This window comes from Kaistia hirudinis (assembly GCF_014196455.1).
Taxonomy (GTDB): domain Bacteria; phylum Pseudomonadota; class Alphaproteobacteria; order Rhizobiales; family Kaistiaceae; genus Kaistia; species Kaistia hirudinis.
In genome coordinates this window covers 624,806-680,891 of record NZ_JACIDS010000002.1, presented here as the reverse complement: position 1 = coordinate 680,891, position 56,086 = coordinate 624,806, and the positions used below count along the sequence as shown (strand labels likewise).

General features: G+C 68.4%; 53 protein-coding genes (2 of these 53 cut by a window edge). 34 read left to right on the top strand and 19 right to left on the bottom strand.

Annotated features, from left to right (window positions below):
* Positions 1 to 699 carry the 3' portion of an MBL fold metallo-hydrolase gene (locus GGR25_RS08265; protein ID WP_183398266.1) on the top strand. 258 nt of this gene lie to the left of the window's left edge, so 699 of the gene's 957 nt are visible here — the last part of the coding sequence; the start codon falls outside the window, past its left edge; it ends in the stop codon at positions 697 to 699.
* On the opposite strand, the gene GGR25_RS08260 is transcribed toward GGR25_RS08265, so the two are convergent.
* On the bottom strand, positions 686 to 1,549 hold the full coding sequence (locus GGR25_RS08260; RefSeq protein ID WP_183398265.1) for a DUF1499 domain-containing protein: 864 nt from the start codon (positions 1,547 to 1,549) through the stop codon (positions 686 to 688). The two genes, GGR25_RS08265 and GGR25_RS08260, sit on opposite strands and share 14 nt — an antisense overlap.
* A 284-nt stretch (positions 1,550 to 1,833) precedes the next feature.
* On the opposite strand from GGR25_RS08260, the gene GGR25_RS08255 reads away from it, so the two are divergent.
* Together GGR25_RS08255 and sugE are read left to right on the top strand one after the other, a co-directional pair.
* Complete coding sequence (locus GGR25_RS08255) at positions 1,834 to 2,010, top strand: hypothetical protein (protein ID WP_183398264.1); 177 nt, start codon at positions 1,834 to 1,836, stop codon at positions 2,008 to 2,010.
* A 120-nt stretch (positions 2,011 to 2,130) separates the two neighbouring features.
* Positions 2,131 to 2,451, top strand: a complete 321-nt coding sequence (gene sugE, locus GGR25_RS08250; protein ID WP_183398263.1) for a quaternary ammonium compound efflux SMR transporter SugE — start codon at positions 2,131 to 2,133, stop codon at positions 2,449 to 2,451.
* A gap of 6 nt (positions 2,452 to 2,457) precedes the next feature.
* Here sugE and GGR25_RS08245 read toward each other — a convergent pair whose 3' ends face one another.
* Positions 2,458 to 3,066, bottom strand: coding sequence for a LysE/ArgO family amino acid transporter (locus tag GGR25_RS08245; protein ID WP_183398646.1), 609 nt, complete (start codon positions 3,064 to 3,066; stop codon positions 2,458 to 2,460).
* A gap of 84 nt (positions 3,067 to 3,150) precedes the next feature.
* On the bottom strand, positions 3,151 to 3,888 hold the full coding sequence (locus GGR25_RS08240) for an SOS response-associated peptidase (RefSeq protein ID WP_183398262.1): 738 nt from the start codon (positions 3,886 to 3,888) through the stop codon (positions 3,151 to 3,153).
* A gap of 121 nt (positions 3,889 to 4,009) precedes the next feature.
* Here GGR25_RS08240 and GGR25_RS08235 point away from each other — a divergent pair, with 121 nt between their 5' ends.
* From GGR25_RS08235 to GGR25_RS08215, 5 genes are all read left to right on the top strand, one after another.
* The gene (locus tag GGR25_RS08235) at positions 4,010 to 4,417 is read left to right on the top strand and encodes an NUDIX hydrolase (protein ID WP_183398261.1); all 408 of its coding nucleotides are present in this window, start codon (positions 4,010 to 4,012) and stop codon (positions 4,415 to 4,417) included.
* A gap of 176 nt (positions 4,418 to 4,593) precedes the next feature.
* Complete coding sequence (locus tag GGR25_RS08230; protein WP_246409361.1) at positions 4,594 to 4,992, top strand: TIGR02301 family protein; 399 nt, start codon at positions 4,594 to 4,596, stop codon at positions 4,990 to 4,992.
* 157 nt (positions 4,993 to 5,149) lie between these two features.
* A complete protein-coding gene (locus GGR25_RS08225) occupies positions 5,150 to 5,398 on the top strand; it encodes a hypothetical protein (protein WP_183398260.1) in 249 nt (82 codons plus the stop codon).
* A 115-nt stretch (positions 5,399 to 5,513) separates the two neighbouring features.
* A complete protein-coding gene (locus GGR25_RS08220) occupies positions 5,514 to 6,200 on the top strand; it encodes a hypothetical protein (protein WP_246409358.1) in 687 nt (228 codons plus the stop codon).
* A gap of 57 nt (positions 6,201 to 6,257) precedes the next feature.
* A complete protein-coding gene (locus GGR25_RS08215; RefSeq protein WP_183398259.1) occupies positions 6,258 to 6,662 on the top strand; it encodes a VOC family protein in 405 nt (134 codons plus the stop codon).
* Positions 6,663 to 6,669: 7 nt separating this feature from the next.
* Here the strand turns inward: GGR25_RS08215 and GGR25_RS08210 are convergent, their stop codons facing one another.
* Complete coding sequence (locus GGR25_RS08210; protein ID WP_183398258.1) at positions 6,670 to 8,004, bottom strand: dihydroorotase; 1,335 nt, start codon at positions 8,002 to 8,004, stop codon at positions 6,670 to 6,672.
* Between the two features lie 116 nt (positions 8,005 to 8,120).
* Here GGR25_RS08210 and ygfZ point away from each other — a divergent pair, with 116 nt between their 5' ends.
* From ygfZ to GGR25_RS08175, 7 genes are all read left to right on the top strand, one after another.
* A complete protein-coding gene (gene ygfZ / locus GGR25_RS08205) occupies positions 8,121 to 9,008 on the top strand; it encodes a CAF17-like 4Fe-4S cluster assembly/insertion protein YgfZ (RefSeq protein ID WP_183398257.1) in 888 nt (295 codons plus the stop codon).
* A complete protein-coding gene (locus GGR25_RS08200) occupies positions 9,005 to 9,607 on the top strand; it encodes an HD domain-containing protein (protein ID WP_183398256.1) in 603 nt (200 codons plus the stop codon). Before ygfZ ends, GGR25_RS08200 begins: the two co-directional genes overlap by 4 nt.
* A gap of 74 nt (positions 9,608 to 9,681) precedes the next feature.
* Positions 9,682 to 10,215, top strand: coding sequence for a tyrosine phosphatase family protein (locus tag GGR25_RS08195; RefSeq protein ID WP_183398255.1), 534 nt, complete (start codon positions 9,682 to 9,684; stop codon positions 10,213 to 10,215).
* A 2-nt stretch (positions 10,216 to 10,217) separates the two neighbouring features.
* Positions 10,218 to 10,586, top strand: a complete 369-nt coding sequence (locus GGR25_RS08190; RefSeq protein ID WP_183398254.1) for a YbaN family protein — start codon at positions 10,218 to 10,220, stop codon at positions 10,584 to 10,586.
* 123 nt (positions 10,587 to 10,709) lie between these two features.
* The gene (ppdK, locus tag GGR25_RS08185; protein ID WP_183398253.1) at positions 10,710 to 13,394 is read left to right on the top strand and encodes a pyruvate, phosphate dikinase; all 2,685 of its coding nucleotides are present in this window, start codon (positions 10,710 to 10,712) and stop codon (positions 13,392 to 13,394) included.
* Between the two features lie 255 nt (positions 13,395 to 13,649).
* A complete protein-coding gene (locus tag GGR25_RS08180) occupies positions 13,650 to 14,777 on the top strand; it encodes a cell wall hydrolase (protein ID WP_210299850.1) in 1,128 nt (375 codons plus the stop codon).
* Positions 14,778 to 15,082: 305 nt separating this feature from the next.
* On the top strand, positions 15,083 to 18,064 hold the full coding sequence (locus GGR25_RS08175) for an autotransporter outer membrane beta-barrel domain-containing protein (protein WP_246409465.1): 2,982 nt from the start codon (positions 15,083 to 15,085) through the stop codon (positions 18,062 to 18,064).
* A gap of 51 nt (positions 18,065 to 18,115) precedes the next feature.
* Here the strand turns inward: GGR25_RS08175 and acuI are convergent, their stop codons facing one another.
* Together acuI and GGR25_RS08165 are read right to left on the bottom strand one after the other, a co-directional pair.
* Entirely contained in the window at positions 18,116 to 19,105 is a 990-nt protein-coding gene (gene acuI, locus GGR25_RS08170; protein WP_183398250.1) for an acrylyl-CoA reductase (NADPH), read from the bottom strand.
* Positions 19,106 to 19,182: 77 nt separating this feature from the next.
* Positions 19,183 to 20,595 carry a pyridoxal phosphate-dependent decarboxylase family protein gene (locus GGR25_RS08165; RefSeq protein WP_183398249.1) on the bottom strand — a complete coding sequence of 471 codons (1,413 nt, stop codon included), beginning with the start codon at positions 20,593 to 20,595 and terminating at the stop codon, positions 19,183 to 19,185.
* A 168-nt stretch (positions 20,596 to 20,763) separates the two neighbouring features.
* Here GGR25_RS08165 and GGR25_RS08160 point away from each other — a divergent pair, with 168 nt between their 5' ends.
* Positions 20,764 to 21,681 (top strand): glycine--tRNA ligase subunit alpha, encoded by a 918-nt coding sequence (locus tag GGR25_RS08160; protein ID WP_183398643.1) that lies wholly within the window; start codon positions 20,764 to 20,766, stop codon positions 21,679 to 21,681.
* Positions 21,681 to 23,900: a glycine--tRNA ligase subunit beta gene (gene glyS / locus GGR25_RS08155; protein ID WP_183398248.1), complete on the top strand. Its 2,220-nt coding sequence runs from the start codon at positions 21,681 to 21,683 to the stop codon at positions 23,898 to 23,900. Before GGR25_RS08160 ends, glyS begins: the two co-directional genes overlap by 1 nt.
* 371 nt (positions 23,901 to 24,271) lie before the next feature.
* Here glyS and GGR25_RS08150 read toward each other — a convergent pair whose 3' ends face one another.
* The 4 genes from GGR25_RS08150 to GGR25_RS08135 all read right to left on the bottom strand — a co-directional run bounded on the left by GGR25_RS08150 (position 24,272) and on the right by GGR25_RS08135 (position 26,485).
* Positions 24,272 to 24,460 (bottom strand): hypothetical protein, encoded by a 189-nt coding sequence (locus tag GGR25_RS08150; RefSeq protein WP_183398247.1) that lies wholly within the window; start codon positions 24,458 to 24,460, stop codon positions 24,272 to 24,274.
* A gap of 95 nt (positions 24,461 to 24,555) precedes the next feature.
* Positions 24,556 to 25,419 (bottom strand): S49 family peptidase, encoded by an 864-nt coding sequence (locus GGR25_RS08145; RefSeq protein WP_343067998.1) that lies wholly within the window; start codon positions 25,417 to 25,419, stop codon positions 24,556 to 24,558.
* Positions 25,420 to 25,444: 25 nt separating this feature from the next.
* Entirely contained in the window at positions 25,445 to 26,248 is an 804-nt protein-coding gene (locus tag GGR25_RS08140; protein WP_183398245.1) for a tRNA1(Val) (adenine(37)-N6)-methyltransferase, read from the bottom strand.
* A 3-nt stretch (positions 26,249 to 26,251) separates the two neighbouring features.
* On the bottom strand, positions 26,252 to 26,485 hold the full coding sequence (locus tag GGR25_RS08135; RefSeq protein ID WP_183398244.1) for a putative signal transducing protein: 234 nt from the start codon (positions 26,483 to 26,485) through the stop codon (positions 26,252 to 26,254).
* Between the two features lie 216 nt (positions 26,486 to 26,701).
* On the opposite strand from GGR25_RS08135, the gene GGR25_RS08130 reads away from it, so the two are divergent.
* From GGR25_RS08130 to moaB, 4 genes are all read left to right on the top strand, one after another.
* Positions 26,702 to 27,721 (top strand): polyprenyl synthetase family protein, encoded by a 1,020-nt coding sequence (locus tag GGR25_RS08130; protein WP_183398243.1) that lies wholly within the window; start codon positions 26,702 to 26,704, stop codon positions 27,719 to 27,721.
* Between the two features lie 97 nt (positions 27,722 to 27,818).
* Positions 27,819 to 29,783 carry a tetratricopeptide repeat protein gene (locus GGR25_RS08125; protein WP_183398242.1) on the top strand — a complete coding sequence of 655 codons (1,965 nt, stop codon included), beginning with the start codon at positions 27,819 to 27,821 and terminating at the stop codon, positions 29,781 to 29,783.
* A complete protein-coding gene (locus tag GGR25_RS08120) occupies positions 29,780 to 30,667 on the top strand; it encodes a 4-(cytidine 5'-diphospho)-2-C-methyl-D-erythritol kinase (protein WP_183398241.1) in 888 nt (295 codons plus the stop codon). Before GGR25_RS08125 ends, GGR25_RS08120 begins: the two co-directional genes overlap by 4 nt.
* 80 nt (positions 30,668 to 30,747) lie before the next feature.
* A complete protein-coding gene (moaB, locus tag GGR25_RS08115; RefSeq protein ID WP_210299848.1) occupies positions 30,748 to 31,311 on the top strand; it encodes a molybdenum cofactor biosynthesis protein B in 564 nt (187 codons plus the stop codon).
* Between the two features lie 27 nt (positions 31,312 to 31,338).
* Here moaB and GGR25_RS08110 read toward each other — a convergent pair whose 3' ends face one another.
* Complete coding sequence (locus GGR25_RS08110; protein WP_183398239.1) at positions 31,339 to 31,980, bottom strand: glycosyltransferase; 642 nt, start codon at positions 31,978 to 31,980, stop codon at positions 31,339 to 31,341.
* A gap of 155 nt (positions 31,981 to 32,135) precedes the next feature.
* Between GGR25_RS08110 and GGR25_RS08105 the strand changes: the two genes are divergently transcribed.
* From GGR25_RS08105 to GGR25_RS08095, 3 genes are all read left to right on the top strand, one after another.
* Entirely contained in the window at positions 32,136 to 33,227 is a 1,092-nt protein-coding gene (locus GGR25_RS08105; RefSeq protein ID WP_246409459.1) for a PA0069 family radical SAM protein, read from the top strand.
* A gap of 89 nt (positions 33,228 to 33,316) precedes the next feature.
* A complete protein-coding gene (locus tag GGR25_RS08100; RefSeq protein WP_183398237.1) occupies positions 33,317 to 34,162 on the top strand; it encodes an NYN domain-containing protein in 846 nt (281 codons plus the stop codon).
* A 50-nt stretch (positions 34,163 to 34,212) separates the two neighbouring features.
* The gene (locus tag GGR25_RS08095) at positions 34,213 to 34,926 is read left to right on the top strand and encodes a ribonuclease HII (protein WP_183398236.1); all 714 of its coding nucleotides are present in this window, start codon (positions 34,213 to 34,215) and stop codon (positions 34,924 to 34,926) included.
* Between the two features lie 6 nt (positions 34,927 to 34,932).
* On the opposite strand, the gene GGR25_RS08090 is transcribed toward GGR25_RS08095, so the two are convergent.
* The 5 genes from GGR25_RS08090 to GGR25_RS08070 form a co-directional block, all read right to left on the bottom strand.
* On the bottom strand, positions 34,933 to 35,418 hold the full coding sequence (locus tag GGR25_RS08090) for a F0F1 ATP synthase subunit B family protein (RefSeq protein ID WP_183398235.1): 486 nt from the start codon (positions 35,416 to 35,418) through the stop codon (positions 34,933 to 34,935).
* 13 nt (positions 35,419 to 35,431) lie between these two features.
* Complete coding sequence (locus GGR25_RS08085) at positions 35,432 to 36,166, bottom strand: F0F1 ATP synthase subunit B (protein WP_183398642.1); 735 nt, start codon at positions 36,164 to 36,166, stop codon at positions 35,432 to 35,434.
* 117 nt (positions 36,167 to 36,283) lie between these two features.
* Positions 36,284 to 36,511, bottom strand: a complete 228-nt coding sequence (locus GGR25_RS08080) for a F0F1 ATP synthase subunit C (RefSeq protein WP_183398234.1) — start codon at positions 36,509 to 36,511, stop codon at positions 36,284 to 36,286.
* Positions 36,512 to 36,571: 60 nt separating this feature from the next.
* A complete protein-coding gene (locus GGR25_RS08075) occupies positions 36,572 to 37,324 on the bottom strand; it encodes a F0F1 ATP synthase subunit A (RefSeq protein ID WP_183398233.1) in 753 nt (250 codons plus the stop codon).
* A 55-nt stretch (positions 37,325 to 37,379) separates the two neighbouring features.
* Positions 37,380 to 37,772 carry an AtpZ/AtpI family protein gene (locus GGR25_RS08070; RefSeq protein WP_246409356.1) on the bottom strand — a complete coding sequence of 131 codons (393 nt, stop codon included), beginning with the start codon at positions 37,770 to 37,772 and terminating at the stop codon, positions 37,380 to 37,382.
* A gap of 229 nt (positions 37,773 to 38,001) precedes the next feature.
* Between GGR25_RS08070 and GGR25_RS08065 the strand changes: the two genes are divergently transcribed.
* The 5 genes from GGR25_RS08065 to GGR25_RS08045 all read left to right on the top strand — a co-directional run bounded on the left by GGR25_RS08065 (position 38,002) and on the right by GGR25_RS08045 (position 45,208).
* A complete protein-coding gene (locus tag GGR25_RS08065; protein WP_183398231.1) occupies positions 38,002 to 38,526 on the top strand; it encodes a DUF721 domain-containing protein in 525 nt (174 codons plus the stop codon).
* Positions 38,527 to 38,691: 165 nt separating this feature from the next.
* The gene (locus tag GGR25_RS08060) at positions 38,692 to 39,294 is read left to right on the top strand and encodes a DsbA family protein (protein ID WP_183398641.1); all 603 of its coding nucleotides are present in this window, start codon (positions 38,692 to 38,694) and stop codon (positions 39,292 to 39,294) included.
* An 87-nt stretch (positions 39,295 to 39,381) separates the two neighbouring features.
* On the top strand, positions 39,382 to 42,843 hold the full coding sequence (gene smc, locus GGR25_RS08055; protein ID WP_183398230.1) for a chromosome segregation protein SMC: 3,462 nt from the start codon (positions 39,382 to 39,384) through the stop codon (positions 42,841 to 42,843).
* Between the two features lie 13 nt (positions 42,844 to 42,856).
* A complete protein-coding gene (locus GGR25_RS08050; protein ID WP_183398229.1) occupies positions 42,857 to 43,456 on the top strand; it encodes a hypothetical protein in 600 nt (199 codons plus the stop codon).
* Positions 43,457 to 43,585: 129 nt separating this feature from the next.
* Positions 43,586 to 45,208 carry an ABC-F family ATP-binding cassette domain-containing protein gene (locus tag GGR25_RS08045; RefSeq protein WP_183398228.1) on the top strand — a complete coding sequence of 541 codons (1,623 nt, stop codon included), beginning with the start codon at positions 43,586 to 43,588 and terminating at the stop codon, positions 45,206 to 45,208.
* A 432-nt stretch (positions 45,209 to 45,640) separates the two neighbouring features.
* Here GGR25_RS08045 and GGR25_RS08040 read toward each other — a convergent pair whose 3' ends face one another.
* Positions 45,641 to 47,116, bottom strand: a complete 1,476-nt coding sequence (locus GGR25_RS08040) for a pyruvate kinase (RefSeq protein WP_343067997.1) — start codon at positions 47,114 to 47,116, stop codon at positions 45,641 to 45,643.
* Positions 47,117 to 47,246: 130 nt separating this feature from the next.
* On the opposite strand from GGR25_RS08040, the gene mutY reads away from it, so the two are divergent.
* Positions 47,247 to 48,338: an A/G-specific adenine glycosylase gene (mutY, locus tag GGR25_RS08035; RefSeq protein ID WP_183398226.1), complete on the top strand. Its 1,092-nt coding sequence runs from the start codon at positions 47,247 to 47,249 to the stop codon at positions 48,336 to 48,338.
* Positions 48,339 to 48,386: 48 nt separating this feature from the next.
* Here mutY and GGR25_RS08030 read toward each other — a convergent pair whose 3' ends face one another.
* Entirely contained in the window at positions 48,387 to 51,155 is a 2,769-nt protein-coding gene (locus GGR25_RS08030; RefSeq protein ID WP_183398225.1) for a hypothetical protein, read from the bottom strand.
* Between the two features lie 288 nt (positions 51,156 to 51,443).
* Here GGR25_RS08030 and GGR25_RS08025 point away from each other — a divergent pair, with 288 nt between their 5' ends.
* A complete protein-coding gene (locus GGR25_RS08025) occupies positions 51,444 to 52,058 on the top strand; it encodes an HAD family hydrolase (RefSeq protein WP_183398224.1) in 615 nt (204 codons plus the stop codon).
* Between the two features lie 10 nt (positions 52,059 to 52,068).
* Complete coding sequence (locus tag GGR25_RS08020; protein WP_183398223.1) at positions 52,069 to 52,599, top strand: DUF1993 family protein; 531 nt, start codon at positions 52,069 to 52,071, stop codon at positions 52,597 to 52,599.
* A gap of 10 nt (positions 52,600 to 52,609) precedes the next feature.
* Here GGR25_RS08020 and GGR25_RS08015 read toward each other — a convergent pair whose 3' ends face one another.
* A complete protein-coding gene (locus GGR25_RS08015; protein ID WP_183398222.1) occupies positions 52,610 to 53,734 on the bottom strand; it encodes a site-specific DNA-methyltransferase in 1,125 nt (374 codons plus the stop codon).
* A gap of 183 nt (positions 53,735 to 53,917) precedes the next feature.
* Here GGR25_RS08015 and GGR25_RS08010 point away from each other — a divergent pair, with 183 nt between their 5' ends.
* Together GGR25_RS08010 and GGR25_RS08005 are read left to right on the top strand one after the other, a co-directional pair.
* On the top strand, positions 53,918 to 55,357 hold the full coding sequence (locus GGR25_RS08010; RefSeq protein ID WP_183398221.1) for a VWA domain-containing protein: 1,440 nt from the start codon (positions 53,918 to 53,920) through the stop codon (positions 55,355 to 55,357).
* 90 nt (positions 55,358 to 55,447) lie between these two features.
* Positions 55,448 to 56,086 carry the 5' portion of an HAD family hydrolase gene (locus GGR25_RS08005; protein WP_183398220.1) on the top strand. It continues 42 nt past the right edge of the window, so the window shows 639 of its 681 coding nt (coding positions 1–639); the start codon lies at positions 55,448 to 55,450; its stop codon lies beyond the right edge, outside the window.

Genomic DNA, 56,086 nt, shown 5'->3' with positions numbered 1-56,086 from the left:
CGCGTGCGGCACATCATCGTCACGCATACCCACCGCGACCACAGCATGGGCGTCGCCCGCCTCAAGGCAGCGACCGGCGCGGAGACACTCGGCGAGGGACCGCATCGCCTGTCGCGGCCCGGACGCGACGGCGAGAGCGGCGTGCTGGACGCCGGCGGCGACCCGGATTTCATGCCGGACCGCAGGATCGTCGACGGCGCGGTGATCGCGGGATCCGGCTACAGCCTGACGGCGCTTGCGACGCCCGGCCATGCCGCCAATCATATGGCGTTCGCGCTGGACGGGACCGACCACCTCTTTTCCGGCGATCATGTCATGGGCTGGTCGACCACCGTGGTCGCCCCGCCGGACGGCTCGATGGCCGATTACATGGCCTCGCTCGACGTGCTCGCGGCGCGGGGCGAGTCGATCTACCTGCCGGGGCACGGCGCGCCGCTGCGCAACGCGCCGGCCTTCGTCCGCGCGCTGAAGGCGCATCGCCGGCTGCGCGAGGCCGCTATCGCGGAGCGCATCGCCCGCGGCGACCGGACCATCCGCGAGATCGTGGCCGTCATCTATCGCGAGACGCCGGCGGCGCTGCACGGCGCCGCGGCACTGTCGGTGCTGGCGCATATCGAGGATTTGGTCGCGCGGGGCCGCATTCGCCTCGTCTCGGGCATCGGCCTCGACGGGATCTACGAGCCCGTCAGCGACCGTTGATCGGCGAGGGAACCGGCAGCGGCGGCAGATCCTGCGCGTCGCCTCCCGCCTGACCGTCGCTGTCTGCATCGTCCATCCCGCCCTCGGGCTCGGAAACGCCCTGCAGCGCCGTGTCGAGCGCGGTGAGGAAATCGCGGATGCGGCGCGCATTGTCGCCGAGATCATGCGCGCCGACGCGCGAGGCCGAGCGCATGTCGACCAGCGCGCCGTCCTCGTCGCCGATCACGCGGATGACGATATCCACCGGCAGCGCGAGGACCATCGTCGAGCCCTCCGCCTCGATCCAGCCGACCTCGTTGTCGGTGTCCGGCGCGCGGCGGTCCGTCACGTTCCAGCCCTGCGCAGCGACGAGCGCATCCACCGACTGAAACACGCGTTCAGGCGACAGGGGATAATGGCGCGCGACGATATCCGGATAGGCCACGGCCTGCTCCGCACGGAGCCGGGGGCCCGGCAACGGGCGCATGGTGACGGAATCGGGCGCAACGGTGAACAGCGGCGGATCGGTGCCGTCGGTCGAGACATCCGCCAGGCGCGGGAGATGGATCATCTCGGTGACGACGGCGGCGGGCAGCAGGAGGACCAGGCCTGCCAGTACCGCCGCCCACATGGCGGCACGGAAACCGGCGGCGCCGTCGATCCAGATCGCCCGGAAGGCGAGCACGGCGAGCACGAGCGCCGCGGCGGCGAGCGCCCAGGCGATGCCGATCGTCGCGAACAGCGGCGCGATGTCGATGAAGCGATAATGATGCAGCAACGCCGCGAGCAAAAGCAGCGGAACGGGCAGCGCCGCGAAGCGGAGCGCCCAGGGCGCCGAACGGGCCAGCCTTTGCGATGGGCGAGCAGTCATCGTGCCGGTCCGGAACCACTCCACGCGAGGTCGAACCGTCGTAACACGGCGCTGCCGCATGCGCATAGCCGCAACACGACGGTTCGGCGCTGTTGCGTTCTTGCTGCACCCTTCTCACGTAATGCAATAGTTCTACGCATGTTTTGAAGATGGATGAGGTTCGTTAACCGGATAACAAAACATGAATCTGCCATATTGGGGCGGCATAGGCGCCGACCCGCGAGCCGGCCGGCATGAAAATGGTCGGACAGCGGATCGGAAACGTTCAGGACTATCGACGCATCATGGCCAAGCAAGAACACCCGCAGTTCAAGAGCCGCGCTCAACGAGAGCAAGAGCAGGATCTTCGCGCCAAGTATGGCGAACTCGGCAATCCCGAACTCGTCGAGGCGCTGAAGCACCAGAAGCGCAAGGAGCAGCACCAGCCGCAGATGCAGGCCGAGACGCCGGACCGCGACTGAGCGCCCGCTTGTGCGGCCTTGACCGGCCGCTCCCAGCCTCCATATGAAATCCAGCGGACGGGGACGACCCCGTTCGGCATGTTTGACGCGGGGACGACCCTGCCAGCGGAGATATTCGCCATGGCATGGCTCCTCCTTGTCGTCGCCGGTCTGTTCGAGATCGGCTGGGCTGTCGGCCTGCGGACCACCGAAGGTTTTACGCGGCCCATTCCGACGATCCTCACCGTTCTTGCAATGATCGCGAGCGTCGCGGCACTGGGGCTTGCCCTGCGCTCGCTTCCACTCGGCACCGCCTATGCCGTCTGGACGGGCATCGGCACGGTCGGAACCGTCGCCTTCGGCATCCTCTACTGGGGCGAATCGGCGAGCCCGGCGCGGCTTGGCGCGATCGCGCTGATCATCATCGGCATCGCCGCGCTCAAGCTGACCGCCGACGCCTGATCGCGGTCAGAACACCTGCGCGAGCAAGGATAGGGCGATCGAGGCCATGATGATCGCGATCGCCCCATCCAGGATGCGCCAGGCGGCCGGCCGCGCGAAGAGCGGCGCCGCAAAGCGGGCGCCGAAGCCGAGCCCATAGAACCACACGGCCGAGGCCATCGCGGCGCCGGCACCGAACGCCACGCGGGCCGCGCCCGCATGGCGCGCCGACAGCGAGCCGAGCAGCACGACCGTATCCAGATAGACATGCGGGTTGAGGAAGGTGAGCGCGGCAGCGGTCGCCAGAGCCGTGCCGAGGCGCGACTGCGCCGCCGAGGCAGCCGACAGATTGCCCGGATGCAGCGCCCGGCGCAGCGCCATGGCGCCATAGGTCAGCAGGAACGCCGCGCCCGCGAGCGTCACCACCCACAGGAGCCCCGGCGAGGAGCGCACGAGCGAACCGACCCCGGCGACGCCGAACGAAATGAGCAGCGCATCGGCGAGAAAGCAGAACGTCGTGACGACGAAGACCTGCCGCCGCGCCAGCCCCTGCCGCAGCACGAAGGCGTTCTGCGCGCCGATCGCGACGATGAGGCTCGCGCCGAGCAGGAAGCCTTCGGTCGCGGCGGCGAGCATATCCATCTGTCCGATCAGTCTTCGAAAGGGCGCCTCCCATAGCCGCGGCGCGCGGCCATGGCAATGGGCGGTTCCTGTTGCCGCTCAGAGCAGCTTCAGCTGCGTCTCCGACGTCGGCGCGGCGGGCTCTGCCGGCCCGGTTGGCACGATCAGGGCGGGATCGTCGAATCGCGCCGTGTTGACGCGCGGATCCACGGGGACGGCGCTGAAGGTGCCGGGCGGCGCCGGGCGAAGGATGTCGCCAAGGCCCGCCTCGTCGGCGCCGCCGAGCCCCAGCCAGCGGTCATAATCCTGCGGCTCGACGACGACGGGCATGCGGTCATGCAGCGCGGCGACGTCGTCATTGGCGGCGGTCGTCAGGATCGTCGCGCTGTCGAGAAGGTTGCCGTTTGCATCGGCCCATTCGTCCCACAAGCCTGCGAAGGCGACGAGCTTGCGCTTCGGCGCCAGATAATAGGGCTTGCGGATGACGGTCGCCTTGCCGCTCCGGCCGACCGCCGGCGCCTTCAGCCATTCATAGAAGCCGGAGGCCGGGATCAGGCAACGGCGATGGCGGAAGGCGCCGCGAAAGGCCGGCTTGGTCGCCGCCGTTTCGGAGCGCGCGTTGAAGAACAGCGGCAGCGCCGCCATGTCCTTGGTCCAGGACGGGACCAGCCCCCAGCGCACCAGCGCGGCCTCGCGCCCTTCCCTGCCCGCGCGGATGACGAGGATCGGCTGAGTCGGGGCGATGTTGTAGCGCGGCGGGAACCACTCGATGCGGATCATCGAGAATTCCGCCTCGACATCCTCCGGCTTCACCGCCAGCGCATAGCGACCACACATCTCGTTCCGCTCCCTTGGAGCCTCTCCCGCGTCCCCAGCGATTCATATAGGCTCCGCCGCCGCGCGCCAGCGCCTGAGCCGAGATGGCCGGGCCGCGCGCCGACCGGGAGAACCATACCGCATGCCAGAAACCCGCCGCCCGCAACTCGGCGTCAGCGTCGCGATCTGGCGCGAGGAGCGGGTCCTGCTCGTGCGCCGCGGCCATGAGCCATTCCTCGGCGCCTGGTCGTTGCCGGGCGGGCGGGTGGAATGGGGCGAGCCGCTCGCCGCCGCCGCCCGACGCGAGGTTATGGAGGAGACGGGCCTCGCGATCGGCGCGCCGCGGCTTGTCGAGACGCTCGACGCGATCGCGCCCGGCGAGCCGCCGTCGAGCCATTTCGTGATCATCGTCTTCACGGCCGAGGCCGATGGCGAGCCCCTCGCCGCATCCGACGCCGCCGAGGCCGGCTGGTTCGAACCGACCGAGCTCTCCGCGCTGACGACGACGCCGGACCTCGAACGGATCGTGCTGCTGTCCCGCCGCCGCTGAGCTATGGCCGGGCTCGGTCCGAATCCCGAATCGCGACAGCGAGTTCCGTGTTCCCTTGGATCGCCGCTATGCTCTATCTTCCGGCCGCGTCGCGATATCGCCGGACGATCGGTTCGCGGCCCCCTCGCGGGCCGGCCGGCGAGCGATGCGCGACAGGCGACAGCAATGGACGGCGGATGATGCGCCTTCGTGACCCGAGGACAGGAAGGCTCCGCGCCGCGGCGTTCGCGCTGCTTCTGCTCGCGCCCCTCCCGGCGACCGCCGCCGAGGGCGACCCGCCTTATGAAGAATCGCTGGTCCGTCTCTCGGAAATTCTCGGCGCGCTGCACTATCTGCGGCCGCTCTGCGGGGCCGAGGAGCCGACGCTCTGGCGCGACCAGATGGAGGCCCTGCTCGCTGCCGAGGAGCCGCCGCCCGAGCGGCGCGGACGCATCGTCAACGCCTTCAACCACGGCTATTCGAGCTTCGCTGCGCTTTACCGCACCTGCACCGCCGCCGCGGCGACGGCCGTCGAACGCTATATGAGCGAAGGCGAGCGACTCACCCGCGACATCACCACCCGGTATGGCCGCTAAGCGGGCATAACAGCGTTAACCAAATTTACCAGAATCTTAGGTCCGCGTTAACCTCCCCTTCAGGATAATGCTCCTGCGCGAGTCGGTGCGTGCTAGCTTTGCCGGGTGGGCGATTCGTTTTCCGTCCAACGGTCACGAACGGAGGCCAACCGACGCCATGGATGCAGACCGCGAAGCCATCGAAATTGCCGAGCAGAAGCGAGCCGCGCTCGCCTATCTGACGGAAGCCTGGGATGAGGCCATCGCGGAGGGTATCGAGCCCGACATTCTGGCGCATGCCGCCCTGTTCACGGCGCTCGCCGACCTGATCGATACTTATGGCGAGGACGCGGTCGCAGACCTCACCGTCTCCCTGCCGGATCGCGTCCGCCGCGGCGAGTTCACGCTGCTGCGCACGGTCCAGTGATACCCGCGCTCCCGGCTTGCCGGGAGCGTCCCCCTGCCCGCAACAATGACCCCGCCTTGCTTTCGCCGCGCCTACGGGTCCTGTAGATAGGAAGCGGACGAGCGAGGAGACCAAGATGATCGCACGTTGCGGGTTGTTGATTGCCATCGGCATGAGCCTGGCCATGGCCGGCGTTCCGGCGGCTTTTGCCGCCGCGCCGATCACCGATGGCAAGCAGGTCCCGACCCTCACCATCCCGATCGCGCCCGACCCTAATGACGGGGCGGACGAAAGCACGCCGTCCGGTCCCGTGCCGGATGCGCCGGCTCAGCCGGCATCCGCCGACGAACCCGTCCCGACGGTCGAGTACGACCTTTCCAAGCTGCCTGCCCCGGTGAAGGCGCTGCGCGACAGGATCCTCGCCGCAGCGAAGACCGGCGACATGGAGCAACTCCGCCCGATCATGCAAGGCGGGTCCCATCCGCCCAATCTCGGCGCCGACGAGGGCGACACCAAGGACCCGATCGCCTTTCTCAAGGGCATTTCCGGCGATCCTGACGGACGCGAAATTCTCGCCATTCTCAGCGAGGTGCTCGAGGCCGGCTATGTCCATGTCGACGTCGGCACGCCGCAGGAGCTCTATGTCTGGCCCTATTTCGCGCGCTATCCGCTCGACAAGCTGACGCCGCCGCAACTGGTCGAGCTGTTCCGCCTGCTGACCTCGTCCGACTATGACGAGATGAAGACCTACGGCGCCTATCTCTTCTACCGCGTCGGCATCACGCCGGACGGCCAGTGGAGCGAATTCCAGGCGGGCGACTGACGCCTTGACGCTCGCGATCGTTCATGTTTTGTTCCTGATCGAACAGGAGAAACAGTCATGCAGCTGCATCGCGGGCGCTTGGTCGACCATATCCAGCTCGTCGTCGCCGACATCAAGAAGAGCCAGGCCTTCTATGAGGCCGTGCTCAAGGTGATCGGCGTGCCGGTCGTTCCCGGGCCTGAATTCTTCTACGCCGACGAGCTCTTCGTCTCCGAGGGCGAGCCGCGGACCGGACGCTGCCACCTCGCCTTCCAGGCGCGCGATACCGCGACGGTGGACGCCTTCTACGCGGCCGGGCTTGCGGCCGGCGGCACCGACAATGGCGCCCCCGGGCTGCGGCCCTATCATCCGGACTATTACGCCGCGTTCCTGCTCGATCCGGACGGCAACAATATCGAGGCCGTCTATCACGGCCCGGCCGATTATTCCGCCGCCTCGGTCGTGATCGAATTCCCGGATTGATCCCGCCTCAGCTGCGCGGCATCGCTTCCTGGAACAGGACGGGTTCGCCGCGCGAGGGGCCGACGAGCGCGCCGTCCCAGACCACCATATTGCCGCGCACGACGGTGCCGACCGGCCAGCCATAAACATGACGCCCGTCATAGGGCGTCCAGGCGGCGCGGGAGGCGATCCAGCGATTGGTGATGGTCTGGCGGCGCTTCATGTCGACCACCGTGAGATCCGCATCATAGCCGACGGCGATGCGGCCCTTGCGGGCCATGCCGAACACCCGCGCGGGACCGGCCGAGGTCAGGTCGACGAAATGCTCGAGCGTCAGGCGGCCGGCATTCACATGGTCGAGCATGATCGGGACGAGCGTCTGCACGCCGGTCATGCCCGAGGGCGACGCCGGATAGGGCTTCGCCTTTTCCTCAAGGGTATGCGGGGCATGATCGGAGCCGAGCACGTCGATGACGCCGCCCGAAAGGCCCTTCCAGATGCCGGCCCGGTGGCGCGGCGCCCGCACGGGCGGGTTCATCTGGATCAGCGTGCCGAGCCGCGCATAGTCGTCCGCGGACAGCGTGAGGTGATGCGGCGTCGCCTCGCAGGTGACGAGATCCTTGTGGCCGGCGAGGAAGTCGATCTCCTCGGCGGTCGAAATGTGGAGGATGTGGATGCGGGCGCCGAAGCGGCGGGCGATCGAGACGAGGCGCTGCGTCGCCATCAGCGCGGCCGTCTCGTCGCGCCAGACGGGATGCGAGGCGGGATCGCCCTCGACGCGCAGCGGCTTGCGCTCCTCCAGCCGCATCTCGTCCTCGGCGTGGAAGGCGGCACGGCGGCGGGTGCGCTTCAGGATCTCGGTGATCGAGGCATCGTCCTCGACGAGAAGATCGCCCGTCGACGAGCCGATGAACACCTTGATGCCGGCGGCGCCGGGCAGCCTTTCGAGGTCGGGGATATCGGCGACATTCTCCCGCGTGCCGCCGACCCAGAAGGCGAAATCGCAATGCATGCGATGGCGTCCGCGCAGGATCTTGTCGGCCAGCGCCGCGGCGTTGGTGGTCGTGGGCTTCGTATTGGGCATCTCGAAGACCGTCGTCACGCCGCCGAGCACGGCAGCGCGCGAGCCCGTTTCGAGATCCTCCTTGTGCTCGGCGCCGGGCTCGCGAAAATGCACCTGGCTGTCGATCACACCCGGCAATATATGGAGGCCGGTGCAATCGACCACGCGGCCGGCCCGGCGCGGATCGATGTCGCCGATGGCGACGATGCGCCCACCCGCCACCGCAATGTCGCGGGTGCCGATGCCGTCCTGGTTGACGACGGTTCCATTGCGGAACAGGAGTTCGTAAGTGTCGCTCATGGCTGCCCTCCCCAGGTCCCTGCCCTACAGCTTTCCTCGCCGAGCCGAACCGTTGAACCGGCTTAAGGAAGGGCGCGAGGTCGCACAACCCCGCGCCGCGCATGGGAACCATGCCGATGCGTAATGGGTCGCATGCAAGGCTCCGCGATCGCGGCGTGGTGCGGATCGCCGGCCCCGACAGCGAGGGCTTCCTGCAGAACATCGTGACGAACGATATGGCGCGCCTGGCGCAAGGCGAGCCCGGCTTTGGTGCGCTGCTCTCGCCGCAGGGAAAGATCCAGACCGACTTCCTCGTCGCGCCCGACGGCGATGGTTTCCTGCTCGACCTGCCGCTCGAGCGCGTCCCCGATTTCGTGAAGCGCATGACGCTCTATCGGCTGCGCGCCAAGGTGACGATCGCCGATGAGAGCGCGGCGCGCGAGGTCGTGGCGTTCTGGGGCGGAGACAAGCCGGCGGTCGATGGCGTCGTCTTCGCCGACCCGCGCCTCGCCGCGCTCGGCTGGCGCGCGATCCTCCCCAAGGAAGCCGCGCTCGCCGGTGCGGGCTCGGATGAAGTGGACGAGGCGGCCTATCACGCCCACCGCATCCGTCTGGGTGTCCCCGAGGCCGGGCGCGACTTCGCCTTTGGCGACGCCTTCCCGCATGACGCCGACATGGACGATCTCGGCGGGCTCGATTTCCGCAAGGGCTGCTATGTCGGCCAGGAAATCGTCTCGCGCATGCAGCATCGCGGAACGGCGCGGCGGCGGGCGGTCCTTGCACGCGGCGCGGCGCCGCTGCCGCCGGCAGGCACAGCGATCGAAGCCGGCGGGCGCGCTGTCGGGGCGCTCGGCAGCGTCGACGGAAGCGCGGGCATCGCGCTGGTCCGCCTCGACCGGGCGCGCAGCGCCATGGACGACGGCGTGCCGCTCGTCGCGGATGGCGTGACGCTCACCCTGGCGCTGCCAGCCTTCGCGCATTTCACCTGGCCCCAGCCGGGCGCAGGTGACGAGGGTGCGGCATGAGCGGGACCGCGGCCCGTCCGCGGGTCTGGCAGCGCATGCTCTCCGGCCGGCGGCTCGATCTCGCCGACCCCTCCCCGCTCGATGTCGAGATTGCCGACATCGCGCACGGCCTCGCCCGCGTCGCCCGCTGGAACGGCCAGACCCATGGCGCGAACGCCTTTTCGGTCGCGCAGCACTCCGTCCTCGTCGAGGCGATCGCCGCGCATGCCAATCCGGCCCTCACCGAAGCCGACCGGCTGGCGGTGCTGCTGCATGACGCGCCGGAATATGTGATCGGCGACATGATCTCGCCGTTCAAGGCGATGGTCGGCGGCGAATACAAGGCGATCGAGGCGCGGCTTCTGGCGGCGATCCATATCCGCTTCGGCCTTTCCGCCGTGCAGCCTGCGGCCCTGGTCAAGGCAATCAAGGCGGCCGATCGCGTCGCCGCTTTTTTCGAGGCGACCCGTCTCGCCGGCTTCGCGGAGAGCGAGGCGGCGCAGTTCTTCGGCCGCCCGCGCGGCATCGACATCGCCACGCTGCCGATCGAGCCCTGGCCGACAGCGGAGGCGGAGCGCCGTTTCCTCACCCGCTTCGGCGCGCTCTATCCCGGGACCTGATCGGATCGCGCCGCGCGCTTTTGGGATGACCGCGGCCGCCGGCGGCACTAGATAGGACCCAAGGAGAACCTGCCATGCCTCGTGTCCATGTCTGCTCGCTGCAGCGAATCGGCCCCACCGTCGCCCAGACCGGTGCCAGCCATCTCGTCACGCTGATCAATGTCGGCACGCCGGTCGAACGACCCGGCTCCATCCCCGAGGACCGTCACCTCTTCCTCGGCTTCAACGACATTCTGGAGCCGACGGAGGGCATGATCGCGCCCGCCGAGGAGCATGTCCTCGCCCTGCTCGATTTCGTCGAGCGCTGGAAGGCGGACAAGCCGATCGTCGTGCACTGTTTTGCCGGCATCAGCCGCTCGACGGCCGCGGCCTTCATCACGGTCTGCGCGCTCCGGCCCGAGCGCGACGAAGCGGACATCGCCGCCCGGATCCGCGCCTCTTCGCCCTCCGCCACGCCGAACCTTCGCCTCATCGGTTTTGCCGACGAGATCCTCGGCCGGCGCGGCCGCATGGTGCGCGCCGTGGAGGCGATCGGGCGCGGCCGCGATGCGTTCGAGGGCCATCCCTTCGCGCTCGATCTGGACGAGCGGTCGCCCGCCGCGCCCTGATCGTGACGCCGCTGAAGCGTCACCTGCTGTTCGCAGCCGGCTGGGTGATGGTCGCGCTCGGCGTGATCGGCATCTTCCTGCCGGTCATGCCGACGACGGTGTTCATGATCGCGGCAGCCTGGTTCTTCACGCGCTCCTCGCCGCGCTTCGAGGCCTGGCTGCTGAACCATCCGGTCTTCGGCCCGCCGGTGATGCGCTGGCGGGAGAATGGCGCGATCGGCAAGCGCGCCAAGATGTTCGCCGTCGTCTCGATGGCCGGCGGCTATGCGGTGTTCTGGTATGTCGTCACGCCCTCGCCCACGCTCGCCGCGATCGTGGCGGTTGTGCTTCTCCTCTCCGCCGCCTTCGTTCTGACGCGGCCCTCCGCATGAACCGACGCGCGTCCGCTTGACGCAGCCATCGCGTTCGGCGCGAATTAATTCGTGTTGCAGCGCGGCAAGCGGCTGAATTAGCTAGATCACGGGCGCGGATCGCGCCGCCGGGGAGCTCTGGTGATGGTCAAATGGGTCTACACGTTCGGCGGAGGCACGGCCGAAGGTGGGATCGCGCTGAAGGAACTGCTCGGCTCCAAGGGCGCCGGCCTCGCCGAGATGAGCGCACTCGGCCTCCCCGTTCCACCGGGCTTTACGATCTCCACCGCGATCGGCCAGCGCTATCTCGCCAATGGCCGCGACTTCCCCGCCGAACTCGCCGCCGAAGTGCAGGCGGCCGTCGAGGGTATCGGCCGCATCACCGGCCGCCGGTTCGGCGACGCGAACGATCCGCTGCTGGTATCCGTCCGTTCCGGCGCCGCCGTCTCCATGCCCGGCATGATGGATACGGTGCTCAATCTCGGCCTCAACGACCAGACGGTCGAGGGCCTCGCGCGCGCCTCGGGCGATCGCCGCTTCGCCTTCGACAGCTATCGCCGCTTCATGCAGATGTATGGCGACGTCGTGCTCGGCGTCGACCAGAGCGTGTTCGAGGAGCGGCTCGAGGATTTCAAGCTCGCCAAGGGCGTCGGTTTCGACGAGGAGCTTAGTGCCGACGACTGGCAGGCGATCTGCGACCTCTTCAAGGGGCTGGTGCTCGAAGAGCTGGAGATCGCCTTCCCGCAATCGCCCGAGGAGCAGCTCTGGGGCGCGATCCGCGGCGTCATCGCGTCGTGGAACAATCCGCGCGCGGCTGTCTATCGCCGCATCAACGGCATTTCGCCCGACGCCGGCACGGCGGTCACGGTGCAGGCGATGGTGTTCGGCAATCTCGGCGCCACCTCCGCAACCGGCGTCGCCTTCACGCGCCATCCCTCGACGGGCGAGAAGGTGCTCTGGGGCGAGTTCCTGCCCAATGCGCAGGGCGAGGACGTGGTCGCCGGCACGCGCACGCCGCAGGACCTGACCGAAGCGGCGCGGCGCGAGACCGGCTCCGATCTCCCCTCGCTCGAAGCGGCGATGCCCGAGACCTTCGCCGAGTTTCGCGAGGTCTGCGAGCGGCTCGAGCGGCATCATCGCGACGTGCTCGACCTCGAATTCACCGTCGAGCGCGGCCGCCTCTGGATGCTGCAGGCGCGGCCGGCCAAGCGCACGGCACATGCGGCGCTGAAGACCGCCGTCGACATGGTGCATGAGGGGCTGATCCCGAAGGCCGAGGCGGTGATGCGGATCGAGCCGCGCTCGCTCGACCAGCTTCTGCACCCGACAATAGATCCGGACGCCGCAGGCGATCTCTTCGCCCGCGGCCTTCCCGCCTCGCCGGGAGCCGCGTCGGGCTCCGTCGTGTTCTCGTCCGACGAGGCGGAGCTTGCCCGCGCGCAGGGCCGCAAGGTCATTCTGGTGCGCGTCGAGACGAGCCCCGAGGATGTGCACGGCATGCACGCCGCCCGCGGCATCTTGACGACGCGCGGCGGCATGACGAGCCATGCGGCCGTGGTCGCGCGCGGCATGGGCAAGCCCTGCGTGTCCGGCGCCGGCACGATCCGGGTCGACCTGCAGGCCGGCACCATGACGGCCGGCGGGCGCACGGTGCGCCGCGGCGACATGATCACCATCGACGGCGGCACCGGCCAGGTGCTCGTCGGCGCCGTGCCGCTGCGCGAACCCAAGCTCTCCGGCGATTTCGCCGAGATCATGCAATGGGCCGACGAGATCCGGCGGCTCAAGATCCGCACGAATGTCGACACGCCCGCCGATGCACGCGCCGCCCGCAGCTTCGGCGCCGAGGGCATCGGCCTTTGCCGTACGGAGCACATGTTCTTCGACGCGCGCCGCATCGCGGTCGTGCGCGAGATGATCCTCGCCGAGACGCCGGCCGAGCGCGCCGACGCGCTGACGCGGCTTCTGCCGATGCAAAAGGCCGATTTCGAGGCGCTGTTCGAGATCATGAACGGCCTGCCGGTCACGATCCGCCTGCTCGATCCGCCGCTGCACGAATTCCTGCCACGCGGCGACGCCGAGATCGAAGAGCTGGCGACGATCATGAAGATCTCGCCGGCCCGCATCCGCGCGCGCACGCAGGCTTTGGCCGAGGCCAATCCGATGCTCGGCCATCGCGGCGTGCGTCTCGCCATCTCCTTCCCGGAGATCGTCGAGATGCAGGTGCGCGCCATGCTGGAGGCGGCGCTCGAAGTCGGCGACCGGCTCGGCCAGGCCGTCGAGCTCGAGATCATGGTGCCGCTGGTCGCGACCAAGGCGGAGTTGGACCTCATCTATGCGCGCATCCGCGAATCGGAGGCGCAGGTGAAGAAGCTGCACGGGCGTGCGCCGCACTTCATGCTCGGGACGATGATTGAGCTGCCGCGCGCCGCGCTCGCCGCAGGAGAGCTCGCCCGCAGCGCGGCGTTCTTCTCCTTCGGCACCAACGACCTCACACAGACGACCTTCGGCATCTCGCGCGACGACGCCGCGACCTTCCTCAACACCTATCTCCAGATGGGTCTCCTGCCGAGCGACCCCTTCGCGACGCTCGATCGCGACGGCGTCGGGGCGCTGATCCGCATCGCCGTCGAGCGGGGACGGGCGACGCGGCCGGATCTCCAGCTCGGCGTCTGCGGCGAGCATGGCGGCGATCCCGCCTCGATCCATTTCTTCGCGGAGTCCGGGTTCGACTACGTCTCCTGCTCGCCCTTCCGCGTGCCCGTCGCCCGCCTTGCCGCCGCGCAGGCGGAGATCGAGGCCCAGCGCCGGGGCGAAAGCGCGGCCTGACGCGGCGCCAGTCCCAGGACGGCACAGGTCGTTAACCTCGTTTTTAGGATAATCCATCAACTTTTATGGAAGTGGCCGGAGCGACACACCGGCAAGACACGCCGGCATTGCCGGCCCCGTGCGCGTGGAGTTGCGTGCCTGATGCTACCGAGCGAGCAGCGAACCTATTACGCATCGCGCTCAGGCGTACCGGCAGGCCGGGATCCGCGCCTGGCCCTTCGCCCTCGCAAGCCGCGCCCCTCGCCGGCGCGCGCCGTGCTCCTCTCCCTCTTCCTGACGATCCTGCTGCTGCCGCTCGACGCCCGCGAGGTCGCGTTCCAGGACGTCGCCGATCTCTTCGGCGAGGAGCTTCCAATCAAGGAACGTTGGCTGGCGCGGATCGTTCCGGCGCCGGCGGGCGAAGCCTATGTCGCCGATATCGGCGATTCCGACGCGAAGGACGCCAAGCTCGCGCGGAGCGAGGGCGTCCTGATCGAGCCGCGGCTCGACATATTGCGCGAGGGGCTGGTCTCGGCGCCGCCCTTCACCGCCCCTGAGGTCAACCGCATCGCCAAGGCCGACATCACCGTGCCGCTCAAGCCGGCCAAGGTGACCTATGTGAAATTCTCCGCCGGGACGCTGGGCGAGAAGCGCGAGAACATCGCCTTCGCCGCCGGCGACGCGGCGAACGCCGCAATGCTCGCGCCACGCGAGGGGAGCAAGGACACGGCCGTTGCCGAGGCCGCGCCGCTGCCGAAGAAGAAGATCGCCAACCCGACCGTGACGCTCGCCTCGATCGCGCCGGTCGAGCGCAAGGGCCGGCGCGGGCGCGGCGATGCCGCCGATGCCGTCTCGGCCTATGCCAATGCCGACGACACGACGACGCTCGAAGCACCGTTCCGCGCGCTGATGAACGGGCCGTCCCGCATCGGCGCCGATGGCAAGCCGGATCATTGGTGGGTGATGAACCCGATCCCGCCGAATGCACGCTCGAAGACCGAGCAGAAGTGCCTGGCGACGGCGATCTATTTCGAGGCGCGCGGCGAGCCGGCGCAGGGCCAGCTGGCCGTCGCCCAGGTCGTGATCAACCGTCTGAAGAACCCCGCCTATCCGAACACGATCTGCGGCGTCGTCTACCAGAACAAGGACATGCGTAACGCCTGCCAGTTTTCCTTCGCCTGCGACGGGATCAAGGACCGCATCACCGACATGGGGTCATGGCGCCAGGCGCAGGAGCTCGCGCATCGCGTGCTCTATGAAGACAATTGGTGGAACGCCAAGGTCGGCTCGTCGACGCACTACCACGCCAACTATGTGCGCCCGCGCTGGGCCCGCACGATGAAGAAGATGCAGAAGATCGGCCACCACATCTTCTACAAGACCTATGGCGGCGGCTGGAGCTGAGCGGAGCCGGCCGCGGCGATCCGTCTTCCCTGAATTCCCTCCCGAGGGAGGCTTCCTGAGCCGTCGCCGCTCAACTCCATCCCCGACGGGCCCGCCAAGCGCTGTGTCCGTCGACGGCCTATGCGCCCCGCGCCCCACAAGACAAAGCATCTCATCGCACTTTTCGGACTTCTCCCGGTCGATCGGCTGAATTTATTGCAGCCTCATCATCAGCCCGGCTTTGCTTCGCTGTCCCGATGATGCAGGATGGCTGCAGGAATGGCGCGATGGGGGCACCGATGACTATTCCGCGGATAGTCTTGGCTATGGTCCTGTTTGCCGGGGTCGACGTTGGGCACGCATGGGCCCAGCAGACGCCGAGCTGGAACCTCTACGACAGCTACACGACATCCTACACGATCAATTATTCCAAGAGTTCGAACCTCGATAGCTCCGGGGCCGCGCTCTATGTGATGGCTTCTGTCGCCGGCGGGCCTGCGGTCGAATACCAGCTCGATACGGGCTCGCAGGGGATGGTCCTGCCGCAATATCTGATGCCGGACTTCCAGCAGTCGTCCAATCTGCAGAAGATCGAATATGGCAGCAGTGGCAATTACGCGCTCGGTACATGGACGACGCAGACCGTCACCTTTCCCGACAGCGATGATGGCCATGGCAACCTGGCCACGGCGCAGGTTGCGGTGTTTGTCGCGGCCGAATATTACGATACCGCAAATCCTGGCGGCGTTTCCTGCGCCTCGGCCGACGCCGGCTGCGCCCATATGATTGGCATCGGGTTCGGCCGCCCGGACACGGGCTGGGGACCCGACTATCTGCCCTCGCTGAACAACAACCCCTTGCTCCACATCACCGGGATGGACGAAGGCACGGTGCGTTCGGGCTATGTCATTACGCCCGACGGCATACAGGCCGGCCTGACGAGCGCGAATGCCGGAACCGGCTATGCCTATGTGCAGCTCCAGCCGACCACGGGCGCGACGGCGCCCAACTGGCAGACGCCGCAGGGCTCGGTGGTCGTCAATGGAACGTCGTCGTCCTCGTCGATTCTGGTCGATACCGGGCTGCAATATATGTGGGCGGACCTCGGCAGCTCCATCGCGGCGCAATCCGTCCCATGCCCCAGCAATGCGTCTTTCAATTGCGCCCCCGACGGGACGCAGGTGTCCGTCTATTTCGGCGGGACCGAGGCCGTCGGCTACAGCTTCGTCGTGGGCGGGACGGACAACCCGCCCGCGACACCGGAGTTCGCCCGGCTTGCTGGCGGCGGCGTGAATGCGGGCATCTATGTCCTTGCCTCCTTCACCTATGTCTTCGATGCCGTCGGCGGGTTTGTCGGCTATTCCGCGACCGATCCGCAGGGCGCCGGCATCTCATTCTCGCCCTATCTTTCGGCCGTGGGCGATTTCGATATGCCGTCGAGCTTCGCCACCAACCTGCCGGTCTATCTTGCCGGCGATTCGGTGTTTTCGACGCCCGACAACGCGACATTCGCCGGCGCGTTTACCGGCATAGGCGGGCTCACCCTGGATGGTCCCGGCGGAATCACTTTCCAGGCCAACATGACGCTCCCCGCCGGGATCACCATATCGGCCGGCTCGGCGACGTTCCAGGCGACGGTGACGGCGCCGGTCGCCGTCGCTTCCGGCGCCAGCGTCGCCAATCTCGGCACGATCGTCGGTAATGTGACGAATGCGGGGACCTTCTCCAATGACGGGACCGTCGACGGCAATTTCGCCAATTCGGGTGTACTCAACGGCAACGGCACGATCACCGGAGACCTGACCACCGGAGGCGCTGTCTCGCCCGGCCATTCGATCGGAACGGCGTCCGTGCAGGGCAATGTCTTCTTTCAGCCGGGATCCTATTATGTCGCCGAGCTCGGCGCCGGCGGCACCAGCGATCTCGTCGCGGCGAGCGGCCAGGTCTTCGTCGACAACGCGTCGCTCTATGTCGCACCGATGGCGGAATGGACGCCGGGATTTGCCAGCTATCAGCTCATCAGCGCGGGAGGAGGCGTCGTCGGCAATTTCGACGTGATCGCGCCGAGCTTCGGTTCGGTCGATGCGCCGTATCCCTTCCTCGACGTGGCCACGACAGCGGATAGCGGCGGCCTGCAGCTCGATATCGTGCGGAGCGGCGTGACTTTCGCCTCGGTGGCCGAGACCGCCAACCAGGCGGCGGCGGCGAACGCGCTCGATTCGGCCGCGGTCGGTCTCAACGGGCAACTGGTAGTTCTCGATGCCGCGAATGCGCGCTGGGCCTTCGAGCAGCTTCCCGGCGAAGTGAACGCTTCGGCCAAAGGCCTGCTCGTCGAGCAGAGCGGCCTGATCCGCAATGCGCTCGATGGACGCCTCCGCGCCGCGCAAGGCGGCGTCGCGGCATCGACCGATCAGGTCGCCAGCTACGGCTCGAGCGGCGGCGCGACCCTTGGGACCCCGACCGCTACGGACGGCCTCGCCGTGTGGACCGCGGGCTTCGGCTCGTGGGGCGAGATGGCCGGCGATGGCAATGCAGCCGAGATTTCGGGATCGACCGGCGGGATGCTCATCGGCGCCGATACCACGCTCGGCGACAGCTGGCGCGTCGGCCTCGCCGGCGGCTACAGCTATACGAATTTCAGCCTGACCGATCGCAATGCCTCGGGGGACAGCGAGAACTGGCATCTCGGCGTCTATGGCGGCAACACATGGGGCGGACTTCCGGCGGGCGAGATCGCGCTCCGCACCGGGCTCGCCTATACGTGGCAGGCCATCGAGACGAACCGCGCGATTGCCTTCAGCGGCTATGCCGACCAGCTTGCGGCCCATTATGACGCCGGCACGATGCAGGCCTTCGGCGAACTCGGCTGGCGGGTCGACACGGCCTACGCGGCGATCGAGCCCTTCGCCAACCTCGCCTATGTGCATCTGCATGACGACGGCTACACCGAGGATGGCGGGTTGGCGGCGCTGTCGGCCCCAAGCTCCAGCATGGGCACGAGCTTCACCACGCTCGGCCTGCGCCTGTCGCAACAAGTGGCATTCGCCGCCCTCGACGCGACGCTGCGCGGCGAGATCGGCTGGCGCTACGCCTTCGGCGACATCACGCCGCTCGCGACGCAGACATTCGCCGGTTCGGATGCCTTCACCGTGGCGGGTGTCCCGATCGCCCAGAATGCCGCCGTGCTCCAGGCGGGGCTCGACGTCAAGCTCGGCACCAGCGCCACGCTCGGCGTCGCCTATGCCGGCCAGTTCGGCGACGGGGTGACCCAGAACGGCTTCAACGCGAACCTCAAAATCGAATTCTAGAACCGACGGCCCGGATGGCTTTGCTGGGCGGCGCGGTTCGCCGCCCAACCATCAGCCGATCTCGACCACCAGCCGTCCGCGCACCTTGCCCTCGACGATCTCCCGCGCGGCGTCGATGACCGAGGCGAAGGGGATGCGCGTCGTGGCGCGGGCGAGCTTCGCGCGGTCGAGATCGCGATCGAGCCGGTCCCAGGCGACGAGGCGGATGGCTTTCGGCACATAGACCGAATCGATGCCATAGAGCGTGATGCGGCGCAGAATGAACGGGGCCACCGTCGCCGGCAGATCGAGCCCGCCGGCATTGCCGCAGGCCGCCACCGCGCCGTCATAGCGGATCATGGAAAGGACATTGGCGAGCGTCTGGCCGCCGACCGCATCGATGGCGCCGATCCAACGCTCGCGCGACAGCGCCTTGCCCGGCGCGGCAAGCTCCGCGCGGTCGATGATCTCCGCCGCGCCGAGTTCTTTCAGATAATCCGCCTGCTCCGGCCGCCCGGTTGAGGCGACGACGTGATAGCCGAGATCGGCGAGCAAGGTGACGGCGATCGAGCCGAGCCCACCGCTCGCGCCGGTGACCAGCACGGGACCGGAGGATGGACGGATGTCGTGCCGCTCCAGCGCGAGCACCGCCAGCATCGCGGTATAGCCCGCCGTGCCGATCGCCATCGCCTCGTCGCTCGTGAAGCCCGCCGGCATGGGAAGCAGCCATTCGCTCTTCCAGCGCGCCCGCTCCGCCCAGGCGCCGCAATGCGTCTCGCCGATGCCCCAGCCATTGATCAACACGCGGTCGCCGACGGCATAGAGGTCGCTGGCGCTTTCTTCCACCACGCCAACGCCGTCGACGCCCGGCACCATCGGGAAGCGGCGCACGACCGGCGCGCGTCCGGTCACCGCCAGCCCGTCCTTGTAATTCACGGTGGAGCGCTCGACCCGGACCGTCACGTCGCCCGGCATCAGATCCTCATCCGCCAGCGTTGCGAATCCCACCGATTGCACACCGGCTTCGTCCTTGCGGATCGTCACGGCCTTGAACTGCGACATGCGCCCTTCTCCCGGCATGGACCTGCGTCGACACCAGCATAGTGGACCGTGACGGCCTGCGAACCCCTTGCGCTGCGTCAAGCGGCGTCGCGGATGGGTCTCCACGCGGCGATGATCGCATCGGCCGCCCGATCGATATCGGCTTCCGTGGTCGGGAAGGAAATGACGGAGAGGCGCATGATCCAGCGGCCGCGCCACTGCGCGCCGCCGGCGAAGGCAACGCCGCCGGCCTGGAGCGCCGCGATCGTGCGCCGGGTCAGTTCGTCGGCGGTTTCGTCGGCCAGCCCCGCGCCGAAGCGGACGGCGACCTGGTTAAGCACGACGTCATTGACGATCGCGATGCCCTCCTCCTGCCGCAGCCGATCGGCAAGGCGCGCCGCGAGGCGGCAATGGCGCTCGACCATATCGGCGATGCCCTTGCGTCCGAGATGGCGGATCATCGCATAGGCCGGAAGGCCGCGGGCGCGCCGGGACAGCTCCGGAACATAATGCGACGGATCGCGCTCACTCTCGGCGACCGCCGGCAGATAGCTCGCCGCGATGGTCATGGCGCGCCGATGCGCCTCCGCGTCGCGGACGATGGCGAAGCCGAGGTCATAGGGCGTCTGCAACCATTTGTGGCCGTCGGTCGCCCATGAATCGGCGCCCTCGATGCCATGCGTCAACGCCGCGTAATTCGGCGCGGCACGCGCCCACAGGCCAAAGGCGCCGTCGACATGGACCCATGCCCCCGCCGCCTTCGCGGCCGGGATCAGTTCCGCGAAGGGATCGAACGCGCCCGTACTGATCTGGCCGGCCTGGAGAATGACGATCGACGGGCCCGATATGGCCTTCGCCCGCTCCGCGAAGTCGGCCGGCCGGATCCGACCCTGCGCATCGGTCGGCAGGCGCAGGACGCGGTTCGAGCCGAGGCCGAGGAATTGCAGCGCCGAGAAGACCGTCGCATGTGCATCCGCGCCGATCAGGACCGTGATCGGCGGCGCGCCGAACAGACCATCCGCCTCCACATCCCAGTCCGCCGTCCGAAGAACCGCTTTGCGGGCGGCCGCGAGGCAGACGAAATTGGCGACCGTGGCGCCGGTCACGAATCCGACGGACGCTTCGCGCGGCAAGGAGAGCAGGTCGAGCAGCCATCCCGCGGTGACGGCCTCCGCCGCGGCGCTGGCCGGCGAGGCAACATGGTTGCCGGCGTTCTGGCCGAACGCGCTCACCATCCAGTCGGCGGCGACGCCGACGGGATGCGAAGCCCCCATCACCCAGCCGAAGAAGCGCCGGCCGACCATCGCGGCAAGGCCCGGTCGGATCCGAGCCATGAGGTCGTCGATGACGGCCGGGCCCGGCTGGCCGGCGTCCGGCAGCGCCTGCGCGAACCGGTCGAGCATCACGCGATAATCGGCCGTCGGCCGCTGCGGACCGTCGTCGAGCCCGCGACGAAAGGCCAGCGCATGGTGATGCGCGCGGCTGAACACGTCGTCTGGATCGTCCGCCATGCGCTTCTCCCGACGTCAGCGCGCAGCATAGCGCGTTGCGGAGGCGGGCGCGACGCCCGGCCTTTCTTGACCTTGCGCGCGTCGCGCGATTAGGGTGCGCCGCCTTTCCAGCGGCCTTGCCGCTTCCTCTTCGAGATCGATCCGGTGTCCGAGACTCTCCCTCCCCATATGCGGCCCGACCGGTCCTTCCAGGGCCTGATTCTGGTGCTGCAGCGCTTCTGGGCCGATTATGGCTGCGTCATCCTGCAGCCCTACGACATGGAGGTCGGCGCCGGTACGTTCCATCCGGCGACCACGCTGCGCGCGCTGGGTTCCAAGCCCTGGCGCGCCGCCTATGTGCAGCCCTCGCGGCGGCCGAAGGACGGGCGCTATGGCGAGAACCCCAACCGCTTCCAGCATTATTACCAGTTTCAGGTCATCCTGAAGCCGAACCCGCCGAATTTGCAGGAACTCTATCTGGAGAGCCTGAAGGCGATCGGCATCGATACGAAGCTGCACGATATCCGCTTCGTCGAGGACGATTGGGAGAGCCCGACGCTCGGCGCCTCCGGCCTCGGCTGGGAGTGCTGGTGCGACGGCATGGAAGTCTCGCAGTTCACTTACTTTCAGTATGTCGCCGGCATCGAGTGCCGCCCCGTCTCGGGCGAGCTGACCTATGGCCTCGAACGCCTCGCCATGTATCTGCAGGGCGTCGACAATGGCTATGAGCTCAATTTCAACGGCCGCGAGGGCGCCGAGAAGGTGACCTATGGCGACGTGTTCAAGCAGGCCGAGGAGGAATACTCCCGGCACAATTTCGAATTCGCCGACACGGAGATGCTGAAGCGGCATTTCGAGGACGCGGAGAGGGAATGCCGCCTGCTGCTCGAAGCCGGCACGCCGGCGCCGGACGCCAGCGACCAGCGCCACAAGATGGTGCTGCCCGCCTATGACCAGTGCATCAAGGCGAGCCACCGCTTCAACCTGCTCGATGCGCGCGGCGTCATCTCGGTGACCGAGCGGCAAAGCTACATCCTGCGCGTACGCGAACTTGCCAAGGCCTGCGGCGCCGCCTGGCTCGAGACGGAAGCCGGAGGGAAGAACTGATGCCCGATCTCCTGCTTGAACTCTTCTCCGAGGAAATCCCGGCGCGCATGCAGCGCAAGGCTGCGGATGATCTGAAGAAGCTCGTCACCAATGCGCTGGTCGATGCCGGCCTGCCCTATGAAGGCGCCAAGGCCTTCGCGACGCCACGGCGGCTCGCGCTCGTCGTGCATGGCGTGCCCGCGCATTCGGCGGCGACCCGCGAGGAGCGCAAGGGCCCGAAGGTCGGCGCGCCCGACGCGGCCATCCAGGGGTTCCTCCGCAGCGCCGGTCTCGCCTCGATCGATCAGGCGACGATCCAGTCGGATCCGAAAAAGGGCGATTTCTACGTCGCCATCATCGAGAAGCACGGCCGCCACGCGACCGATGTCCTCGCCGAGGCTATCCCGCAGATCATCCGCTCGTTCCCCTGGCCCAAATCCATGCATTGGGGCTCGGGCACGCTGCATTGGGTGCGCCCGCTGCAATCGATCCTGTGCACCTTCGGGCCGGAGACCGAGGAGCCGGAGATCGTCGATTTCGAGGTCGACGGCATCCGCTCGGGCAATGTCACGCAGGGCCACCGCTTCCTGGCGCCCGGCGAGATCGTCGTGCGGCGCTTCGACGACTATGTCGAGAAGCTGGAAAAGGCGAAGGTCGTGCTCGATGCCGACCGGCGCAAGGACATCATCCTGGCCGACGCGAAGACGGGCGCCTCGGCGCTCGGCCTCGAACTGGTCGAGGATGAGGGGCTGCTCGACGAGGTGGCGGGGCTGGTCGAATGGCCGGTCGTGCTGGTCGGGACGTTCGAGGAGGAATTCCTCGCGATCCCGCCGGAGGTGATCCGCGCCACGATCCGCGCCAACCAGAAGTGCTTCGTTGTGCGGGAGGGCGGTTCGGACGCGCTCGCCAACCGTTTCGTGCTCGTCTCCAACATCGAGGCGATCGATGGCGGCGAGGCAATCACGGAGGGCAATGGCCGCGTCATCCGCGCGCGCCTCTCCGACGCCAAGTTCTTCTACGAGCAGGATCTGAAGGCGCCGCTGGACAGCCGGCTGCCGAAATTCGACGAGATCGTCTTTCACGAGAAGCTGGGCACGCAGGCCGAGCGCATCGCGCGGATCGAGGCGCTCGCCGCCGCGCTTGCGCCGCTGGTCGGCGCCGATGTCGAACTCGCCAAGCGCGCGGCGAGGCTCGCCAAGCTCGACCTCGTTACCGAAATGGTCGGCGAGTTCCCCGAGCTTCAGGGCCTGATGGGCCGCTATTACGCGACGGCGCAGGGCGAGAACCCCTCCGTCGCCGCGGCGATCGAGGATCACTACAAGCCGCAGGGCCCGAGCGACCGCGTACCGACCGACCCGGTCGCGATCGCCGTCGCGCTGGCCGACAAGCTCGATACGCTCACCGGCTTCTGGGCGATCGACGAAAAGCCGACGGGCAGCAAGGACCCCTACGCGCTCCGCCGCGCCGCGCTCGGCGTGATCCGGATCGTGCTGGAGAACGGGCTGCGTCTGGCGCTCCGCGGCAACCTTGCGGCGGCGCTGAACGGCCTCGACGATCAGCTCGAGGCCACGGCGCTGGAACGCTACGAGCGCCGGCAGCTCGGCGTCACGCAGCAGGATGTCGATGGCGAGCAGGATCTCGACATCTCGCTCGAGGCCTTCGGCCGAGAATTCCGAAGCCGCCTCGACGAGAGCGGCGCCGGCGCCCTCGCCGATCTCCTCGCCTTCTTCGTCGAACGCCTCAAGGTGCAGCTCCGCGATTCCGGCGCGCGGCACGATCTCGTCGATGCGGTTCTGTCGGCGGGTGGCGAGACCGCAAGCGACGACCTTCTTCTCATCGTTCGCCGCGTCGAGGCGCTGGGCAAGTTCCTCGAGACCGATGACGGCGCGAACCTTCTCGCCGGCTATCGCCGCGCAGCCAATATCCTGAAGGCCGAGGAGAAGAAGGGCGAGAGCTTCGAGGGCGAGGTCGATCCGGCGCTGCTCGGCGCCGCCGAGGAGAAGTCGCTGCATGTTGCGGCGCGCTTCGCACTGGCCGAGGCCAAGGCCGCCGTCGCACGCGAGGATTTCGCTGCCGCCATGGCCGCGCTCGCGCGGCTGCGCGCCCCGGTCGACGCCTTCTTCGACAAGGTGCTCGTCAATGCTGAGGACGCCGCCGTCCGCGTGAACCGGCTGAAGCTCCTCACCGCCATCCGCGACGCCACGCTGGCGGTGGCGGATTTCTCCAAGGTCGGGGGGTGAGGTTCTTCCGGGGTTGGCGCTTGCCAGCCTCGTTGCGACCCGCGACGCACAGGCCGTCCCATAGACCGGCGTCATCCCGGGCTCGACCCGGGATCCATGCAGCCGAGGCGCTGGACGAGGATGCGTCTCAGGCTGAATGGATTCCGGCTTTCGCCGGAATGACGGAGATCTGGATTTGCTTTGGGGGCAAGCCGGCGACCGCCAACGCTGCCGCTGACGGCGACCTCACGACTCGATGATCGGACGATCGTTCCCTGCCGCCAGAACGCTTCGACTGCGTCGAAGCTTACCCCTCCCCGAAAGTGCTCCGCGCTTTCGGCCCTCCCTCAAGGGAGGGCTGAAGGAAGCGTGCCACCTTGCGAGGGAGCGGCTCAATCCCGGCGGATGGGGCGGTAGACGCCCGTGACCGGGTCCTGCACCAGCGTCGCCATCGGCCGGTCGGCCATGGCGCGTTCGGCTTCGCGCAGGCGGATCGCCGCATGCTCGCGTGCCTTGGCGAAGGTTCGCGCGGCGACGACGCCGAGCGTTCCGAGCAGAGCAACCATGACAAGCTGCGGCATGTGATGTTCCTTCGGCATCAGCCTTAAACCACAAGCATGACTCCGCGCGGGCCGCACTGCAATAGGTGTGCCTCATGCGGCATGGCGACGCGCCATCAAAGGCCGAAGCGGCTCCAGAGGCTGCGCTCCTCGATCGCGGCAAGACCGGCCTCGACGAGATCGGCGCCGGCTCCGGCGCGCGAGGCCGGCGACATGCCGAAGCGCGAGAAGAAGCCGCGCCTCGGCTGGATCGGCAGCAGATCGACCTTGTCGCCGAAGCGCGCGCGCAGCACGCCATGCAGATCGCCGATCCGGTCGGCGAGGCCGATCTCGACGGCGCGCCGGCCCGACCAGAAGGCGCCGGTGAACAGCGTCGGCTCGTCGCCGAGCCGTGTGCCGCGGCGGGCGCGGACGAGGTCGATGAACATGTCGTGCACGTCGCGCTGCAGTGATTTGAGGTGCTGGATGTCGTCCGGCCGCTCCGGCTGGAAAGGATCGAGCATCGCCTTGTTCTCGCCGGCGGTGTGCACGCGCCGCTCGATGCCGAGCTTCTCGATGAGGCCGACGAAGCCGAAGCCGGCGGAGACGACGCCGATCGAGCCGACGATCGAACTCTCGTCGACGATGATCTCGTCGCCGGCCAGCGCGATCAGATAGCCGCCGGAGGCCGCGACGTCCTCGACGAAGACCAGAACATCCTTGTTCTTCTCGTCGGCGAGCGCGCGGATCCGCTTGAAGATCAGGTTGGACTGGACGGGCGAGCCGCCAGGCGAATTGATCACGACCGCGACGAGCGGCGCCTTCTTGATCGCGAAGGCCCGCTTCAGCGTGGCGGAAAGCCCGGCGAGCGAAAGACCGGGACGGATCGGCGAGACCTGGCCGATGACGCCGTTGAGGCGCACGACGGGGATGGTGACGCGGTCGCCGCGAAACCGCGCCGGCAGCACCTTTCGCAGGGAATCCAACCAGGTATCGGTCACGTCAACCTCCGCCAACGGCGCATCGTCACGCCGGCCATGGATGGACGTCGCACAGCGCGGCCCCCTCACGCAAGATCGCGCTGAGCGGCGCCGAGAAGCCGTTGCCATCGGTGTCGTGCAGGATCAGCCCCGGCAGGATCGCGAGCGGGGCTCGGCTGCCCTTGGTGGCACGGGCGATGACGCGCAGCGCCGGCTGGCGCGCGCGCGGATGGATGGGCAGGAGATGGACGCCGCCGAAACGGCCGTCCAGCGCCGGCAGGAGATCGCCGAGCCGCGCCGTGGGCAGGATCGCGGCGAGGATGCCGCCGGGCGCCAGCACCGCCGCGGCGGCGCGGAACCAGCCGTCGAGACCGGCCTCCGTGAGGACATGGGCGGCGGCGCGCTGGGCGCGCGGCGAAGACCGCACCGCGCCGGCCTCATAGAAGGGCGGGTTCATCAGCGCGAGTTCGAAACTGGCGGGCAGCAAACCCGCCTGCCGCCGTCCGGCCGCCGTGAGGATATCGGCGGCGACGGGATGCGCGCGATCCCGGTAGGCCGCATTCGCCGGCCGCTCCAGCGCGCGCCGCGCGGCATCGACGAGTTCGGCCTCGCGCTCGGCGAGAACCACGTCGACGGCCGCCGCGCGCGCCGCGAGGCAGAAGCCGGCGACGCCCGCGCCCGCGCCGAGATCGACCGCACGCCCTTCCGCACCATCGGCGAAGGCGGCGGCGATCAGCACCGCGTCGAGGCCGGAGCGGTGGTGTCCGGCGCGCGGCTGCACCGCCTCGACCCGTCCGCCGAGAAAGGCATCGACGCTGAAAGCCTCGGGTTCGGCGAGCGCCTCCGTCATCGCCTAGCGCTTGCCGGCGGGACGGAGTTCGTCCGCGATGCCGGCCTCCGTCATCAGCGCCCGCGCGGCGGCGATCTCGTTGCTCGGCACCAGCACGCGCCGCGGCAGCACGCCGAGCGATCCTTCCATGACGCTCATGTTCTGGTCGGCGAGGTAATATCCGATGCCCGCTTCCTTGAGCAGCGCCTCGACAAAGGAGATCAGGACCATGTCGTTGGTGCGGATGAGCTCGTCCATAAGCGTCTTTCGCCCTCCATGGCGCGGTTGCGCCGGCTCTTCGAAGGTAGGTGGCCCGGAGGCTGCGGGCAATGACGGGCACCGTGACAGAGCTTCCGCACTGTCCGATTGGCCGGCGTTCACGGGTCCCCTGCGGGATGTTGAACGATCGTGTCCCTTGTTCCGCGTCACCTACCCCCCTATTGTCGCCTCAAAATGGCAACCGGGAGCGTCCCCGTGGGATTGGTAGTTTCGCTGGACGAGGGCAAGAAGAAGGGCTCGGCCAAGATCGAGCCTCTGGTCGAGCTCGTCTCGGCGGATATGAACCGCGTCAACGAGCTGATCCTGTCCAAGGCCGGCTCGGATGTTGCGATGATTCCCGAAGTCGCCAACCACCTGATCTCGTCGGGCGGGAAGCGGCTGCGGCCGATGCTGACCCTTTCGGCGGCGCGGCTGTGCGGCTATCGCGGCGATGGACATGTGAAGCTCGCGGCGAGCGTCGAGTTCATGCACACGGCGACGCTGCTGCATGACGACGTCGTCGACGAGAGCGAATTGCGCCGCGGCAAATTGGCGGCCCGCATGCTCTGGGGCAACCAGGCGAGCGTGCTGGTCGGCGATTTCCTGCTCGGCCAGGCCTTCCGCATGATGGTCGAGGTCGGCTCGCTCGATGCGCTCGACGTGCTGTCGACGGCGGCTGCGGTCATCGCCGAGGGCGAGGTCATGCAGCTCTCGGCCGCCAAGCACATGTCGACGACCGAGGACGAATATCTCGCCGTGATCCGCGCCAAGACGGCCGCACTGTTCTCGGCCGCGGCCGAGGTCGGGCCGATTATCGCCGGCCTCGGTAGAGCCGAGCGCGCGGCGTTCCGCTCCTATGGCACCAATCTCGGCCTCGCCTTCCAGCTCATCGACGACGCGCTCGATTATGGCGGCTCCTCGGCCGAGCTCGGCAAGAAGGTCGGCGACGATTTCCGCGAGGGCAAGATCACGCTGCCGGTCGTGCTCGCCTATCGGCGCGGCTCGGAGAGCGAGCGCGCCTTCTGGCAGCGCGCGCTGGAGCGCGGCGAGATCGGCGAGGGCGACCTCGAAAAGGCGATCGGCCTTCTGCGCTCGCACCATGCGATCGAGGATACGGTCGAACGGGCGCGGCATTTCGGCTCGGTCTCGCGCGATGCGCTCGCGCCGCTGCCCGAGTCTCCCCACAAGGACGCGCTGCTCGAAGTCGTCGACTTCTGCATCGAGCGCGCCTATTGACCCCACGGCCCATCTTCTTGCGGCACAGCCGCAAAACAGCCATGCTTCCGCCAGAAGCTGGGCCGGAAGGTTTCGGACAGCATATTCGGTGCATCGCATGTTGAAATCGCGCGCCCGCCGGCTCCGCTATGCGGCGGCCTGTCTGGCCATTGCCTCCTTCTTCGCCGGACAGGCGGCCTTCGCCGACACGACGATTTCAGACCTCCTGCCGGATGATCTGGAAACCACCCTCTCCGGCAGCTTCCTCGCCGCGATGAACGCAGCGAAGAATCGCGATCTCGATGCCGCGACGGTGTTCTTCGAAGAGGCGCTGAGCCGCGACCCGAAGAACCCGTTCCTGCTCGACCGGACCTTCACGCTCCTCATCGCCAGCGGCAATGTCGAGCAGTCCTTCCCGGTCGCCGAGCGACTGGTCCAGGTAACCGATGCGAGCCGCATGGCGCAGATTGCGCTCGGCATTCAGGCGCTCAAGGCCAAGAAATACCAGGACAGCGCCGAAAGCCTGAACAAGGGCGACCGGAACGAGCTGTCCAGCATTACCTCGTCGCTGCTCGCCGCCTGGGCGGCGCAGGGCAGCGGCGAGACCGACGCGGCCCTGAAGATCATCGACACGACGCAGGGCCCGCCGTGGTTCGACGTGTTCAAGCGCTTCAATACAGCGCTGATCCTGGACGTGGCCGGGCGGCAGGATGAGGCGCTCGCCGCCATCCAGGCCGCGTACAAGGCCGATCCGACGGCGATGCGCGTCGTCGAAGCCTATGCGCGCATGATGGCGCGCGCCGGCAAGACGACCGAGGCTCGCGAGGCGCTCGACAAGTTCGCGAAGAGCGGCGTCGCCCTGCCGATCATCAAGGCGCTTTCCGACGAGATCGCGGCCGGCAAGAAGCCGGCGCCGATGGTCGCCAATGTCGCCGATGGCGGCGGCGAGGTGCTCTACGGTATCGGATCGGCGCTTTCGACGCAGAAGGGCGGCGACGAGGCCGGGCTGGTCTATCTCCGCCTCGCGCTCTACCTCGATCCGAAATCCGACATTGCCCGCATGGCGCTGGCCGAAGTGCTGCAGGGCATGCAGGACTACGACCGCTCGTCCAAGGCGTTCGACAAGGTCTCGAAGACCTCGCCGCTGCGCCGCACCGCCGACATGCAGATCGCCTTCAACTACGACGCGATGGGCAAGCGGCCCGACGCGATCCGTCAGCTGAAGAAGCTCGCGCAGGCTGATCCGAAGGACCCGGAGGCGCTCACCAGCCTCGGCACGCTCTATCGCGGCGATAAGCACTATCTCGACGCCGCGGATTATTACACCAAGGCGATCTCGGTCATCGAGCCCGGCGATCCGCGCGACTGGCTGCTCTATTACTATCGCGGCATCGCCTACCAGCTTGCCAATGAATGGCCGAAGGCCGAGGCGGATCTGCGCAAGTCGCTGGAGCTTTCGCCGAACCAGCCGCAGGTCATGAATTATCTCGGCTATAGCTGGATCGACCAGGGCATCAACATCGACGAGGGCACGGATCTCATCAAGAAGGCCGTCGAACTGAAGCCGGACGACGGGTACATCGTCGACAGCCTCGGCTGGGCTTATTACAAGACCGACCGCTATCCCGAGGCCGTGGCGCAGCTCGAGCGCGCCGTCTCGCTCCTGCCCGATGATCCGACGATCAACGACCATCTCGGCGACGCCTATTGGAAGGCCGGACGCCAGCTGGAAGCGACCTTCCAGTGGGCCCATGCCCGCGACCTCAACCCGGAGAAGCCCGAGGACAAGGCGCGCATCCTGGCCAAGCTCGCCAAGGGCCTGGACAAGGTCGAGGAGAGCCGCGTCGCGTCCGCCACGGGCAATACGGTCACAGACGCGACCACGGCCGACGCGGCCAAGCCCATGCCGAAGACGCTGACGATCGAGGCCGGCGACAGCCTGTGGAAGATCGCGGTCGAGCATTATGGCGATGGCGACTTCTACACCCGCCTCATCGAGGCGAACCGGACGAAGCTCGCCAATCCCAACCGCATCTTCCCCGGCCTCGTGATCGAGCTTCCCGCGGCCGACGGCGAGAAGTGACGGACGGCGGATCCGCCCCGGCGGCCGGCGCGGGCTTCGCGGCGGCCAAGATCAATCTTGCGCTGCATGTGACCGGCCGCAGGGCCGACGGCTATCACGAGCTCGATTCACTCGTCGTCTTCGCCGAGATCGGCGACAGCCTCGCCCTGGTGGACGAGGCCCCTGCCGCGCTCGCGATCGACGGTCCCTTCGGCTCCGGCCTCGACGATGGTCCCGACAATCTGGTGCTGCGGGCGCGCGATGCCGTTGCGGCCTTCGCCGGCCCCCTGCCCCCGCTCGGCTTTCGCCTGACCAAGCGCCTGCCGGTCGCCTCGGGCATCGGCGGCGGCTCCGCCGATGCGGCGGCAGCGCTTCGCCTGCTGGCCGGACGGCTCGCCATTCCGCTCGACGATCCGCGCCTGACGGCGGCGGCGCAGCGCCTGGGGGCCGATGTCCCGATGTGCCTTCTCTCCCGTTCGTTGCACGCCAGCGGCATTGGCGAGCGCATCGTGCCCTGGCCGGAAGCGCCACGGCTCGCCATGGTCCTCGCCAATCCCGGCGTCGGCGTCGCGACGCCGGCCGTCTTCCGTCGCCTCGCGCGCCGCGACGGGACGCCGCTACCGACTTTGCCGCCGCGGCCGAATGCGGACAGGCTCGCCGCCTTCCTGCGCGCCGAAACGCGCAATGATCTCGAAGCCCCCGCGATCGAGGAAGCGCCCGTGATCGCCGAGGCTCTTGAGCGCGTCGGCGCGGCCGAAGGATGCCGCCTCGCGCGCATGTCGGGCTCCGGCGCCACGGTGTTCGGCATCTTCGCCGACAGCGACGCCGCCGACCGCGCGGCGCAGCGGATCGCTACTGAGCGACCGGATTGGTGGGTGGTCGCGACGCAAGCCGGCGGCGGGTAGTGGGCCGCGCCGCCGGATTGAGGCCGATCGGATTTGCCGGCAGGACGGCGTCCGGACATCATGTCTTCACGCCAAGGGAGATGCGAATCGTGACACGCCTCGACGAGACCCTGCCCTTCATCCCTGTCCGCTTCGCGGTTCTCGCCGTCTCCGACACGCGCACGCTGGAGACCGACGCCTCCGGCGCGACGCTCGCCGCGCGGATTTCAGCGGCCGGACATATCCTGGTCGACCGCCGCATCGCCACCGACGACATCGCCGCGATCCGCGGAGCCGTCGAAGAATGGATCGCCGATCCGGAGATCGATGTCGTCATCACGACAGGCGGCACGGGCTTCACCGGCCGCGACGTCACGCCCGAGGCGATCGAGCCGCTGTTCGACAAGCGCATGGACGGCTTCTCGGTCGTCTTCCATCGGCTGAGCTTCGAGAAGATCGGGACGTCGACGGTGCAGTCGCGCGCCGTCGCCGGCCTTGCCGGGACGACCTTCATCTTCGTGATCCCCGGCTCGACGGGCGCCTGCAAGGATGCGTGGGACGGCATCATCGGACCGCAGTTCGACTATCGCAGCCAGCCCTGCAATTTCGTCGAGATCATGCCGCGGCTTGACGAGCATCTGAAGCGCGGCAAGCTGCGCGGATAACAGAAGGAAGGCGGCAGGCTCCCGGCCTCAGGATTCGACGGCGTGGTTGCCGAAGGGCGCGCCGGCAGCAGCTGGTTCGGGCTCGGCGCGGCGCACGACGGCGCGGGCGCGCAGGAAGACGAGACGGCTCCGGCCGATGCGGCGGGCCAGATCGACATCCGTCGGGCCCGGAATTGCCCGATGCCCGCCGACGGCGCCATAGAGGCGCGCCGGCAGCAGCAGCCCCTCTTCGAGACCGGGCGAGGCCAGGAGACGCGAGCGGAGCGCCGCGCCAAACTCGGCGAGGCGCGCGGCGAAGCCGAACTCGGGCCGGGCGTGCCGGAAGGCGGCCGCCCGTTCCCCGCCTGCCCCCGACATCGCGACGCGCTCCATGAAATCATGGGCCTCGCGTTGCCATCCCGGCTCCAGCATGCTGCGCGGCGAAAGAAAGAGCAGCCAATCGGACCGCGCGTCGCGCGCCGCCTGCGCCAGGTCCGCGCCGAGCAGCCCGCCGCCCCGCAGGATACGGCAGCCGGCTGCATCCGCCACGGCAATCGAACCATCGTCCGCGCCCCGATCGACGACGATCACCTCGCGGATGGAGCCGTCCGCAGCCGCCGGCACCAGCGCGGCGAGCGCGTGGGCCAGCGCAACCTCATCATTCCGGATGGGAAGGACCACACTGATCATTTCTATTGCATAGCGCCAATTTTCATCAATCGCGAGGCGATCGGGCCAATTTGTGGAGTCTCGGGGTTAATGTTCTTGATTTGTTCTCCTCGCGCGCCTAGCATCGACCTATGTCCTTGGCTCGCCCCCTCGATCCGCATCTCGACCCGCTGCTGATGAAGCCCGACGCGGCGGCAGCGGCGATCGATCCCGACCGCCGGCGCGGGCGCGGCGCGCAGTCGAACAAGTCCGGCCGGTTCGAGCGGCTGCAGGCCGAGACGTTCGACGATGGCTGGGAGAGCCTCGACGAACTGCCGCCGTTCAAGACCGAGGTTCAGGCCGAGAAGGCGCGCGTCATCATCACGCGCAACGATTCGCCCGATATCGGCTTCGACCGCTCCATCAATCCCTATCGCGGCTGCGAGCATGGCTGCAGCTACTGCTTCGCCCGCCCGACCCACAGCTATATGGGGCTCTCCGCCGGGCTCGATTTCGAATCGAAGCTTTTCTACAAGCCCGATGCCGCGCGCATGCTGGAGAAGGAACTCTCCGCCCCCGGCTACAAGCCGCGGACGATCGCCATCGGCACGAACACCGATCCCTATCAGCCGATCGAGCGGCAGCATCGGCTGATGCGCGAGATCCTGGAAGTGCTGGAGCGGTTCAACCATCCGGTCGGCATCGTCACGAAATCAGCGCTGGTGCTGCGCGATGCCGACATTCTCGGGCGTATGGCGGAGCGCGGGCTCGCCAAGGTCGCGCTCTCCGTGACGACTCTCGATCGCAAGCTCGCCCGCGCCATGGAGCCCCGCGCCGCGACGCCGGACCGGCGGCTCGATGCCATCCGCGGCCTCGCCGATGTCGGCGTCCCCGTCGGCGTTCTGGTCGCGCCGATCATTCCCGCGCTCAACGACGCGGAGATCGAGCGCATCCTGGACAGCGCCGTCGCCGCGGGTGCGAACGAGGCCGGCTACGTTCTGCTGCGCCTTCCCCTGGAAGTGAACGACATCTTCAAGGAATGGCTGCTGCGCCATTATCCCGATCGCTATCGCCATGTGCTCTCGGTGCTGCGCTCCATGCGCGGCGGCAAGGATTACGATTCCGAGTTCGGCAAGCGCCAGCGTGGTGACGGGCCCTATGCCTGGCAGATCGGCCGCCGCTTCGAGATCGCGACCAAGCGGCTCGGCCTCAACCGCCGCCATTTGAAGCTCCGCACGGACCTGTTCTCGCCGCCGGCCGACAGCGTGAAGCAGCTCAGCCTGTTCTGAGCGCGTGCGGCGTCGCGCCCATTGTGCGACAATGGCGTCCTGATGTGTGTCGCCCGAACGTTCCGCTCGCGCGGCGTTTGGAGTTCGAAATGGCCGATATCGCCGCCAATGCCACCGCCAAGCTGGCGCTTCTCATCGACGCCGACAATGTGCGCGCCGATTTTCTGCCGATCATCATTCGCGAGGCCTCGACGCTCGGCCGGATCGTGATCCGCCGCGTCTATGGCCATTTCGCCTCGAGCGCGATGAACGCCTGGCAGCCGCTGTTGCACAGCCACGCGCTGACGCCGGTCCATGTGCCGCCCGCGGCGGTCGGCAAGAATGCGACCGACATGAAGCTCGCCATCGAAGCGATGGACATGCTGCACGAGAAGGGCCTCGACGGCTTCTGCATCGCGTCGAGCGACAGCGATTTCACGACGCTCGCGAGCCGCATCCGCGAGGACGGCCTCGTCGTCTATGGCTTTGGCGAGCAGAAATCGACCAAGCCCTATGTCGCCGCCTGCGACCGCTTCTTCTATTGCGATCTGCTGCTGGCCGAGGAGAAGGCGCAGAAGGCGCCGGAGCGGAAGGCAGCCGTCGCGCCGGCCAAGAGCGGGCCGAAGCTGCCCAAGGACGAGATCGATTCGGCGATCGAGGACGTATCGGGCGACGATGGCTGGGCGCATCTCGGCGCCGTCGGCACTATCCTGTTCAAGCGCATGCCCGATTTCGATTCGCGCAATTTCGGCTATCGCAAGCTCGTCGACCTGATGGAGACGGTGCCGGGCGTCGAGATTCGCCGTGTCGACATGGATGCCGGCGGCAAGGCCGTGCTGATTCGCCACCAGCCAAAGGCGCCGAGCGTCGCCAAGCCCGCGGCCAAGGCCGCCGCGCCGCGCGCCGCCGCCAAACCCGCTCCGAAGACCGCGCCGAAACCCGCCGCCGAGAAATAGCGGCGCCGCGCCGCCTTGCGCGCGCCGCTGCCATTGGCGAAGGTCCCGCCATGGCCCGCCGACCGACCGAATCGCCGCTGCTCTTCGAGCTACCGCCCGCCCCCACCGACGCGATCGAGCGCCGGCTGCGGCGGGGCGGCGCGAAGCTGGTCGTCGGCATAGACGAAGCCGGCCGCGGGCCGCTCGCCGGCCCGGTCGTGGCCGCCGCCGTGGTGCTCGATCCGCGACGCGTTCCGGACGGGCTCGACGATTCGAAGAAGCTCGACCGGGCGGCGCGCGAGGCGCTCTACGGCGCGATCATGGCGAACGCCGCGGTGTCGGTCGTCGCAGCCTCCGTCGCGCGGATCGGCGCCACGGACATCCGCAAGGCGACGCTCTGGGCCATGGCGCGGGCCGTCGCCGGGCTGCCGCTGCTGCCCGACCACGCGATCATCGACGGCATCGACGTGCCGCCGGGCCTGCCCTGCGCCGGCGAGGCGGTGGTGAAGGGGGATGCGCGGTCGGTCTCGATCGCCGCGGCCTCGATCGTCGCCAAGGTCACCCGCGACCGGATGATGATCCGCGCCGGCCGCCATTATCCGCATTACGGCTTCGAGCGGCATATGGGCTACGGCACCGCGCTGCATCTGGAGGCGCTGCGCGCGCATGGCGCCTGCCCGCTGCACCGCACGACTTTTGCGCCGGTGCGGGCCGTCCTCTCAAACGAAAACGCCGCCGGGCAAGCCGGCGGCGCGATGTTCGCAGACGAGCTCGTCGAGGGCTGAGCCGCCTCAGTTGAGGCGCTTCTTGACCTCGTCGATCGACGACGCGACGAAATCCGCCGCAGCGCCGGCCTTCATCTTGGCCGCAATCAGCTTCTCAGCCGCCGCGACGGCGACGTCAGCCGACAGCGAGCGCACTTCGGCGAGGGCCTGGTGCTCGGCCTGCGAGATCTTGTCCTCGGCCATCTTGGTGCGGCGCGTGACATAATCCTCGAGCTGCGACTTCGTCTCCTCGGCCAGGGCAGCCGCCTCGCGGGTCGCCTGGTCGATGATCGAGCGGGCCTCGAGTTCGGCATCCTTGGCGCGCTTCTGGTAGTCGGCGAGCAGAGCCGCCGCTTCCTCGCGCAGGCGCTTCGCCTCGTCCAGTTCCTTGGCGATCAGCGAAGCGCGGCTGTCGAGCGCCGCGCCCACCTTCTTGTGGACGCCGAGCCAGCCGAGCAGCACGACGAAGAGAGCCAGCGCGACGAGCGCGTAGAATGTGGCGTCGAATTCCATCGCTCAGCGCTCCCTACTTGCTCGAAACCGACGCGACGGCCGACTTGACCTCGTCGGCGGCCGGCTGGTGTCCGATCAGCGCCTCGACGACGGCGGCAGCCGTTTCCTCGGCGATCGAACCGACCTCGGCGAGCGCCTTGGACTTGATCGCGCCGATCCGCGCTTCCGCATCGGCGAGCTTGGCGGAAAGCTCCGCCTCGATCTCGCCACGGCGCGTGTCGGCCTTGCCCTTGGCCTCGTCGGTCGCCGACTGGGCGATCTTGTGGGCCGAGGCGCGGGCGTCTGCGAGCGCCTTTTCATAGCCGGTCAGCGCATCGTCCGACGACTTGCGCAGGCGCTGGGCCTCCGCGATATCGCCCTCGATCCGCGCGGCACGGCCCTCGACGATCGCGCCGATGCGCGGCGTGATGACCCGCTTCATGAGGATGTAGAGCACACCGAAGCAGATCACAAACCAGAAGATCTGCGAGGGGAATGTGTGCGTGTCGAAGGGCGGGAACGCGCCCTTGTGCTCGCCGCCGGGCGCGCCGACCTCGCTATGGGTCGCGTTCGCGGCGGGCGCCGCGTCGTGACCTGCGGGAGCCGCCTCATGGCCGGCCGGAGCCGGGTTCGGGGCGGGAGCCGCATCCTGCGCAGCAGGGGCGGCAGCAGGCGCCGGCTGGGCAGCAGGAGCCGGCGCAGCCGCAGGCGCCGCCGGAGCGGCAGCGGGTTCAGCCGCGGCCGGTGCGGGTGCCGATTCTTGCGCCATGGCGGCGCTGACGAGCCAAGTCATAATGGTGACCCCGGATCGAGCTGAAAACGTCATGCGGCGGGAGAGCCCGCCGCACACCGTGACGGGAGGCCGGCGCCGGGCCGGCCAGCCGGATCAGACCACGAACAGGAGCAGCAGGGCGACGAGCAGCGAGAAGATGCCCAGCGCTTCCGTCACGGCGAAGCCGAGGATGAGGCGGCCGAACTGGCCATCGGCAGCCGACGGGTTGCGCAGGGCGCCCGACAGGAAGTTGCCGAAGATGTTGCCGAGGCCGAGAGCGGCGCCCGCCATGCCAAAGCAGGCGAGACCAGCACCGATGAACTTCGCGGCTTCCGCTTCCATTTCCATTCTCCTTCAGGGGTAATCGGGAATTGCAGTTGAGGGGAGTGCCGTTGCCCCGGCTCAGTGGCCGGGATGCAGGGCGTCGTTCAGATACATGCAGGTCAGGATCGTGAAGACATAGGCCTGCAGGAAAGCGACGAGGAACTCGAGCGCCGTCAGCGCGACGGTCATCACGAGCGGGACGATCGCCCCGCCAATGCCGGCGACACCGAGGCCGGCCAGCGTCACCACGAAGCCGGCGAATACCTTCAGCGTGATGTGACCGGCGAGCATGTTGGCGAAAAGACGAACGGAGAGGCTGATCGGCCGCGAGAGGAACGAGATCACCTCGATCGCCGAGACCAGCGGAATGACTGCGCCCGGCACCCCATGCGGCACGAAGAGGCCGAGGAAATGGAAGCCGTGACGGTAGAAGCCGTAGCCGACCACCACGAGCATCACCGTCATGGCGAGCGCGAAGGTGATGATGATCTGGCTCGTCGCCGTCAGGAAATACGGGAACATGCCGAAGAGATTCGCCATCAGGATGAAGCTGAAGAGCGAGAAGACGAAGGGGAAGAAACGCATCCCCTCCTTGCCCGCGCTCGATTTCAGCGTGTTGGCGACGAATTCATAGGCGAGTTCCGCAACCGACTGCGTCCGGCCCGGAACCAGGCTGCGCTTCGCGGTCGCGAGATAGAGAAAGCCCGTGACGACCACCACATTGGCGATCATCGACACGGCAGAGTTCGTGAAATGGAACTCCATGCCGCCGAAATGGCCGAGCGGGAAATACTCGTGGATCTGAAACTGGTGAATCGGATCGTTCGCCACCGAGCCCGCCTCTTTGCCTCTAATGATGCCTCGATCACTGATCGAAGCCTTGAATTCAAGTCCCGTCGCCCTTGGAACGGCCACGGAGCCGTTCTTCGGGCTGAGATATCCTGCCGACCGCCCGCAGCACGTTCAGGACGCCTGCGCAGAAGCCCAGCAGAAGCAGCACGATAAGCCCCCAGGGGGACGTACCGAGAAAATGGTCGACAATCCAGCCCAGACCGGCACCGACCAGCACGCCCGAGGCGAACTCGGCCGCAACCCGAAAGGCGAGTCCCATGCCCTGCATTCCGCCGGACGCGGGAGCCGCCGCAGCCTCACGCTTCTGCTCTTCGGCGACCTTATCCAGCCGGCTTCCGAGCGAGCGCAGCCTTTCGGACAGCGCGGCTTCGTCTCCGGCTGAGCGCTTCTTTCCGTCTCCACTGCCCTGCGATCCCGAATCGCTCAATAGCGTCATCCTCGCCGGGCCATGGAATGCGGGTGCGCTCCTGCCATCCCCCGAAACCGCGCGCACAATAGTGACGGCATCATGGCGTGTCAAGGCGAGTCGGACCGACACCAAACTATTGATTCGAAAAGATATTTTTGGCCTCCGACATTACCCTACGACAAACCAAGCGGGCGTTTTCGCGGCAGCGCGGCTTTTCCTTCGCGCGCCCCCGTGCGAGATGTCTGTCATGAGTGACGCAAGGCGAGACGGTTCACGGCGCGGCGGCGGCGGACGGGACGCAAGGCCGATCGGCGCCCTCATCGGCGCGGTGATCGATCCCATCTGCGCCAAGCGCGGCTTCGCTTCGGCCGATCTGATCGGCGCCTGGGACGATATTGTCGGAAAGCGCTATGCGGGCTCCACGCAGCCCGAGAAGATCATCTGGCCGCGCCGCGAAGGCGAGAGCGCCCGCGGCGCCACGCTGGTGGTGCGGGTCGATGCCGGCATGGCCATATATCTACAGCATGAGCTCACGCTGGTGCTCGACCGGGTGAACGCCTTTCTCGGCTTTCGCGCGATCGGATCGATTCGCATCGTCCAGGGGCCGGTCGAGCGCCGGGTCGCAGAGGCGCCGCGCGCCGAACCGAGACTCCCGGAGAGTGCCGAGGCGGCGATTCGCGATCGTGTCGGTCCGGTCGAAAGCGAGGGCCTGCGCAGTGCGCTCGAAAAGCTCGGACGGGCCGTCTATGCCCGAACGGTCGAGAGATCGTGAAGACGGCAGAGGCGAAGCTCTCCGCAATTTTGCTGGAAATGGCCCTCCGAGCCGTGGCAAGCGTTTCTACCGAACCTTTTGGGGCGCGCCGCCAACCGGGCGTGCCTCGACGAGCCTCAGGAGATCGCGTCCGTGCCGTTCAATCGTAGAGAGTTCATTGTCGGCATGGGTGCCGCTGCCTTCGGCGCCAGCGCATTGTCGCTCCTGCCGGCCGCCGCCTTTGCGCAGACCAAGGTCGATATGGCGGAACTCCTGAAGCCGGGCCCGCTCGGCGATCAGGTGCTCGGCCCGGAGAATGCGCCGAACACCATCGTTGAATACGCTTCGCTCACCTGCACCCACTGCAAGCATTTCCACGACACGACCTGGCCTGAGCTGAAGCAGAAATATATCGACACGGGCAAGGTGCGCTTCATCCTGCGCGACTTCCCGCTCGATCCGCTCGCCAGCGCCGGCTTCATGCTCGCGCACGCCGCGCCGAACGACAAATTCTATCCCATGGTCGACCTGCTGTTCGACCAGCAGCAGAACTGGGCTTTTGTGGATAATCCGGTCCCTGCCCTCTTCAACATCGCCAAGCAGGTCGGTTTTACACAGGAGACTTTCGAGCTGGCCTTGAAAAACCAGGCCCTCCTCGATGCAGTGAACGCGATCAAGGATCGCGGTGCGAAGGATTTCGGCGTGGATGCCACGCCGACCTTCTTTATCAACGGAGTGAAGCAGCCGGGTGCGCTTACGCTCGAGGAAATCGAGAAGCTGCTCGTCTGAGGCAGCCCAACGACCTGCAGGCCGGCCGCCCGCGGGGTTGGCCGGCTTTGCCTTTTTCAGGGCTGAGCCCTCGTCTGGAACCGCGCCATGAAGTTTACGCGGCTCCGCCTCACCGGCTTCAAATCCTTCGTCGAACCGTCCGACTTCCTGATCGAGCCGGGCCTGACCGGCATTGTCGGACCCAATGGCTGCGGCAAGTCGAACCTCGTCGAAGCGCTGCGCTGGGTGATGGGCGAGAGCTCCTACAAGAACATGCGCGCGTCCGGCATGGACGACGTCATCTTCTCCGGCAGCGGCAATCGCCCCGCACGCAATACGGCCGAGGTGACGCTCTTCGTCGATAATTCCGCGCGCAAGGCGCCGGCGGCGTTCAACAATGCCGACGGGCTCGAAGTGACGCGGCGGATCGAGCGCGAGGCCGGCTCGGTCTACAAGATCAATGGCCGCGAGGTGCGCGCGCGCGACGTGCAATTGCTCTTCGCCGATGCCTCGACCGGTTCGCGCTCGCCGGCCATGGTCGGCCAGGGCCGCATCGGCGAGCTGATCGCCGCCAAGCCGCAGGCGCGCCGCGCCGTGCTCGAAGAGGCCGCCGGCATCTCCGGCCTCTATTCCCGCCGGAACGAGGCCGAGCAGCGGCTGAAGGCGGCGGAACAGAATCTCGAACGACTGGAAGACGTCGTCACCGAGATCGAGGGCCAGCTCGAAACGCTGAAACGGCAGGCGCGGCAGGCCAATCGCTATCGCAACCTTTCCGGCGACATCCGCCGCGCCGAGGCGGCCTCGCTCTATCTGAAGCTCAATGCCGCGGCGGGGCAGCTGCGCGAGGCGCGCGTCGCGCTGGAAGCGGCCGAACAGCTGGTGGCCGAGCGTACGGAGACGCAGGGCAAGGCGGTGCGCGACCAGGCGGTGGCCGGCTCGGCGCTGCCTGCGCTGCGCGAGGCCGAGGCAGCGGCGGCCGCGACGCTGCAGCGCCTCGTGATCGCGCGCGATTCGCTCGATGCCGACGAGAAGCGGCTGCGCGAGCGGCTCGCCGAGCTCGAACGGCAGATGACGCAGGCGCGCGCCGATATCGAGCGCGAGGCGCGGATGGCGCGCGAGAATGCCGGCCTCGTCGAGAAGCTCGACGCCGAGCGCGCCACGATCGAGGCCGGTGAGGCCGAGCTTGCCGCGCGGCTTGCTGCGGCACGGACGGCGCGCGAGGCCGCCGAGGCCGCGCTTTCGGCGCGCGAGGCGACGCTTTCGGAGGCGAGCGCGGCGCATGCGGCGCTGCTTGCCCGGCGGAGCGAACTTGAGCGGGCGAAACGCGAGGCCGAGGGTCGCCTGGCGCGGGCGCGCGCCCAGAAGGCGGAGGTCGAGCGCGAGAAGGCCGGCCTTGACGCGCAAATTGCCGCGCTGCCCGGCATGGCCGCGCTGCAGGCGACCGCCGCCGAAAGCGAGGCCGAGGTCGCCGCCACCGAGGCCGCCGCCACGACGGCCGAACGCGATTCGGCGCTGGCGCGTGACGCCGAGACGGCGCTGCGCGGTCCACTCGCCGAGGCCGAGCGCACGCTCGCCGCGATCGAGACCGAGGCGAAGACGCTCGCCAAGATCCTCGGCGCCGGCGCTCCATCCGGCCGCCGCCCGCCGCTGCTCGACCAGATCCGCGTGGCGCGCGGCTTCGAGGCGGCGCTGGCCGCCGCGTTCGGCGACGCACTCGATTCTTCCGACGATCAGGCCGCCGCTGCGCATTGGCGGACTGTCGCGCCTTCGGCCGGCGATCCGCCGCTTCCCGCCGGCTCCACCGCGCTGGCTGCGCATGTCGAGGCGCCGGCCGTCCTCGCCCGCGCACTGGCGCAGATCGGCGTCGTGCAGCGGATCGAGGGCGCGCTGCTGCAGCCCCTGCTCGCGCCGGGACAGATGCTCGTCTCGCGCGAAGGCGATCTCTGGCGCTGGGACGGCTTCGTCGCCACCGCCGAGGCGCCGACGGCCGCGGCGCAGCGCCTCGCCAACCGCAACCGCCTCGCCGAGCTGGAGGCCGAGGCCGCCACGGCGCGCGCGCGCGTCACCGAGCGGCGCGGCGCGATCGAGACCGCCGTCGCCGCCGCGAAGAAGGCGCTGGACGCAGAGCGTGCGGCGCGCGAGGCCGTGCGGGCGGCCAGGGCGCGGCTCGACGGCGTGCGGAGCCGCCTGGCCGCCGCCGAGCGGGAACAGGGCCGCCTGACCGCGCGCCATGCGGCGCTCACCGAATCGCTCGAACGCTTCGCCGCCTCCGTCACCGAGGCCGAGGGCCAGGCCAGGGCGGCGGACGAGGCCTTTGCCGGAGCCGGCGACACAGCCCGCGCGGAACAGGCGATGGCGCTCGCCCGCGCCGGCGTCGCCGAAGCCCGCGCCAATCTCTCCGAGGCGCGCGGCGAGGCCGACCAGTTGGCGCGCGAAAGCGACAATCGTCGCCGCCGTCTCGGCTCGATCGCCGATGAGCGGCGCGGCTGGCTGGAGCGCGCGGCGAATGCCGAGGCGCAGCTCGGCGTGCTGCAGGCGCGGCTGGCCTCGATCGAGGCGGAACGGGTGGGCCATGCCGATTCGCCCGAGGAGATCGCCGGCCGCCGCCGCGCGCTGCTCGCCGCGATCACCGCCGCCGAGAACGAGAAGCGCGAGGCCGCGGCGCGGCGCGCCAATGCCGAGGCCGCGGCGGCAACTGCCGACAAGGCGGCCCAGGCGGCGCTCAACCAGCTTTCCGAGGCGCGCGAGCAGCGCGGGCGTACGGAGGAGCGGCTGAAGGCGTCCGAGGAGCGGCGGGCCGAGATCGAGGCGCGCATCGTCGACGAACTCGGCTGCGCGCCGCATGAGGTGGTGAAGATCGCCGAGATCGACACGGCCGCGCCGCTGCCCGATGTCGCGCAGGTCGAGGCCCGCCTCGAAAGGCTGAAGCAGGAGCGCGAGAAGCTCGGCGGCGTCAATCTGCGTGCCGAAGAGGAAGCGACCGAGACCTCGGCCCGGCGCGAGGCGCTGATCGCCGACCGCGACGATCTGATCGAGGCGATCCGCCGCCTGCGGCTCGGCATCGCCAGCCTCAACCGCGAGGGCCGCGAGCGCCTGCTCGCCGCCTTCGACGTCGTGAATGCGCAGTTCCAGCGCCTCTTCACCCATCTCTTCGGCGGCGGCACGGCCGAGCTGCAGCTCACCGAATCCGACGATCCGCTCGAAGCCGGCCTCGAGATCATGGCGCGCCCGCCGGGCAAGAAGCCGCAGACCATGACGCTGCTCTCCGGCGGCGAGCAGGCGCTGACCGCCATGGCGCTGATCTTCGCCGTCTTCCTCACCAATCCCGCGCCGATCTGCGTGCTCGACGAGGTCGACGCGCCGCTCGACGACCATAATGTCGAGCGCTTCTGCAATCTTCTCGACGAAATGGCCCGCTCGACCGACACGCGCTTCGTGACGATCACCCATAATCCGATCACAATGGCGCGCATGAACCGCCTCTTCGGCGTGACCATGGCCGAGCGCGGCGTCAGCCAGCTGGTCTCGGTGGATCTGGAAGCGGCGGAGCGGTTCCTCGAGGCAGGATGAGCGGGAGCAGGCCATGGGACGCGAGGCTTCGGTCCGGGCGGAGATCGGCGGCGAGACCGGCGAAGTTCGCGCCCTGCTCGAAAGCAGCGAACTGATCCTGCGCGGCGCCATCAAGCGCCGCTTCCCGAAGAGCGAACTCCGCGACGTCACTATCGAAGGCGAGGCCCTGCGCTTCACGAGCGGCGCCGAGACCGTCCGCCTTCATCTCGGTGCGCGCGTCGCGGAAAGCTGGGCCAAGGCGATCGCCACGCCGCCGCCGTCGCTCGGCGCCAAGCTCGGCCTCGACAAGGGGCGCGCTTTCGTCATCGGCAGCTTCGACGACCCGGTTCTCGCCGAGGCGCTCGACGGCGCCACCGTCGATGATCCGGCCAGCGCGACCCTGCTGATCGCGCCGATCGACGGGCCGGACGATCTGGCTCGGGCGACGGCATTGCAGAGCGCCCATCGGGATCTGGCGCTCTGGGCGATCTATCCGAAGGGCCGCGACGTGGCCTTCGGCGACAGCGCCATCCGCACGGCGCTGCGCGGGGCGGGTTTCCGAGACACCAAGTCCTGCGCCGTCTCCGAGCGCCTGACCGCGACGCGCTACAACCGAACGACCGCCGAAGATTGACGCCGCCCTTGCGGCACGCGCCCCGCGCGCCTAGGTAGAACTACCCGAGCAAGACAGAGGAGACCGAGATGGACCGGAACGGGACGACGCTCTTCGCCCGCGCCCTGCCCTCCGCTTCGGTCTCGCCTCATGTCATCCTTGCATTCCCCCGTTCTGGTCGCCTGCCGCGACGTTTCCATCGCCACGCCTGACGGGCGCCCCCTCCTCTCCCATCTCGACATCACCTTCGGACCAGAGCGTACCGGCCTCGTCGGCCGCAACGGCATCGGCAAATCGACGCTGCTGGCGCTGATCGCCGGCGATGGCGCGCCCGCAGCGGGCCGCATCATCCGCGGCGGCACGATCGGCATGCTCCGCCAGACCGTGGCCGCCGAGGCCGGCGAGTCGGTCGCGGACCTTCTCGGCATCGCCCAGGATCTCGCGCGGATCGATCGCCTGTCCGCCGGTCTCGGCACGACGGACGACGCGGCCGAGGCCGACTGGACGCTGGAGGCGCGCGTCGCGGACGCGCTCGCCGCGCTCGGCCTACCGCCCCTCGCCCCTGACCGCCTGACCGCCACGCTTTCCGGCGGTCAGCGCACACGCGTCGCCCTCGCCGCGCTGCTCATCGCCGCGCCCGACATGATCCTGCTGGACGAGCCGACGAACAATCTCGATGCCGAAGGCCGCGATGCCGTCGCCAACCTGCTCTCCGGCTGGCGCGGCGGGGCGATCGTCGTCAGCCATGATCGCAACCTGCTGCGCGGCATGGACCGGATCGTCGAGCTTTCGAGCCTCGGCGCGCGGATCTATGGCGGCGGCTTCGATTTCTATGAGGCGAAGCGCGCCGAGGAACGGGATCTGGCGGCCCACGCGCGCGACACGGCGGAACGGGCGCTCAAGGCGACGGACGCGCGCATCCAGATCGCCCGGGAGCGCAAGGCGCGGCGCGATGCCCGCGGCGAACGCGCCAGCGCGCGCGGCGACGCACCGAAGATCCTGCTCGGCGCAAAGCGCGACCGCGCCGAGCAGAGCGGCGGCGCGGCCAACCGTCTCGCCGAGCGCCAGCGCGATACGGCGCGCGAGGCGCTCGCTGAGGCCGAAGCCGAGGTCGAACGGTTCGAATCGCTCGCCGTTCGGCTGACGTCGACAGGCCTCGCCCAACGCCGGATCGTGGTCGAAATGACGGGCGTCGCCTTCGCTCACCCGGACGGCAGGCCGATCCTCGACGCGTTCGATCTCACGCTCACCGGGCCGGAGCGCGTCGCTGTCACTGGGCCGAACGGCGCCGGCAAATCGACGTTGCTGCAGCTCGCCGCCGGCCTGCTCGCACCGACATCCGGCGCGATCCGCCGCCCCGTCCCGCTCGCCATGCTCGATCAAGGCGTGGCGCTGCTCGGAACGGAGGGCACGATCCTCTCCGCCTTCCAGCGCCTCAATCCCGCATCGACGTCGTTCGAAGCGCATTCGGCGCTGGCGCGCTTCCTCTTCTGCAACCACGACGCCCTGAAGCCGCTCACGGCGCTCTCGGGCGGCGAGCGGCTCCGCGCCGGCCTCGCCGCCGTGCTCGGCGGCACAACCCCGCCGCAGCTTCTCATTCTGGATGAGCCGACCAACCATCTCGACCTCGCCTCCATCGCGGCGATCGAAGCGGCGCTGGCCGAATTCGACGGCGCGCTGCTGGTCACCAGCCACGACGTGGATTTCCTCGACGCGATCGGGGTGACGCGAAGGATCGAACTGGGCGGGAGAGCTATGGGCGGAGCGGTGTAGCCCAAGCGGTCGTGTCTTGCCGGAATCGGGCGTCAATCCGCCAGACAAAGCTCCGTCATCCCGGGCTCTTGACCCGGGATCCATTCAGCCGTGCCGCTCCTCATCGAAACTCCCAATGCTCCGGCTGCATGGATCCCGGATCAAGTCCGGGATGACGGCGGAGCGGGTTGCGCGGTCAGTGCTCCAATCAAAAGAAGAACGACTCTGCGGACGCGGCGGTCGCCATGGCCCCCGCTACAGCCTTCTTTAGCACCTCGTTCATACGGCTCCGCGCCGGCGTCATTGCCGGGCTTGACCCGGCAATCCAGACTTGCGGCAGACAGCGGAGATAGGGCGGAGCAAAGGCTGGATGGCCGGGTCAAGCCCGGCAATGACAGAGCCCCTGACACCGGAGTGCCCGGCTAGATCGACAAGCACCCGCCTCCCAGAGCCCTACCAGCTCATCAGCTTCCTCAGCATCGGGGTCTTCTTGTACTGGTTCTCCTCCATGCGGGAGAGCAGCGTGTTGAGTTCGGTGATCGCGGCGAAGAGGTGCGGGCCCTTGTTGAGCATGACGCATTCGGCGCGGGCGGACATCGCCGCGTCCGTCATCTCGCCGCGGGAGGGATAGCCCTTCTTGATCAGGTGTTCGAGCACCTGCGTCGCCCAGATGACGGGGACCTGTGCCGCCTCGCCGATCCAGAGGATCTCTTCCTGGATCTCGGCGAGCCGAGCGAAGCCGATCTCGACCGCGAGATCGCCGCGCGCGATCATGATCGCCGTCGGCTGCCGACCCGCCGCGCGCGCGAGGATTTCAGGAAGGTTGGTGACGGCGCGCGTGGTCTCGATCTTGAGGATCAGCGAAAGCTTCTGCCAGTCGGGGCGGAGCTTCGCGAGTTCATCCTGCAGCATCGCGACATCGTCGGCCGACTGGACGAAGGAGAATTCGATGCCGTCGGCGTTGGCGGCGATGAAGGCGAGGTCCTCGATGTCCTTCTCGGTCAGGGCGGGGATGGAGAAATCCGTGTCGGGGAAATTGACGCCCTTCTCCTCTTTCAGCTTGTAGCCATCCTCGTCCGGCGAGGCCGTGACATGGACCGTGATGCCCCAATCGGCGACCGCCTCGACGACGGTGCCGAGCTTGCCGTCGTCGACGAAGACCCGCTCGCCCGGCTTCACGGCTGCGAGTGCCTGCGGCAACGTGCATTCGATGGCGAGGATGCCGGCCGGCGCATCGCCGAGCCGGCCGGGCGCCGCGATGGCGAGGCGCTCCTCCTGCAGGATGCGCTTGTGGCCGTCGAGCGGGCGGATCGCGCCGGTGCGGATCTTCGGGCCGGCGACGTCCATCAGGATCTTCATTGGCCGGCCGGTGGCCGCGCTCGCCGCATGGGCGTGGTCGATCATGCGCTGCCAGACTTCGGCATCGTCATGGGCGCAGTTGATGCGCACCGCCTCGACGCCGAGGCCGGCGAGCTTCAGCATGAAATCCGGCCCGTCGCCGGCCTCCGTCGGGCAGGTGACGAGGAGATGCACGCCGCGATCGGGCGAGGAGACGCCGAGGATTTCTTCCGTCCGCTCCGCCAGCCGCCGCTCGCCGCCGAAGAAATCGTCCTCGTTCGGCGCGGGTTCGAGATCGGTGTGCTCTCGGAGCGCCGCCAGCACGGCACCGACGGCCTCCAGCGTCGGCAGCACGCGGCTTTCGAGCCGACCGAGTGAGGAAAGGCCGTGCGCCATCAACCGGCGCTGCAGCGGGCGGACATCGCGCCTGCGCAGCGCCAGATATTCCGCCAGATTGGCCGCGCTGTCGCGGAAGGCCTCCCGTTCGATCCAGGGCGACCAGGCGGCCATGCGTTCGGCGCCTTCCGCGCGCACCGCCTCGGCGAGGGTGGAAACGTCCTGTTCGAGCTTCTTGAGCGAATGCGACGGCACGGCGGGCTCCTGTTCTGTCGGCGAGAACCTCCGACAGTTCGATTTCAGGAGCATGACCGCAGCGCCGGCGCATTGTCGCGGATCAAGCGGGGTGCTGGCGGCGCGGCCAAGGCCGGGCAAGAATGGCGGCATGATTCCACATGAGGCCACCCCACCGGCAGCCGCGCTCCTCGAATGGTATGACCGCCACGCCCGCCGCCTGCCCTGGCGGATCGGCCCGCGCGAGCGCGCGGCCGGCGTGGTGCCGGACCCCTATCGCGTCTGGCTCTCCGAGGTGATGCTGCAGCAGACCACCGTGACGGCGGTGAAGCCCTATTACGAGGGCTTTCTGGAGCGCTGGCCTTCGGTCGCCGACCTCGCCGCCGCGCCGGCCGAGGAGGTCATGAAGGCCTGGGCCGGGCTCGGCTATTATTCCCGCGCGCGGAACCTCAAGGCCTGCGCCGAGACCGTGGTCTCCGCACATGGCGGCCGCTTTCCGGCGGATGCGGCGGGGCTGCGCGCCCTGCCCGGTATCGGCGACTATACGGCGGCGGCGATCGCGGCGATCGCCTATGACGAGCCGGCGGCCGTCGTCGATGGCAATGTCGAGCGCGTGCTGGCGCGGATCTTCCGCGTCGAGACGCCGCTTCCGGCCGCGAAGAAGGAAATCCGCGCCCTGCAGGCGAAGCTGACGCCCACGGCGCGCGCCGGCGATTATGCGCAGGCGATGATGGATCTCGGCGCGACGATCTGCACGCCGAAGAAACCCGCCTGCGTGCTTTGTCCGTGGCAGGAATGGTGCGCGGCCTCGAAGGCGGGCGTCGCGGAAAGCTATCCGCGAAAGGCCGGGAAGGCGGATCGCCCGGAGCGACAGGGCGCCGCCTATGTCGCGGTGCGGACCGATGGTGCGGTGCTGCTGCGCCGCCGGCCTGACAAGGGCCTTCTCGGCGGCATGACCGAGGTGCCGGGCAGCGTATGGGTCGATGGCTTTCGGGCGGACCCGCGCCATGGCGATGCGCCGCTCAAGGCCGACTGGCAGGCGGCGAACGCGAACGTCGTGCATGTGTTCACGCATTTCCGTCTGACGCTCAGCATCTATCGCGCCACCTTCGACAGGAACGTCGCCGCGCCGGAAGGCCATTGGTGGTCGCCGCAGGCGGAGGTTGCCGGCGAGGCGTTGCCGAGCGTGATGAAAAAGGCGATCGAAGCGGCACTGCCCGGAGCGACGCGCAAAAGAAAATGACGGCCGGAGGTCCGGCCGTCATCTCTCATGCGTCGTTCGAGCCGACGGCTATTGCGGCGCCTCCGTCTGCGGCAGGACCTTCATGATCTGCGGCGAGATCATCTTGATGGTCGGCTGGCGCAGGACCGGCGGCGGGTTGTCGTCGGGCTGCGGGTCAGGCTGAGGCACCGGCTGCCGGGGCTCCACCTGCTTGGGCGGCTCCACCGGCACGATCCGGATCGGCACGCAGCGTCCGTCCTTCAGCACCGAGCCCTTCTTGCAGAGGATGCCGGGATTGATCAGCGGCATGCAGTTGCCGTTGATCAGCCGCTCGCCCGGCTGGCACTTGGGCGGCACCGGACGGACCGGCACGCACTGGCCGCCCTTCAGCACCGAACCCGGCGCACAGTCGATCATGATCGGCGGGCGGCAGACGCCCTTGATGTTGACCTCGCCCTGTGGGCAGACGCAGCGGCCCTTGCGGTCACGCACCTTGCCGTCAGCGCAAGGCTGGACGACCGGGGGCGGCACGCAGCGACCCTTGCGCTGGATCGTGTCCGGCGGGCAGACGCAACGACCGTTCTGGTCGCGAACCTTGCCTTCCGGGCAAGGCTGGACAACCGGCGGCGGCACGCAGCGGCCCTTGCGCTCCAGCATGTTCGGCGGGCAGACGCAGCGGCCGTTCCGATCGCGAACCTTGCCTTCCGGACAAGGCTGGACAACCGGCGGCGGCACGCAGCGACCCTTGCGCTCGAGCATGTTCGGCGGGCAGACGCAGCGACCGTTCTGGTCGGGCATCTTGCCTTCCGGACAAGGCCGCGGCGGGGGAACGCACTGCCCTCCCTTGCGGACGAGATCAGGCGGGCACACGCAGCGGCCGTTCCGATCCTGCACGAAGGGACGCTTGCATTGCGGCGGCAGGCACTGGCCGGCGCGGTCGCGGAGCCATCCCTGCGGACAGGGCGGCGGCAGGCAGCGGCCGTCGCGGGTCTGGACCAGACCAGGCGGGCAGACGGGCGGCGGCACGCATTTGCCGCGCAGATAGATCTCGTTCGGCGGGCAGCCGCAATAGCCGCTCGGCATGCGCACGAGATCGCCGGGGCAGACCCAGGGCACGCAGCGTCCATTCAGGAACGTCTCCCAGCGCTCGCAGAGCTGCGGCGGGGGTACGCAGGCGCCGTTGACACGGACCGTGCCCTGCGGGCAGCCGATGACGACGCAATAGCCGTCGCGGAAGCGTGTTCCGGGCGGGCAGCGCGGCGGCAGCAGGCAGGTGCCTCCGACGAGGAAGGTGCCGACCGGGCAGTTCACGATCACCGGCGGAGGCGGCGGCATCACTTCGGCGCGGACGGCGCCGGAGCAGAACGGAACGGCGAGCGAGCCCATATGGCCGGAAGCCTCTCCGTCGCCGGGCAGATCGTCATAATCGACGAAGAAACTCGCCAATGGCGGCGCGTTGGCGGGCATGACGAGCGAGGGATCATTGCCCTGCAGTCCGTCGATAGGATCGATCGAAGGCTCCTCGCCCAGCAGCCTCTCGCCGGTCGACCAGACCGTGGCCCGGCAGGCATCGGTGCGGATACGCCCTTCGGCGTCATAGCCGCGCCCGAGCACCACGCCGCCATTCGCGTTCTTGAAGTCCGGCGCGAGACCGATCGCATATTGCTCGGGATCGGGGAGCCAGAAGCCGGGCGCCTCGTCCGGTGCCGGTTTCGGCTGGAAGCGCAGCACACGGCTGTCACCACCGGCCGCAACCGCGCGGAAGTCATAGGCTCCGCTCGGCTGCGCGCGTTCTGCCGCATAGAGCCGGCCCTCGCCGTCAAAGGCGATCTGGGAGACCTCCATGCCGGGCGCGAGCGCGGGAACGGCGACCTCGAAGCGCGCATCGGCGGCGAAGGCGCCATCCGGTGCGATGCCGACCGACCAGATCTCCGGTCCGGCCGCGACGGAATAGAAGAGACGGTCGTCCCGCACCGCGAGCGCGAAGACCAGCCGCTCGGGATCGGCAAAACCCCAGCTCGCCGGCTGTTCCGTGTCGAAATCGGGGCTCGCGATGTCGATCGAAACCGGCGTCAGCGGCGCATCGGGAAGTCCGGCCGCGGGCCGGGCCTCGACGCCGTGGTCGAAATTGCCGAGATCGCGGCCGTCGAGGCCGAGCCGGTGGATGAGGCCGGTCGACCGGTCGGCGACGAAGAGCTGTCGGCTCTTCGGATCGAAGGCGAGCGCACCGAGCGCCGCCGGCGTGCCGGAGCCGATGGTCGCGAAGAGGTTGACGGCGCCGGTGCGTCCGTCGACCCGCCAGACCGAGCCCGGGCCACCGCCCGCGCTCGGCGGACCGAACATGCCCGGCAGGAAGCTCGCGCCGGGCGCCCCCTGGTGCAAGCGCTGGATGCCGCCGGCCGGATCGGCGACGCCGATCGAGAGGCCATAGGCGGCCGTCGCGGCCAGATAGATGTTGGGCGCCTCGGCATCGTCGAGTGCGACGCCGAACACCTGTCCGACTTCGGCCGCCGTGACCGTAAACGGCTTCGAGACGCGCGAGAGCGTGCCCGGCGCACCCAGCCACGCAACGTCGATGACCCTCGCCGAAGGGCCGTTCGGCTGGAAGAATTTGTAATCGAGCGGGTCGGCGCCTGCCGGCGCCGGACCGTCGCCGAGGCCGGAGAGGCCGGTCGCGACGATATCCTCGGGACCGACGATCGCCTGCTGGGCTAGCGCGGGCGTGACCAGCAGCGCCGCCCCGCCCAGCGCGATCCCCAGCAGGGCGCTCCGCCAGCGCCCCCATGGCCCCGATGATGGTTCTTGCGGCCGCCAGGCCGCCCTCAGTGCCTTTGGCATCCTTCAATCCTCCACATCGGCGCCTGTCGTCTCAGCCCATCCAGCACCGGGCCGCATGTCTCGGCGAGCGCGAGGCCGTACAGCGGCCTTGCTGGACCGGGCCCTTGTCCCGATCGGAGCGGAGTGTCGGATTCGCGGCGGCGGCCCGCAGTAATGCGGGTCACATCGATGTTCAGCTTGGGTTCACAAATGCGTCCGACACGGGTGATACCGAGCGCGGGAGGCTTGTCCCCCGGCGCGAATGCCGCCAGAACCATGCCTCTGCTCGAACGCTCCGGAAGGCCTCCCATGACCGAGATCCGCCACATCGTCTTCGACATCGGCAACGTCCTGATCCGCTGGGATCCGGAGATCGTCTATGGGCGCATCATTCCTGACGCGGCGGCGCGCCAGCGCTTCTTCGACGATGTCGACATCCACGCCTGGAACCTCGAGCAGGATCGCGGACGGTCCTGGGAAGATGCCGAAGCCCACGTGATCGCGGAATTTCCGCATTACGAGGACAATATCCGCGCCTGGCGCCGCCATTGGCACGAGATGGTGCCCGGTCCGATCGACGAGACGGTGACGATCCTCGAGCAACTGATCGAGACGGGCCACGACGTCACGGCGCTGACCAATTTTGCCGGCGATACCTTTGCCGAGGCGCAGGCGCGCTTTCCCTATCTGCAGCGTTTCCGCGGCATCACGGTGTCCGCCGAGGTCAAGCTGATCAAGCCGGACATCGCGATCTACGAGCATCACGTGGCGAGCCACGGCCTCGATCCGGCCGCGACGCTCTTCTTCGACGACATGCCGGCCAATATCGAGGCGGCACGGGCGGCGGGGTGGAATGCCGAGCGCTTCGTCGATCCGGCGACCATGCGCGCCGATCTCGCCCGCTGGGGCATCGTGCTCGGCTAAGGAGGGCAGCATGACCGGCCTGCATGCCGTCTCCGTGCCCGTGCTGCTGCGCTATCTCGGGCAGCTCGATCGCATGCTGGTGCGCCTCGCCGCCTTTGCCGCGGCGGAGCAGCAGAGCGAAGAGGCGCTGCTGTCGGCGTCGCTGACCGGGGGCATGTTCGATCTCAAACATCAGGTGCTGATCGCGAGCGGTTTCGCCATCCGTGCCCTCCTGCCGGTCGCGCCGTCTCTGGAGCCGCTCCTGGCCGAGAAGGCCGTGACGCTCGAGGAACTCCGCGCCGTGATCGCGCGGCGAAGCGCGGCGCTCGCCGCGCTCGATCCAGCGATGATCGACGCCATGGCGGGAAGCCCGGCCCGCGAGCGTGCCGGCGAGGCGATGGTCGAGACCGACGCGCTCTCCTTCGTCACGCTCTATGCACTGCCGAACTTCTTCTTCCACCTCGTGACCGCCTACGCGATCCTGAGGCAGATCGGCGTTCCGCTGGGCAAGGCGGATTTCGACGGCTTCCACGCCTATCCGCCCGGCTTCAGCTTCGTCTGAACAGCCCCTCTCAGGCGCCGGCCGCCGCCATCTCGTCGCGGACGATCTTGCGCAGATCGTCGATGAGCGTCAGCTGGCCGCGGTCGTGGACATGCCAGAAGGTCCAGCCATTGCAGGCGTCGAAGCCCTGCACCAGCGCGCCGACACGGTGAATGGAGCCGACGCGTTCGCCCGATTCGAGCGATCCGTCGGCGCGCACCCGCGCCTGATGGCGGCCGCGCGCATCGGTGAGGATCGCGCCGGGCGTGACCAGCCCGCGCTCCAAGAGCGCGCCGAAGGGAACGCGCGGTTCGGAACGCTTGCCCTTCAGGAGCTCCAGCGTCGCGGCCGGCGCCGTCTCGACCGCCGCAATCCGCGCGGTGGCGGCATCGATATAGCCCTGCTCGCGCTCGACGCCGACATAATGGCGGCCGAGGCGCTTGGCGACCGCACCGGTGGTTCCCGAGCCGAAGAAGGGATCGAGCACGACGTCGCCGGTCTTGGACGAGGCCAGCAGGACGCGGGCGAGCAGCGCCTCCGGCTTCTGCGTCGGATGGATCTTGTGGCCCGCATCGTCCTTGAGACGCTCCGAACCCGTGCAGATCGGGATCAGCCAGTCCGAACGCATCTGCACATCGTCATTGAAGGCCTTCATGGCCTCGTAGTTGAAGGTGTAGCGCGAGTTCGGGTTGCGCGAGGCCCAGATCATCGTCTCGTGCGCATTGGTGAAGCGCTTGCCGCGGAAATTCGGCATGGGGTTGGTCTTGCGCCAGACGACGTCGTTCAGGATCCAGAAGCCGAGATCCTGCAGCATCGTGCCGACGCGGAAGATGTTGTGATAGGAGCCGATCACCCAGATGCTGGCGTCGGGCTTCATCACGCGGCGCACGGCGAGCAGCCAGGCCCGCGTGAAGGCGTCATAGGCCTCGAACGAGGCGAACTTGTCCCACTCGTCGTCGACCGCGTCGACCACAGACTGGTCCGGCCGCGTCAGCCCACTCTCAAGCTGGAGATTATAGGGCGGATCGCCAAATACCACATCGATGGAGGCGCTGGGCAGTTGCTCCAGCGCGGCCACGCAATCGCCCTTGATGATCGTATCGGCGAAGGCCGGCCGCTCTGCCACCCCGACCGTTTTCCGCTGCACCGCCCGCATTCCCGACTCCCACGCAACGCCACCGTGCCGACATGGTTAGCGAACAGGGTGAAGGCCGCGTTAGGAATCATGGTTAATCAATTCTTGCCGTGGGTCGTGGCATTGCGGCCATCGTCTCGCCGCGCGACTTGGTCTATGTTTCACGCCGTTTCGGCCCCCGGCGGGCCATCAATCGAGGCCACGATGTTCATTCGCCTTCTCGCCCTCGCCGGCGTGCTGTTCGCGAGCGCCGCGCTCGCCCTCCCCGCCTCCGCCGACGACGTCATGCTCGTCGTGGATTCGTCCGCCTCCATGGGCGGCAAGCTCGGACGTGACCGCAAGATCGACGTCGTCGCCGATTCGATCCTGACCGCCGTCGCCGATTTTCCGACCGAGGCACGGATCGGACTGCTCGCCTTTGGCGGTAAAACGAAGACCAGCTGCTCGGATGCGCAGGTGCTGGTGCGCCCGCAGGAGAACGGCAACGACCTCGTCGCAGCCGCGGCGGCCGGCCTGCAGCCGCGCGGCAAGGCGCCGCTCGCCGTCGCGATCGATCGCGCGGCGCATGCGCTCAATTATGAGCGCCAGCGCGCGACGCTGGTCGTGTTCGTCGACAAGATCGAGGCCTGCGACGCCGATCCCTGCGTGCTGGCCGAATCGCTGAAGGCCAAGGCCAAGGACCTGACGATCGAAGTCATCGGGCTCGGCCTTGAGGAAGCCGATATTCCGCGCGCCTCCTGCATCGCCGAGAAGACGGGCGGGAAATTCCTCAACGCCATGGACGGAACGGATCTCGGCGGCGGTCTCGCCGCCGCGCTGGCGAGCGCCAAGGCGCCGCCGCCCGACCTGCCCGCCGCGTCCCTCGACGCGCCGGCCAGCATGGAGCAGTCGGAAGCGTTCAAGGTCGGCTATAGCGGCCCGAACGCGAAGGACGACCGGATCCAGATCGCCTGGCCCGGCCTGCCGCCCGGATCCGAGATCCGCAGCGTGCTCGTCGCCAAGGATGGCAAGGACCGCATGCTGAAGGCGCCCGCAGAAGCCGGCACCTACGAGATTCGCTATTACCACCCCGAACTGAACGCCATTCTCGCGAGCCGGATGATCGAGGTGAAGGTCAAGCCGATCGCCATTTCGGCGCCGGACCATGTCGCCGCCGGCGCGCCCTTCGTCGTGAAATGGACCGGTCCCGCGGCCCAGTTCGACGAGATCCGCTTGACGCCTGCGGGCGGCGGTGCGGCGATCGCATCGGGGCGCGTCAGCAAGACCGGCCGCCCGGTTGCCTTCGACGCGCCGCTGTCGGCCGGGACCTACGAGGTCAGCTACCACATCGCGGCCGAGGACGGCACCGGAGCCAGCGCCACGCTCATAGTCGATCCGCCGGCCGCCACGCTGAAGGCGCCGGAGACGGCCGATGCCGGCAGCCGCATCACCGTCACCTGGACGGGACCGGGTGCGCGCTTCGACGACATCGTCATCGCGACGCCCGGATCGCCGCCCGGCGACCACCGCGCTCTGGCGCGCGTGCGGCCGGATTATCCCGAGGTTCGGATCAAGGCGCCGGCGGAGCCCGGGCGCTATGAACTGCGCTATCTGGCCGGCGATGGACGCGCCGTCTTCGCGACCGCGCCGTTGACCATCCGCTGAGCGACGGGCAGACCCGCAAACTCGTTCCAAGACAGGGCCGGCGCTATCTGGTAGACAGCGCCGTCAAAACCCCACCCGAATGGACATTCGATGCTCGTTATCTTCGACTGCGACGGCGTTTTGGTCGATTCAGAGATCCTGGCCTCCCGCGTCGACAGCGAACGCCTCAAGACCATCGGCTACGACATTTCGGTCGACGAGATGTCGCACCGCTTTGCCGGCCTGACCTGGGACCGCATCTCGAAGCTGATCGAAGCCGATCTCGGCCGCCCCCTGCCCGAGGATTTCCATTCCGAGACCGACGCCGAGCTCGACCGCCGCCTGGCGACCGAACTGGAGCCGATTGCCGGCGTCCACGAGATGCTGGACCGGCTCGAATATCAGCGCTGCATCTGCTCGAACTCCTCCCCCGAGCGGCTCAAGATCTCGCTGACCCGCACCAAGCTCTATGACCGCTTCCGGCCCTATATCTTCTCGGCCGTCGCAGTCCGCGACAAGCGCCCGAAGCCGGCGCCCGACGTCTTCCTGCACGGCGCGGCGGAGTTCGGCGTCGAGCCGCGCGACGCGATCGTGATCGAGGATTCGACGCATGGCATCCACGCCGCCAAGGCCGCCGGCATGCGCGTCATCGGCTTCATCGGCGGCACGCATTCCTGGCCGGGCCATGCCGATGCGCTGACGGCTGCCGGCGCGGAGACGGTGGTGCGGCGCATGGCCGACCTGCCGGCG

What these genes read in the sequence shown, in the direction of transcription:
- GGR25_RS08260 (WP_183398265.1), bottom strand. Translation starts at nt 1,549, where the DNA reads ATGACTGCTCGCCCATCGCAAAGGCTGGCCCGTTCGGCGCCCTGGGCG.
- GGR25_RS08255 (WP_183398264.1), top strand. Translation starts at nt 1,834, where the DNA reads ATGGCCAAGCAAGAACACCCGCAGTTCAAGAGCCGCGCTCAACGAGAG.
- sugE (WP_183398263.1), top strand. Translation starts at nt 2,131, where the DNA reads ATGGCATGGCTCCTCCTTGTCGTCGCCGGTCTGTTCGAGATCGGCTGG.
- GGR25_RS08245 (WP_183398646.1), bottom strand. Translation starts at nt 3,066, where the DNA reads ATGCTCGCCGCCGCGACCGAAGGCTTCCTGCTCGGCGCGAGCCTCATC.
- GGR25_RS08240 (WP_183398262.1), bottom strand. Translation starts at nt 3,888, where the DNA reads ATGTGTGGTCGCTATGCGCTGGCGGTGAAGCCGGAGGATGTCGAGGCG.
- GGR25_RS08235 (WP_183398261.1), top strand. Translation starts at nt 4,010, where the DNA reads ATGCCAGAAACCCGCCGCCCGCAACTCGGCGTCAGCGTCGCGATCTGG.
- GGR25_RS08230 (WP_246409361.1), top strand. Translation starts at nt 4,594, where the DNA reads ATGATGCGCCTTCGTGACCCGAGGACAGGAAGGCTCCGCGCCGCGGCG.
- GGR25_RS08225 (WP_183398260.1), top strand. Translation starts at nt 5,150, where the DNA reads ATGGATGCAGACCGCGAAGCCATCGAAATTGCCGAGCAGAAGCGAGCC.
- GGR25_RS08220 (WP_246409358.1), top strand. Translation starts at nt 5,514, where the DNA reads ATGATCGCACGTTGCGGGTTGTTGATTGCCATCGGCATGAGCCTGGCC.
- GGR25_RS08215 (WP_183398259.1), top strand. Translation starts at nt 6,258, where the DNA reads ATGCAGCTGCATCGCGGGCGCTTGGTCGACCATATCCAGCTCGTCGTC.
- GGR25_RS08210 (WP_183398258.1), bottom strand. Translation starts at nt 8,004, where the DNA reads ATGAGCGACACTTACGAACTCCTGTTCCGCAATGGAACCGTCGTCAAC.
- ygfZ (WP_183398257.1), top strand. Translation starts at nt 8,121, where the DNA reads ATGCGTAATGGGTCGCATGCAAGGCTCCGCGATCGCGGCGTGGTGCGG.
- GGR25_RS08200 (WP_183398256.1), top strand. Translation starts at nt 9,005, where the DNA reads ATGAGCGGGACCGCGGCCCGTCCGCGGGTCTGGCAGCGCATGCTCTCC.
- GGR25_RS08195 (WP_183398255.1), top strand. Translation starts at nt 9,682, where the DNA reads ATGCCTCGTGTCCATGTCTGCTCGCTGCAGCGAATCGGCCCCACCGTC.
- ppdK (WP_183398253.1), top strand. Translation starts at nt 10,710, where the DNA reads ATGGTCAAATGGGTCTACACGTTCGGCGGAGGCACGGCCGAAGGTGGG.
- GGR25_RS08175 (WP_246409465.1), top strand. Translation starts at nt 15,083, where the DNA reads ATGGTCCTGTTTGCCGGGGTCGACGTTGGGCACGCATGGGCCCAGCAG.
- acuI (WP_183398250.1), bottom strand. Translation starts at nt 19,105, where the DNA reads ATGTCGCAGTTCAAGGCCGTGACGATCCGCAAGGACGAAGCCGGTGTG.
- GGR25_RS08165 (WP_183398249.1), bottom strand. Translation starts at nt 20,595, where the DNA reads ATGGCGGACGATCCAGACGACGTGTTCAGCCGCGCGCATCACCATGCG.
- GGR25_RS08160 (WP_183398643.1), top strand. Translation starts at nt 20,764, where the DNA reads ATGCGGCCCGACCGGTCCTTCCAGGGCCTGATTCTGGTGCTGCAGCGC.
- glyS (WP_183398248.1), top strand. Translation starts at nt 21,681, where the DNA reads ATGCCCGATCTCCTGCTTGAACTCTTCTCCGAGGAAATCCCGGCGCGC.
- GGR25_RS08150 (WP_183398247.1), bottom strand. Translation starts at nt 24,460, where the DNA reads ATGCCGCAGCTTGTCATGGTTGCTCTGCTCGGAACGCTCGGCGTCGTC.
- GGR25_RS08140 (WP_183398245.1), bottom strand. Translation starts at nt 26,248, where the DNA reads ATGACGGAGGCGCTCGCCGAACCCGAGGCTTTCAGCGTCGATGCCTTT.
- GGR25_RS08135 (WP_183398244.1), bottom strand. Translation starts at nt 26,485, where the DNA reads ATGGACGAGCTCATCCGCACCAACGACATGGTCCTGATCTCCTTTGTC.
- GGR25_RS08125 (WP_183398242.1), top strand. Translation starts at nt 27,819, where the DNA reads ATGTTGAAATCGCGCGCCCGCCGGCTCCGCTATGCGGCGGCCTGTCTG.
- moaB (WP_210299848.1), top strand. Translation starts at nt 30,748, where the DNA reads ATGCGAATCGTGACACGCCTCGACGAGACCCTGCCCTTCATCCCTGTC.
- GGR25_RS08110 (WP_183398239.1), bottom strand. Translation starts at nt 31,980, where the DNA reads ATGATCAGTGTGGTCCTTCCCATCCGGAATGATGAGGTTGCGCTGGCC.
- GGR25_RS08105 (WP_246409459.1), top strand. Translation starts at nt 32,136, where the DNA reads ATGAAGCCCGACGCGGCGGCAGCGGCGATCGATCCCGACCGCCGGCGC.
- GGR25_RS08100 (WP_183398237.1), top strand. Translation starts at nt 33,317, where the DNA reads ATGGCCGATATCGCCGCCAATGCCACCGCCAAGCTGGCGCTTCTCATC.
- GGR25_RS08095 (WP_183398236.1), top strand. Translation starts at nt 34,213, where the DNA reads ATGGCCCGCCGACCGACCGAATCGCCGCTGCTCTTCGAGCTACCGCCC.
- GGR25_RS08090 (WP_183398235.1), bottom strand. Translation starts at nt 35,418, where the DNA reads ATGGAATTCGACGCCACATTCTACGCGCTCGTCGCGCTGGCTCTCTTC.
- GGR25_RS08085 (WP_183398642.1), bottom strand. Translation starts at nt 36,166, where the DNA reads ATGGCGCAAGAATCGGCACCCGCACCGGCCGCGGCTGAACCCGCTGCC.
- GGR25_RS08080 (WP_183398234.1), bottom strand. Translation starts at nt 36,511, where the DNA reads ATGGAAGCGGAAGCCGCGAAGTTCATCGGTGCTGGTCTCGCCTGCTTT.
- GGR25_RS08065 (WP_183398231.1), top strand. Translation starts at nt 38,002, where the DNA reads ATGAGTGACGCAAGGCGAGACGGTTCACGGCGCGGCGGCGGCGGACGG.
- GGR25_RS08060 (WP_183398641.1), top strand. Translation starts at nt 38,692, where the DNA reads ATGGGTGCCGCTGCCTTCGGCGCCAGCGCATTGTCGCTCCTGCCGGCC.
- smc (WP_183398230.1), top strand. Translation starts at nt 39,382, where the DNA reads ATGAAGTTTACGCGGCTCCGCCTCACCGGCTTCAAATCCTTCGTCGAA.
- GGR25_RS08050 (WP_183398229.1), top strand. Translation starts at nt 42,857, where the DNA reads ATGGGACGCGAGGCTTCGGTCCGGGCGGAGATCGGCGGCGAGACCGGC.
- GGR25_RS08045 (WP_183398228.1), top strand. Translation starts at nt 43,586, where the DNA reads ATGTCATCCTTGCATTCCCCCGTTCTGGTCGCCTGCCGCGACGTTTCC.
- mutY (WP_183398226.1), top strand. Translation starts at nt 47,247, where the DNA reads ATGATTCCACATGAGGCCACCCCACCGGCAGCCGCGCTCCTCGAATGG.
- GGR25_RS08030 (WP_183398225.1), bottom strand. Translation starts at nt 51,155, where the DNA reads ATGCCAAAGGCACTGAGGGCGGCCTGGCGGCCGCAAGAACCATCATCG.
- GGR25_RS08025 (WP_183398224.1), top strand. Translation starts at nt 51,444, where the DNA reads ATGACCGAGATCCGCCACATCGTCTTCGACATCGGCAACGTCCTGATC.
- GGR25_RS08020 (WP_183398223.1), top strand. Translation starts at nt 52,069, where the DNA reads ATGACCGGCCTGCATGCCGTCTCCGTGCCCGTGCTGCTGCGCTATCTC.
- GGR25_RS08015 (WP_183398222.1), bottom strand. Translation starts at nt 53,734, where the DNA reads ATGCGGGCGGTGCAGCGGAAAACGGTCGGGGTGGCAGAGCGGCCGGCC.
- GGR25_RS08010 (WP_183398221.1), top strand. Translation starts at nt 53,918, where the DNA reads ATGTTCATTCGCCTTCTCGCCCTCGCCGGCGTGCTGTTCGCGAGCGCC.